Genomic DNA, 56980 nt, shown 5'->3' with positions numbered 1-56980 from the left:
TGACGGTCACCGACACCCGCGTCGCCGACGAGGTGCCCGACGGCGCCAACTGGGCGGTGCTCGGCAGCGCGACCGACTTCGCCGGCACCGCCGGCCAGGCGCCGATCACCGCCGACCACTTCGGCTGGAAGCCGCGCCTGCTCGACGGTGGCGACACCGGCCTGGTCACCGAGGGCGAGGAGGTGGTGACCAGCCTGGACGAGCCGACCCAGCCGGGCAACAATGTCGGCCTCGTCGACCAGGAACTGCTGGTCTCGGCCTTCGACTCCGAGGCCGTCGTCGGCGACTCGTACTCGGTCAACGCCGACCTGTACCTGCGGACCCCCGCGGAGGTCGCCGCCGGCGAGTACAGCTCCACGCTCACGCTCTCACTGTTCGAGTAGTGGCCTGGGCGGGGGCCCGCTTCGGGCCCCCGCCCAGCCCTGTGCGGAAGGGCCGCCTCATGACCGTCACCCCGCTGCGCCGGGCGCTCGTCGTCCTCGCCGTCGCGTCGCTCGCGGTTGCTGCCGCGCCGACCGCGGCGGCGGCGGAACCGGACCCGAAGGCCCTGACCTGGACGGTCCAGCCGGCCGCCGCGAGTGGACCGGACCAACGCCGGTGGATCAACGCCAGCCTCGACCCGGGGCAGGCGGTGACCGAGCACCTGGCGGTACGGAACTTCAGCCGCACCGCTGTCGCCTTCTCGCTGAAGGCCGCCGACGGCTACCTCACCGACAAGGGCCGCTTCAACATGCTGTCGTCCGACCGGCCCTCGGTCGACGGCGGCACCTGGATCGACGTGCAGGATAAGGTCACCGTCGGCCCCAACGAGACGCGGGTCGTGCCGTTCACCATCACGGTGCCCAAGGACGCCACCCCGGGCGACCACCCGGCCGGCATCGCCGCGACCGTCACCAGCACCGGAGGCACGGTCAACGTCGAGAGCCGCGTCGGGTTCCGGGTCATGCTGCGGGTCAACGGCTCCGCGCGGGCGGCCCTGGCCGTCCGGGGCCTCGGCACGACGTACTCCCCGTCGTGGAACCCCTTCGCCGGTGGCACGGTGCGGGTCCGCTACACCGTCGAGAACGACGGCAACGTCTGGGTCAGCGGAACGAGTCGGGTCGCGATGTCCGACCTCCTGGGCCGGAGCAGCCACGACGCCAGCAGCGCCGTCGAGGAGTTGCTTCCCGGCGGCAGTCGGCAGGTGCAGACCCGGGCCGATGGCGTCTGGGCCCTGGGGCGCCTCCGCACGACCGTCACCACGTCGCCGACGCTGCTCGGCGACGGCCAGGCCGGGGCCGACCTCCGACCGGCCTCCGCCACCGTCACCACCTGGGTCGTACCGTGGGCGCAGCTCGCACTGCTGGGTCTGCTCGCCAGCCTGCTCCTGGGGCTGCGGGCGGCGGCCCGGCACCGGCGGCGTCGGCTGGCCGGGATGTTGGCCCGCGCGAGGCAGGAGGGCCGGCAGGAGGGTCAGGAGTCCGTGCTCGTCGGCGGCGCGCCCGCTGCTGCCGAACCCGACGCGGGCGACGCCCGCCGGTAACCCGTCGGCGCGAGGGAATCGCGCCGCCGGATAGCGGCGAGGCGTCGCCCCGTCCGCGGCCTCAGGGCTTGGACTGGTCGAGCAGCCAACGCAGGATGCTGGCGTCCTCGTAGGTCGGCCCGAACGCCGCGTGGTAGTCCGGCACCGAGAACGCGGCGTCGGCGTACTCGGTGTAGCGCACCAGGTCGGCGGTCTGCTCCGGCGTCTTACCCCGGGCGGCGTACGCCTGCCGCAGCACGGCCGTGGAGTTGCGCGCGCCCGTGACGTTGAGCAGGTGGTCGTGCTCGCCGTGGGTGATCCACACCGGCACCTCGGCCGCCGCGATGGCGGTCGCCTGGGTGGCGTTGACCGGGAAACCACCGGTCACCAACCCGCCGGCGAACAGGTCCGGACGCTTGGCGAACGCCTCCCAGAGCAACTGGGAGCCGTACGACACGGTGGTCGCGTACACCCGACGGGCGTCCACCGCGAACTGGCCGACGAACTGGTCGAGCAGCTTGACCAGCAGGTCCGCCTCGGCGACCCCACCGACCCGCTGGTGCTGGGGCGCCAGGACGATGACGTCCTCGGCGGTGCCGGTCCACTGCGGTTGGAGCCACGCGGTCGCCGGGATGTCGGCAGCGAGTTGGACGCCGAGGTTGTCGCCGTCCCAGCCCATCCCGTGACCGGGCAGGACGACCATCAGTGGATATTTGCGGCCCGGCTGGTAGTTCTTCGGCAGGTGGTAGTGGTACGGCAGCACCATTCCGCCATTCAGGAACGAGCCGTAGGTGAACTCGTCGACCAGTTGGTTGACCGGCTTCTCGGTGACCGGTCGGGACTCGCGCGGGGTGGCCCGGGCGAGCACCGGTCCCTTGCCGGCCCCGCGGCCGGGCTGGCCATGCACGTCCTTGCGCTGCACGACTCGGGTCGGCAGCTCCGGATTGACCTTCACGGTGCAGAGGAAGGTCGGGCACTTGGAGACGATGACCGTCGAGCCGCCGGTGTCGGCGGGGTCGAGCTCGACGATGACGTACCTGCCCGGCGCCGATCGGTGGTCGACACGGGTGCCCGGTGCCCCGTTGGTGTAGGTGTGGGTGACGGTCCGGTCGGCGAGCTTTGGCAGGTCCTCGATGGGGTTGAAGCGGAAGTTGTAGATGGTGTCGGTCACCGAGAACGTGGCGGTGTCGAGGGTGCGGGGGTTGACCGTGGCCCCGTATTCGATCGCCACCGCCGAGACCTTCTGGCCGTACGTGTAGACGGTGGTGATCGGGGTGATGCTGCGGATTCCGTCCGTGGCACCCCTGCTGCCGCTCGCGCTGCCGTACGCCGTGCCGGATGCGCCGGCCAGGACGAGGGTGGCGGCGAGCGGGATCAGTCCTTTTCGCAGTCTCATGCGGGTCCTTTCTCGGGGGTGGTGCGCGCAGTCAGCGATCCCGCCGGGACCGGGAGCGGGACGGGTCGGAGCGAGGCGCCGCTAAACTGATTTAGCAGAGCATCGATGGCAGGCCCGGCGGTGTCAATACCGAGCGCGCAACAAGCCGGAACCTGCGCCGCCGACGACCCGGGCCGCCCTGACCCGCGCGGCCGACCTCTTTCGTGAGCACTGCAACAAACCTGCAAACGCCAGCTATTGCCTTCAGGGAAACCGCTTTCCTACGATTGCGTTGCATCGATGTTTCATTTAAAGGTTGGGCGAGCGGCGTCACCGGGCACACCCCGCTCGCACGACACATCCCTGCTTCTACCAGGGCACGAGACATCTCGATGAAATCGCCGCGATTGACTGTCGCCAATTCCTGAACGACGTCCGTCGGCAGGTGCGGTTGCGGTGTGCGTCGAGTCGAAGCCTGGAACGAGACGAATGCGAAGGTGAGGCGACATGAGACGACCAGTCGTGCTGCGAAGTCAGGCAGTGCTGGCTTCAGCGGCCGTGGTGATCGCGGTCGGGGTGGCCCTGCCGACCCCGCAGGCCGCGGCGGCGGTCGGCAGCGCCACCGGCTACGCCACCCAGAACGGCGGGACCACCGGCGGCGCCGGCGGGCAGACGGTGCGGGCCAGCACGGGCACGGCGATCCACGCGGCGCTCTGCGGTCGGCCCAGCAGCAGCACCCCGATCACCATCGAGGTCAGCGGGACCATCAACCACGGCAACACCAGCAAGGTGTCCGGGTCGAGCTGCAACACCGCGGCGGGCGTGATCGAGCTCAAGCAGATCAGCAACGTCACCATCATCGGGGTCGGCACCGCTGTCTTCGACCAGCTCGGCATCCACATCCGGGACTCCAGCAACATCGTCATCCAGAACGTGACGGTGCGGAACGTCAAGAAGTCGGGCTCGCCCACCTCCAACGGTGGGGACGCCATCGGCATGGAGAGCACGGTCCGCAACGTCTGGGTCGATCACGTCACCCTGGAGGCCTCGGGCGGCGAGTCGGAGGGGTACGACGGCCTCTTCGACATGAAGAACAACACCCAGTACGTGACGCTGTCCTACAGCATCCTGCGCAACTCCGGTCGCGGCGGCCTCGTCGGGTCCAGTGAGAGCGACGTGTCCAACGGTTTCATCACGTACCACCACAACCTCTACGAGAACATCGATTCCCGCACGCCGCTGCTGCGCGGCGGGGTCGCCCACATCTACAACAACCACTACGTGAGCCTGCACGAGTCCGGGATCAACTCCCGGGCCGGAGCCAGGGCCAAGGTGGAGAACAACTACTTCCGGGACTCCAAGGACGTCCTGGGCACCTTCTACACCAACGAGCGCGGCTACTGGCAGGTCGCCGGCAACGTCTTCGACAACGTGACCTGGTCCAGCGCCGGCAGCGAGAACTACCCGGCCGGCCCCAACCCGACCTCCAACACCACGGTCAGCATCCCGTACTCGTACAGCCTCGACGGGGCGAGCTGCGTGCCGGACATCGTCCGCCAGACGGTCGGCGCCAACACGGGCCTGAAGGTGTCGAACGGCAGTTGCTCGCCGCAGACTCCGCCGCCCACCACCCCACCGCCGACCACGCCTCCGCCCACCACACCTCCGCCCACCACCCCGCCGCCCTCTGGCGGGACCAACCTCAGCCTCGGCGCTGGCGCCGACGGTTCCAGCAAGGCCAGCGGGACCAGCTACGGCAACGTGCGCGACGGCAACCTGAGCACCTACTGGTCGCCGGCCGGGTCGACCGGCACTATCTCGATCAAGTGGGGCTCCGCGACCCAGGTGTCCCGCGTGGTGATTCGGGAACCGTCCGGCACCCAGGGCTCCATCGGCTCCTGGCAGCTGGTCAACAACGACAACGGGGCCGTCCTGGCCGCCGGCAGCGGGGCCGGTTCGATCACCTTCTCGCCGACCGCGACGAGCAAGCTCAACTTCAAGATCAACAGCTCCGGCGGTACGCCCCGGGTCGGTGAGTTCGAGACGTACGCCGGCTAGACGAGTAAGCCCTCCCGGACCGTCGTCGGGGCGGATTCGGGTTCAAGCGGTATACCTCAGGGGCATATTTATGCCTCTGAGGTATGCCGCTCATCGGTGGATCGTCTGGGCGGTCTAGCCGAGCGCGTCCGTCACGAATCGGTCGACGGCAGGGTGTCCATGAAGGAGCTGACCGAGAAGACCGCCCGGCCGGGCCCGGCGGGGCCGTACCCGGGCGGGCTGGACAGGCCGTGGGCGTCCATGGTCGCCCGGTAGGCCTCCAGCAGGCGGACGTGGTATTCGAGCGGCGCACCCTGCGGGTTCGTCCGGCCCAGTGGCGTGGTGGGCTCCGGGCACCAGGTGGTGAACCGGGGCGTGATCCCCCGGGACATGAAGTAGTCGAGCCCTTCGGTGGTGGAGTCGATCGCCTCGCCGACGCTGGTGAAGCCGTGCGGGGCGGCCATTTCGACGCCCGCCACGAAGTTCGGGATCACGTTGCGCGGGCCGAACACCTCGGCGGAGTCGAGGATGCGCCGGTGCCACTCCTCCCGACCGACGTACCGCTCCTTGCCCGGGCAGTACAACTCGAACAACCGCTTGTCCCACACCTCGTAGTTGGGGTGGTAGATGCGGATCCCGTAGTCGTGGAACCGCTGCACATCGGCTCGTGGCAGCGCCTGGGCCACGACCTTGCCGATCCACCGTCCCGGAAACCGCTCCTCGATCGCCTGCGCGTACTGGCCGTAGAAGTCTGCCTCGGCCAGCCCGTTGACCTGCGAGGTGATGCTGCCACCGGTCAGCGTGTACGCCTGCGACGCGCGGTCGGTGTCGTGCCGGTTGATGATCTCCAGGGCCTCGAGGACCTCGTCGACCGGCTTGACCCCGGTGTAGGGCCGGCCGGCCTGCTTGTGCTGCCGCCAGTTGTGGTTGATGTCGCAGTACTGGCACTCCTCCTTGGCGCCGAAGTACTGGCAGACCCGGAACGCGGTGAGGTAGATGAGATAGCCCCACTGGATCGTCGGGGCGACCTCCATCACCGACTTGCCGTTGGCCAGCGTGTGGCGGTAATACGCCGGCATGGGGGGCAGCCCGACATCCGCGATCGGCCGCCCGTCCAGGAACAGCCGGAGTCGACCGTCGCTGTCGGTGCCGACGCGGTACGGCGAGCTGGGGTTGGTGCGCACCGACACGACGGTCCGGCGTAGCTCGTACGGACCTCCGGTGAGCACGATCTCCTCCGGTGGCCGGCGCAGCGCCGCCGTCCCCAACTCGGGCAGCGTCCGGTGATCGAAGGAGAAGATGAAGTACGACTTCGGCTTGACGTCGCCGTGCTCGTTGTCGGTCAGTGCCGCGTCGTCGAAGGCGAGCCCGCCCCGCAGCAGGTCCTCCTTGAGGACCGCCTCCCGCGGCACGTGTGGGAAACGGCTCATCAACTCTTCGACGAGGTCGGTGCGCGACGTCATGCGGTTCCTCCCGAACGCGGTACGCCGAACCGGGTGGCCGGTGCCACCCGGTGCCGGCTGGTCAGCTCTGCTTGGTCTCCCAGAAGATCTTCGAGATCTCCTCGATCTTTCCGAGGAGCTGCTCGGCGACCGCCGGGTCCGCGGCGCCCTTCGCGCCGCCGGCACCCGCCAGCTTGGTCGCCTCGTTGAACAGGCCGTGCAGCTGGGGGTACTTCTCGAAGTGCGGCTGCTTGAAGTAGTCGGTCCACAGGACCCAGAGGTGGTGCTTGACCAGCTCGGCCCGCTGTTCCTTGATGAGCAGCGCGCGGGTGCGAAACTCCGGGTCGTCGCTGGCCTGGTACTTCTCGGAGATCGCCTTGACCGACTCGGCCTCGATGCGGGCCTGCGCCGGGTCGTAGACGCCGCAGGGGAGGTCGCAGTGCGCGCTCGCGACGGTACGCGGGCGGAGAAGGCGTGACAGGTGCATCGGAATCCCTTCGACGGTGGTGCTCGGGCGACGGACGTCCGGGCGCGACGGCCCGAACGTGATCATCTAGGGACGTTAGAACCTCAACCGCGCTTCATGTCAAGACCGAGTCCATCACGAGCGCTGTTTCCGAATGAGCGCCAGCAGGGCGGCGTGCGTCCGCTCGTCGGCGGCCGCGACGAGACCATCCCCACCGGTGTGCAGCGGCTGACCGTCCAGCCCGGTGACCACGCAGCCGGCCGCCTGGCAGAGCGCGATCCCGGCCGCGAAGTGGACGCTGTTCCGCAGGTCGTGGCGGTCCGTCACGTAGGCGGTGCGGCGACCGGCGGCGACCCAGGCCACGGCGAGGCTGGTGGAGACCACCCGGGGCCGGAACTGTTCGAGGAAGTCCTCGTCGGTGAGCATGCGGGCGGCCAGGAAGACGTCCCGGTTGGGAAACGGCGGGTCGAGGTTCAGGTCGACAAGCGTCGACTCGGCCGACGGAACGAGTCGCTCGTCCGTCCCCGCACCCCGGACGTATGCGGCGGTGCCGTCGGTCCAGAACACCTCGGCGGCGAACGGGTCCACCGAGGCCGCCACGGTGACGTCCGAGCCGACCCGCAGAGCGACGTTGACCGAGGCCAGCATGGTCTGCGCGGCGAAGTTCAACGTGCCGCACAGCGGATCGACCAGCCAGGTGCGTCCGTTGTCGCCGGTCCCCGTGCGTCCGCTCTCCTCGGCCAGCACGGCGTCGTCGGGACGTACCGCACCCAGGACGTCGAGGATGGCCCGCTCGGCCTCGACGTCCGCGGCGGTGGCGAAGTCACCGGCGGTCTTCATGACGCGGGTCAGTGCTGAGCCGTACCGGGAGCGGACGACCGCGGCTCCGGCTTCCGCCGCCTCGATGGCCAGCGCATGGTCTGTGATCGACATGCCCGAACCATACGAGCCGTGGGCAACGTCGGTGGGAGTCCGATGTGCCGCCGCCCGCCCGGCTGACCGGGCGGGCGGCGGTCACGACCGCATCAGCAGTCGCAGTCCGGCGGAACGATGTAGAAGAAGACACTCGTGTTGCTCGCCTGGTACGTGGCGTTGCCGCTCCAGGAGAACTCGTACTGGAACTGCGGGTAGGTGCTGGCGTCCATGGTCGGCGGCGAGTCGCGGTAGGAGAACGTCCCGTCCTCGGCGGTGGTCACCCTCGGCAGGTCGACCGACGAGCCGTCCGGGCCGATCCGCCGCACGGTCAGCCGTAGCTTCGCGCCGATCGACGCCGCGTTGCCGTCGGTGACCTTGCCCTCGATGACCGCCTGCTGGCCGTTGAGGAGGGTGCGGTCGGGCGACGTGGCCTCGATGCCGGACGGCTGCTTCTGCACGGTGCCGGTTATCGTGCCGGTGGTCCTGCGGTGGGTGGAGTCGCCATCCCACGTCACGGTGTAGGCCACCTGACCGGTCCTGCCGACGGTGTCGTCGAAGCCGAAGCCGCAGGAGGCGTCGGTGGTGACGTTCGGCAGTTGCTGCGCTGCACCGCCGTTGATCCGCCGGCTGACGCGGACCACGGTCGGGCCCGCGCAGACGCCGACGTCGTAGGTCACGGCGCCGGTGACCCAAAACGCCAACCCGAGGTACGCCGGCTCCGCCACCTGCCCGGCGATGTGCGAATCAGGTGAGGACACAGCGATCTCGTGGCTGGCCGACGACGCCGCGTACACCGGGTCGCCGTCCCAGCTGACGGTGTAGACGTGCCGGCCGCCCTGGGTGGGCGTGTCCAGGATGGTGAAGGCGCCCCGGCCGTCGGTGGTGATGTTGGGCAGCTGCTGGACGGCACCGTCGAGTCGGTTGTTCCAGATGGTCCGGGTCACCGCCAGCGTCTGTGGCTGCCCTGGGGCCTTGCCGTCGAGACCCAGCGTGCCGGTGAGCGACAGCTGTCTGCCGTCCCTGCCGATCCTCGACCCGTCGAGGGTGAGCGTCGCGGCGCGACCGGCGACCGCGACGGTCACCGAGGCGGTGCTGCCCTGGTAGTTCTCGGTCGAAAACCAGTAGGCGTCATAGCGGAGATGGCCGCTCAGCGGAGGGATGTCGGTGAGGGTGAAGGTGCCGTCGACCGCGGTGTTGGTGAAGAGCGTGGTCCAGGTCTCGTCCGGCACGACACGGTTGACCGCCACCTGCTGCACCCCCGGATCGGTGCCGTCCTCCAGGGTGAGCCGGCCGGTGATGGTGATCGGGTCGAGGGCGGTCGCGGAGGCGGGTGCCTCCAGGGCGATGGCCGACGTGGGCAGCGTCGGGTCATCGAGCGCCGCGGCCACCCCGACCGCGGCTGCTGGCCGGGCCCCGTTGACTGCGGCGGCGGCGGCTGGCCCGGCTGCCCCGACGGCGACCAGTGTCACTGCGGCGGTGGCACCGGCGATGCGGCGCAGCAGCGCGGCGCGGACCCGTGTGGGAGCTGATCGGTACGGCATGATCCCCCTGTCTGGAGCGACACCTCATCGCTCCGAGCGGGATCATGGTTGGGCCCTCCGACAGGAATCCACCCGACTGCGCCAGCTGGCCCGACATTCTCACATGTCGATAAATGCGACACCGTGACGGGCGCGCTCCGGACCCCTGCGGCGACCGATCGGACGCAGTGGGGAAAAAGGTCAGGAAACTGCCGCCCGCACCAGTTCGGTGATCTTCTTTTCCACGGCCGGGCTCCACTGCTGCAACGCGTACGCCACCGGCCAGATGTCCCCGTCGTCGAGGTTGGCCGGGTCCTGGAAGCCCAGGGTCGAGTACCGGTAGTTGAACTTGCCCGAGTCCTGGAAGAAGACGACGATCTTGCCGTCCTCGTTCGCGTAGGCGGGCATCCCGTACCAGGTCTTCGGCGCCAGGCCCGGGGCGGCGGCGGTCACCGTCACGTGCACGCGCTCGGCGAGCGCGCGGTCCTCCGGCTCCATCTGCGCGATCCGGTCGAGGACCGCTTGCAGCCCGTCCGCCTTCTTGGCGCCCTTCTTGCCCTCGGCGCGCAGCTCGTCGGCGCGCTCCTTCATCGCGGCCCGCTCCTCGGGGCTGAAACCGTCGGACTTGGTCGTGGTCTTCGCGGACATTCTCGGGATCCCTCTCGTCGTCCAGGTCGGCGTGCTGCCGTTCACCTGGGGAAAGGCTAGGTCGCCCGGCGCTGTCGGGCTTCTCGATTCCTGATCGGTTCGAAAGCCGGACGGCAGGTGGCCGCCCTCGCGCCCGTGATTTGCTGGTCAGCGTGATCAGTGGCTAGGTTGTCGGCCGGGCAGAACGACCGTTCTAGGGGGCCGTCATGAGTATCACCGCCGATCGGATGGCGACGGCGTACTTCGACGCCTTCGAGACGCTGTGCAGAGTGACCCCGAAGGGTGGGTACGCCGAGCGCGGCACCGCCCGCGCGGGGGTGACCCAGGCCGGCGTCGCGACGCTCAACGCGGCCTACGACAGGTCCACCGAGCCCGACCCCGGGTCGCTCGACGAGATGGCGACCGAGGTCGGCAGGCAGGCCGCCCACTGGTCGATCATCGTTCGGGGTGAGGCGGGCGACGCGGTCACTGACCTCGCGGCCCGGCACGGCCTCCTCGGGCGCACCGAACTTCCCCTGCTGGCCTGCGCGGCGCACGACCTCGCGTTCCGAGCCACCTCCGGTGCCGGCTCGGCGCAACGCACGTCGGTGCGTCAGGTCGGTGCCGCCGAGAACGACCTCTACACCGACGCCCTCACCCGGAGCTTCGAGGTTCCCGACGGTCTCTTCGGGTCGCTGATGGGTGGTGCCGTGCTTGACGCCGATGCCATCACCGGCTACCTGGCCGAGGAGTCCGGCCAGCCCGTGGGCACCGGCCTCGGGATGCGGACCTCCGGGGTGGTCGGCGTGTTCAACATCGCCGTCGTTCCGTCCGCCCGGGGTCGTGGCCTGGGCCGGGTGCTCACCGAGACGGTTCTGCGGGACGGCATCGCGGCCGGCGCGGACGCCGCCTACCTGCACACCAGCGCGATGGGTCGGCCGCTCTACGAGTCGATGGGCTTCACGCTCGTGGAGACCTGGACCATGTTCCACGCGCGCTGACCGACGAGTTCGACCGGGGCTGTCGTGCGGTGCCGGTGAGGGGGGAGAGGGCGATGACCTTCAGTGAGAACGTGCGTTCGGCCTTCCGCCGAGGCGAGACCGAGGCCGTGGTGCGGATGAGCGAGGCCGAGATTGAGCGGGCCCGGGCGGCCGGCGACCCGGCGGGCGAGGTGGAGGCCCGGTACAGCCTCGCCCGGGTCGCCATTCGCGGCGGGGACCTGCCGGGTGGAGAGGCCCGGGCCCGGGAGGCTCTCGCGGTGGCGCTGCGCTCCGGTGACCGGGCCCTGGAGGAACGACCGAGGCACGTGCTCGCCGGCGTGGCGCGAATGTCCGGCGACCTGGCCCGCGCCCGGGACCTGTATAGGGAGAGCATCGCGCTGAACGAGGCGCTCGGCCAACCCATGACGGTCAACTCCGAATATCACAACCTCGCGTTCTGCGAGCTGGGGCTGGGCAACCTTGACGTGGCGCGGACGCTGTTCGCCGAGAACCGCGAGCGGGTCTTCCGCAACGGCTGGGCCGACTTCGTGCCGTACGTCTGCGTCGCGGGCGCCGCGCTCGCGTCCGCCGAGCGTGACCATTCGCGTGCGGCGCGGATGATCGGTGTCGCGGATGCCGCGTTCGCGGCGCTCGGCCAGGTTCCGGACCCGGACGACGCGGCGGACCTCGCCCGGATGCGCGCCGCCGCGGTCGAGGCGCTCGGCCCGACCGACTTCGACGACGAGTACGCAGTGGGCCAGCTCCTCGAACCGCGGGCCGCGTTCGGCACCGACTGACCCGCCAACCCTGGTGGACCCCCGAGGTCTGGGGCATCCATGGGGGCATCGAGTGGTTCGAAGGCCAGGCTGCGGACCGAGCCATGGGCGACTCCACACCCGAGCCCGCAACGCCGCGCGGGTGTCGAAGACTTCGCCCGCCTGAACCAGTCTGATCCGAGAGCGGTCGAGGTGGGAACGCCCAGGCGGACCCGGGGCGACCCCTACGACGCCGATCGGGCAGCGGTGATGGTCCGCCCTCGCTCCGACTCCGGGAAGCGGTCGAGCATGGCGCGTACCTCGTCGGCGCTGACGTTGGCGCCGAACAACTCGCTGCCCGGTTCGAGCCGTACCCCCTCGGCCAGCCGGCCGGCGACGACCGGATCGAAGCCGAGTGCGTTTACCAGGGCCGCGACCTCGGTGAGGTCGGCGTTGTCGTCGCCGGCGATCGCGATGGCCTTGCGGCCGGTAGCCCCCGCCGGCCGGGCCTCGTCCTCCAGGTCGTGATAGCCCATGTGGTTGAACGCCTTCACGACGCGTGAGCCGGACAGGAACGCCTGGACGGTCTCGCTCGACGAGGTACGCGGGTTGGTGAGGTCGTCGCGGATGCCGTCGATCTCCCACCAGTAGTTCATGGCATCGACCACGAGCTTGCCGCGCAACGCCTCGGCGGGAACGCTGCGGTACTTGCCGAGGGGCAGGGCGAGGATGACGACGTCGGCGTCGGCCACCGCGTCGACCGCCGTGGTGGCCTCGGCCCCCGGTGCGAGGACCTCGACGGTGAGGGCGATCTTCGCCGGGTCGCCGGAGCCGGCCACCCGTACCCGGTAGCCGGCGGCGACGGCGAGCCGGGCGAGCACCGTGCCCACCTTGCCGGCCCCGAGGATGCCGAGGGTCGCGGGCCGGCTCCGGTCGTTGTCGTTCATGTCGTCCTCTCGCTTGGGAAGTGCTGATCAGGCCAGCAGTTCGCGGACCATGGGGATCACCTTCGAGCCGTAGAGCTCCACGGCGCGCATCCGGGCGCTGGCCGGTTGCGCTCCGGCCGAGTAGATGAGGTCGAACCGTCCGACGCCGAGGCTGCGGATCGCACGGGCCATCCGCCGGGCCACCGTCTCCGGTGAACCGATGTAGAGGGAGCCGTTCTCCACCTCGGAGTCGAACTCCTGACGGCGGATCGGGGGCCAACCCCGCAGTTTGCCGATCCGGTCCCGCATGACGCGGTAGTGCGGCCAGTAGATCTCCTTGGCCTGCTCGTCGGTGTCGGCGATGAAGCCCGGCGAGTGCATGCCGACCGGGTGCGCGGTGGTACCGAGCTGGTCGGCCGCCCGGCGGTACAGGTCGATGTACGGCGCGAAGCGTTCCGGGGCGCCGCCGATGATGGCGAGCATGAGTGGCAGCCCGTACTGGGCGGTGCGGACCACCGACTGCGGCGAGCCACCCACACCGACCCAGGTGTCCAGGTGACCCGATTCGGTCTTCGGGAACACGTCGGCGTTCTCCAGCGGGGCCCGCAGGGTGCCGCTCCAGGTGACCGGCTTCTCGTCCAGCAACTTGACGAACAGTTCGATCTTCTCTTCGAACAGCGTGTCGTAGTCGCGCAGGTCGTAACCAAAGAGCGGGAACGACTCGGTGAACGAGCCGCGACCGAGGATGACCTCGGCTCGGCCGTTCGACAGCGCGTCCACGGTGGCGAAGCGCTGGAACACCCGCACCGGGTCGTCCGAACTCAGCACGGTCACGCCGGAGGCCAACCGGATCCGCGACGTGCGGGTGGCGATTCCGGCCAGCACCGTCTCCGGTGTGGAGACCGAGTACTCCGGCCGGTGGTGCTCGCCCAGGGCGATGACGTCGACCCCGAGTTGGTCGGCGAGCACGGCCTCGTCGACGACCTGCCGGATCGCCGCCGCGTGGGAGACGAGCTTGCCGGCGTCGTCCTGCGGTACGTCGCCGAACGTGTCCAGGCCGAACAGCAGATCAGACATTGTTGGGCTCCTTCGCCAGCAGCTCCCGGACCCGCGGCGCGACCTCACTGCCCAGCAGTTGGATGGTGCGCGCGCGTGCCTCGCGGGGCAGGTGCATGATGTCGTACTTCAGGTCGAAGCGGCTCAGTCGCAGGTCGCGAGCGACCTTGGCGATCTTCTGCGCCACCGTCTCGGGTGAACCGACGAACAGCGCCCCGTGGTCGATTTCGGCCTCGTAGCGCGCGCGGTCCGGTTTGTAGAAGCCGCGTTCGGCGGCCAGGGCCGCCACGACCGGCTGCCAGTATCGCCACCACGTCTCCACCGCCTCCTCGTCGGTGTCTGCGACAAGGCCGAGTGAGTGCTGCCCGATTGGCTGCAGGGTATGCCCGAATTGTTCGAGCGCCCTGGTGTAGAGGTCGACGTGGCCGGCGAAGCGCTGGGGACGCCCGCCGATGATCGCGAGCATGAGCGGTAGTCCGTACCGGGCGGCGCGGATCACCGAGTTCGGGCTTCCCCCGACACCGATCCAGGTCGGAATGCCGGCGGGCTGCATCCGTGGGTGCAGGCGCTGCGCGGTCAGCGGGCTTCGTACCGTTCCGGACCAGGTGACCGGTTCGTCCTGCTGGAGCCGCAGGAAGAGGTCCAGCTTCTCCTCGAACAACCGCTCGTAGTCGGCCAGGTCGTAACCGAACAGCGGAAACGACTCGGTCGCCGACGCGCGGCCGAGGACAATCTGGGCGCGGCCGTCGGAGACGGCGTCGAGGGTGGAGAACTCGTGGTAGAGCCGTACCGGGTCGTTGGTGCTGAGCACGGTGACCGAGGTGCCGAGGCGAATTCGCTCGGTCGCCGTCGCGACCGCCGCCAGCAACACGGGCGTCGCCGAGTCGTTGTGACCCTCGCGGTAGTGCTCACCGACGCTGAACACGTCGATTCCGGCCGACTCGGCGAGCCGTGCCTCGTCCACCAGTAGCCGTACGGTCTCGGCGTCGCTCAGGACCCGGTCGCCGTCGGTGGCCACCTCCCCGAACGAGTTGAGCCCCAGCTCGAAGTCTGCAGCTGCCATCGTCTCCTCCTCGTGCAATCCGCCGGTGGCTCGCGGGAGCGGACCTACCGGTTGACGTGTCAATGATGCTAACTTGGCGATTGACACGTCAATTCCCGGGAGAGTGAGATGACGGAGGCCACACCCGGTCGGCGGGGCGGACGCCAACTCCCCACCGCCGACGAGCTGCGGATCTGGCGGGACTTCATCGAGACGACGGCAGCGCTGGGCTCCCGGCTCGAGTCCCGCCTACAGAGCGACTCCTCGCTCTCGACCGGGGACTACGCCGTGCTCCTCGCCCTCAGTGAGGCGGAGGGTCAGGCGATGCGGTCGTCCGAGCTTGCCGCGCACATCGGGTGGGAGCGGAGCCGGCTCTCCCACCACCTCGGGCGGATGGAGCGGCGCGGCCTCATCCGCCGCCAGGAGTGCCCGACGGTTCCCCGTGGGGCGGAGGTGCTGCTCACGACGGCCGGCGCCGAGGCGTTCGCGGGGGCCACCTTTCCGCACCTGCGCGCGATTCGCGAGCTGTTCGTCGACGCCCTCACGCCGGAGCAGATCGTCGCGGCGGGCGAGATCGCCACGGCGCTGAGAACGCGCCTCGACGTCCTGCGCGCGGAGTGACACGTCAGGACAGCCTCCCGGCGCTACCGCATCCATAACCGCGAGTGTTCGGGAGATTGCCGAGAGCTACGTCCGGGTGGTCCAATCCTCCAGAAAGCCGCCGCCCCGCCTGACCGGCGGGGATGGCGACGGCTGCGCCGCCCGGGAGGTATGCCCATGAGCGAGACCGTCACCGCAGAGGCCCACCGCGTCACGCCCGGCACGTCTCACCCTGGGCGCACGGAGTCGGTGCTGCCGGAACTGCGGGAGATGTGGTGGGAGACGGGCGTGCGGGCGCGCGCGGAGGCCGGCGTCTTCGCCGTCTTCGCGGAGCTGCCCAGGCTCGTCTGGACAGCCCTGGGCATCAGTTGGCGCGCGGACCGGCTCCGTACCGGTGTGGTGGGCGCGGCGACGGTCGGCGCGGGGGTGATGGCGGCCTTCGGCCTGTTGGCCACCCAACGGGTGTTGGTGGAGTTGTTCGCCGGCGGCCCCACCGCGGACAAGGTGCGGGCGGCGCTGCCCGCGCTGGCCGTGCTGGCGGCGACGGTCGCGCTCCGTGCGGGGATGGGCATCGCCACCGGGTACGCGCAGAACGGGTTGACGCCCCGGGTGAGCCGTGAGGTGGAGCGGGGCCTGTTCGAGGTGTCGACCGCGGTCCGGCTGGAGGCGTTCGACGCCGACGCGTTCGCCGATGACATGGAACGCGCCTCGCGAGGCACCGAGTCGACGATCGGGCTGGTGCAGGCGTCGATGAATCTGCTCGCCGGGCTCGCCGGGCTGCTCGCCGTGGCGGCTGCCGTGATCGTCATCCATCCGCTGCTGCTGCTGGCGCTGCTGGTCGCCACGGTGCCCAACGCGTGGGCGTCGTTGCGGGCCGGGCATCTGCGCTACCAGACGTACACCACCGGGTCGGTGCGCCGACGTCGACTGTGGCTGCTGCACAAGTTGATGGCCGAACGTGCCTCGGCCCCGGAGTTGCGCTCCTATGGACTGCGCCGGTTCCTGCTCGACCAGTACGACCGGGTGATGCAGGTGGAGACCGACATCCAGCTCGCCCTCGCTCGACGCGTCACCACGACCACCACGGTCGGGGCGATCGTCGGTGGCCTCGCCACCGGCACCGTCTACGCCCTGCTCGGGTTGCTGCTCCTGGACGGGCAGATCCCGCTCGCCGCGGCGGCGACCTGCGTCATCGCGGTGCAGTCCGCGCAACGATCCCTGGCCATCGCCACCTTCCAGGTCGACCACGTCTACACCGAGGGGCAGCACTTCGGCGACTACACCGGCTTCATGACCCGCGCCGACGCCTACCTACCGGACAACACCGGGCCGGTAGCCGCGGCCGACCCGGACCGGCTGCGGGAGTTGACCGTCAACGAGGTGAGCCTGCGCTACCCCGATCGGGACACCCCCGCCGTCGACGGCGTCACGCTGACGATCACCGCCGGGCAGACGGTGGCGTTCGTGGGGGAGAACGGCTCGGGCAAGACGACCCTCGCCGCGATGATCGCCAGCCTCCGCGCACCCACCGAGGGCAGTATCGAGTGGAACGGCCGCCCGTTGTCGGACTGGGACGTCGACGGGCTGCGGGCCCGGATCGCGGTGGTGACGCAGGAATACCACAAGTGGCCGTTCACCGCGGCCACGAACATCGCCATCGGCGACGTCGACAGCGAGGCCCGGCAGGATCGCATCGAGGCCGCCGCCGGCCGCGCCGTCGCCCACGACATGATCAATGAACTTCCGCACGGGTACGAGACGTTGCTCGACCGGACCTTCGCGCGCGGCCAGGACCTCTCCGGTGGGCAGTGGCAGCGCATCACCGCGGCCCGCGGGTTCCTCCGCGACGCCGAACTGCTGATCATGGATGAGCCGTCCTCCGCGCTCGACCCCCGCGCCGAGGACGCCCTGTTCCAGACCATTCGGGACCGCAGAGGTCGCCTCACCACCATCCTCATCACGCACCGGCTCGCCAACGTCCGGCACGCCGACCGGATCTTCGTCCTGCACCACGGCCGACTGGTCGAGGCCGGCACGCACGCCGACCTCGTCGCCGCCGGCGGCCGGTACGCCGAACTGTTCGCCCTCCAGGCAGCCGGCTACGACGCGAACCTGGCCGAGGGCCACCAGCGCACCCGGACCGCCCAGTGAGGACCGACGCCGCCAGCCTCGGCCGTCAGACCTTCTCCCGCTCACCCACGGGAGGCTAGGCTTCGGCGCATGTCAGGGTGGCGGGGCCGGACGGCGGACGTGGCCCTGGTGCCCGCCGTGGGTCTGGTCGCCGTCGTGGGCCTGGTGGTGCAGTCGCGCGGCATCGACACCGCCGCCGAATGGGCGGCGCTGCTGGCGGTGCTGCTCTCCACCGGCGCGCTGTACGTCCGCCGGCTCCACCCGGTGCCAGTGGGCGTCGTGGCGCTGGCCGCCATCGGCGCGTACGGGGCGTTGCTGCACCGGCCCGGTCCGATCATGTTGGTGTTCGTCGTGGCGCTCTACACAGTCGTCGACGAGGGACATCTCGCGGTCGCCATCGGGCTCGGTCTCGCCTCGGTGATCGCCTTCGCCGTGGCGGACAGCTACGACCGGTCCCCGAACACCATGAACGGGGCGACGCTGCTGCACGCCGGTTGGCTCGTCGCGGTCATCGTCGGCGTGACCCGCAACCGCCGCGCCTACCTCGCCGAGGCGCGGGCCCGAGCGGTCGTCGCCGAGCAGCGGATGGAGGAGGAGGCCCGGCGACGGGCCACCGAGGAGCGGCTGCGCATCGCCCGGGAGTTGCACGACGTGCTCGGCCACCACCTGTCGTTGATCAATGTGCAGGCCAGCGCCGCGTTGCACCGACCGGATCCGGTCCGGTCCGAGCAGGCCCTCACCGCGATCAAACAGACCAGCAAGGAGACGTTGAGTGAGTTGCGCGCGACGCTGGGCGCACTGCGGCAGGACCCGGCGATCGGGCCCGCACCCGGTCTGAACCGCCTGGGCGAGCTGGTCAGGACGGCCGCCCGGCCGGAGTTGGAGATCCGCACCGAGGTGGCCGAGACCCGGTCGCTGCCACCGGAGGTCGACCTGGCGGTGTACCGGATCGTCCAGGAGGCGCTCACCAACGTGGCACGGCACGCGAGCGCCACCGCCGCGGTGGTCCGGGTCCGGCCCGATCACGACGACGTGCTCGTCGAGGTCGAGGACGACGGCACTGGCCAGCCGGGTGCGCCGGGCAGCGGGATCCTCGGCATGCGCGAGCGGGCCCGGGCGCTCGGCGGCTCGCTGACCACGGGCTCGCAGCCGGACGGCGGCTTCCGGGTCCGCGCCCGTCTGCCGATGCGGCCCGGCCCCGCACCAGTGAGGGAGCAAATGTGATCCGGCTGCTGATCGTCGACGACCAGACCCTGGTCCGCGCCGGCTTCCGGTCCATCCTCGACGGTGAGGACGGCCTCGAGGTGGTCGGCGAGGCTGCCGACGGGGCCGAGGCGGTGCGGCTGGCCCGGCAACTGCGACCGGATGTCGTCCTGATGGACATCCGGATGCCCGGTCTCGACGGCCTCGCCGCCACCGGTGAGATCGTCGCGCACTCCGATGCGCGCGTCATCATCCTGACCACGTTCGACCTGGACGACTACGTCTACGGGGCGCTGCGGGCCGGTGCCAGCGGCTTCCTGGTCAAGGACACCGAGCCAGCGGAGCTGATCCACGGCGTGCGGGTGGTGGCCCGGGGTGACGCGCTGATCGCGCCGTCGATCACCCGACGGTTGATCGCCGAGTTCGCGGCCCGGGCCAAGCATCCCGACCCTGGGCCGCGACTGAGCGTGCTCACCGAGCGGGAGCGTGAGGTGCTGACGCTTGTCGCCGCCGGCCTCTCCAACGACGAGATCGCCGCGCGGTTGGTGCTGAGCCCGGCGACCGCCAAGACACACGTCAGCCGGATCATGACCAAGGCGCATGCCCGGGACCGAGCCCAGTTGGTGATCCTCGCCTACGAGTCCGGCCTGACGGTGCCTGGTTGGCTCGCTCGCTCCTGACCACCACCATCGGCTGATCGGCCGAAACGATCACCGGCGGTGCAGCCTCCGGCTGGAACGAGATCACCCAGGCCGACCCCATGCCGGGCCTGGTCAGGGTCAGCCCGCCAGGCGGCCGGTGCGCCGCGCGCGAACCAGGGCCAGCCCACCGAGTACCACGGCGGCCAGTCCAACCGCCAGCGCCACATAGGCCCCGCCTCGCCCGTTACCCGTGCCGATGCCACTGTCGGAGGTGGCCACCACCAGCCCGCCGAGCGCCATGCCGATCAGCCCCGTCGCCAGGGCCAAGACGGCCCCGAGGCTTCCCGAGCCGGTACCGAGGCGACTGGCGGGGCGGGCCAGGGCCAGCCCGCCGATGACGGCGCCGACCAGTCCCAGCAGGACGGCCGTACTGGCACCGAAACGCCCGGAGCTCATGGAGAGAGCAGTGGCGGCGGTCGGTTGGGCCGAGACGTGCGCGGCCGCCGGTGCGGCCAGCTCGATTCCTGCGAGCGGGGCGGCTACGGCGGTGGCAAGCAGGTGACGGACGGACATCATGGATCTCCTCGGTCGCAGGACGGGTACAGGCGGCAGCGTATGTAGCGGACTGCTCGTGAGTCGTCATGCCGGAGTTGCCAGTGGGCCTACCACCCGGGATGTACGCGCTCGGCACGTCGTACCGCCGCGGTTGTCTCCCCGGGGCTTGTTCGGGCCACCGTCCGGAACCCTGACTTCCGCACGCCCTGGCCGGCAATGCCCTCTGACCTGCGGTTTTGTCGGATCCGAACAGTAGCGTTCAAGGCCTGCGAGTGGTACGACTGACGTATCGGACCGGGTGGTGCAGGGGCAGGAGGAGGTGGCGTCCATGCGTCTCACGAGCACCGCGCCCCAGCCCTGGCCCTCGCAACTGGAGGCCACTGCGGTCCCGTCCGAGCACCGGATCGGGGCCGCGTCCCCGCGGCCGACGAGGTCGCAATGACAAGCCCGGAGAACACCGAGGAGAAGGCGGCCGCCTACGCCCGCGGTCTCGACGCGGGCCGGATCGAGCAGCGTCTACAGGGGCACGATGAGCACCTGCGAAAGATCAACGGATCGATCGACTCGATGACGCAGGCGCTCGGGTCTCTCACCGAGGAGCTTCGCGCCAACGCCACCCGGTTCAGCGCCAACGTGACCGCAGACCGCCGAGACGCCACCGAGCGGGACAAGATCGCGGCGGCGCGGGTGGAGGAGGCGGGCCTCGTCGCGTCCGAGCGGACGGTCCGGTGGACGGCCTGGCAGCGCTGGTTCGCCGTCGTCGGCGCGATCATCCTGGTCGTGAACTTCGGCCTGGGTCTCTATCTCGCGTTCGGCCGTTGACCTGGCGTTGGTTAGTCGCCATCCGATCTGGGCTCCAGCACCACCACTGCGGTCTCGGAGAGCCGCCGCGCCGCGTGGGCCTCGAAGTTCTTGTCGGCCTCGCGCCAGCGTGGCCACAGTCGCGACCGCTCGTCGTCGGTGGCGACGCGGCCGCGCACCAGCCGCCGCCCGTCGGCCAGCTCGACCGACGCATCCGGTTGTGCCTGGAGGTTGAGCCACCAGGCGGGGGCGCCCTCCCCCCACCCGTTCATCGCCACCCCGACCAGGTTCGGGCCATCCTCGAAGTACGCGATGATGACGCTGCGCTGCTGACCGGTGCGACGACCGGTCGTGGTCAGCCGCAACGTGCCCCAGCGGGTCTCGCGCGGTTGCCACAGCCCGACCCGGCTGCCGGTGACCCGGTACAGACCCCGGTGCACCGACCAGGCCAGACGGATGAACCACCGCGGTGGGAGCCACGGTGCCTTCGTTTCCTGACCATCCAACATGACGATCTCCTCCACCAACCAACGCTGATGGCCCGGGTGGCTGCGGCACGCGGTCGGGGCCGCCACTGTGGACCGAGATCCTCAAGTCTTCCGGCGGGAGCGCGACTCGCGTTCGGGTGTCCATGATCCGACCGAGGATCGAACCGATCGGTGGAAGGCCCGCGTCGGTGGCGGTCGGGCGAGCTACCGCTGCCAGGCGTCGATGACGCGTACGCCGTCCCGCACGACCCGGTCCAGGATGGCGGGGTTGCCGCTGGCACCCTCCCAGCCCTGGTCGTCGAAGACCGTCACCGTGCTGTCGACCCGGGCCACGGCGGTCTGGCTGGACGCGGTGCCGCCGGTGCGTTCGCCGTTCAGGCTGGTCTCCGGCCAGGTCCGGGTCAGCAGCAGCGCCTCGTCGCCCACGCCGGGCAGCGCCTGACTCTTGACGGTGACGCGGTATCCGGACTGGTCGTAGGAGGGGCACGCCCGCACGGCGGTGCGAAGACGGCCCAGGTAACCCGAGGCGCCGTCGCCGTCGAAGGTGAAGATGGTCTGGTGGATCATCCCCTGCGGCACGTTGCTGGAGGGCTCGCCGGCCTTCTGGTAGGTGACGGTCATCGCGGCGCTCGCGGTGACCTGCCGGCCGCCGGTGCCGAACTCGTTGGCACACAGCTTCGGCAGGGCCTCCTCGACGGGCGTCGTCCGTCGGGGAGACTTCCGCAGCTCGGCGGGCAACTCGACGAAGGCCGAGGTCGGGATGGTCACCGGGGTGCTCGCGCTCGGGGATGGTGGGTCGGTCGGGGGAGTCGACGCTGACGCCGACGCGGTGGCCGGTGCGGTGGTCGCCGGGGCCGAGCCGGGCGGATCCTCGCTGGTGGTGCAGGCAGCGGTCAGGGCGATGGTGCCGAGCAGCGGGAGCAGCGCGAGCGCGCGTCGCGTACGGGTCACCGGCAGTGGTGTGTGTCGGCTCATCATCACCCCTCGTCTGTCCTGGGACAGTTCCCTGCCTGGTGTCCAACGAAACGACCACGCCTCGGGCATCGGCCGGACCACCGGAATCGGGGTGTCGTCGCGTCGGCCGGTCGCTACGCTGTCCCGCATGACCAGCGTGATCGCTCAGTGCACCGGACTGTCGTGTGACGTCCAGGTCGGTGCGGGGCGACGCCGGCGATCCATCGCCCGCCCGCGCTGACCTGTTTCCTGCGACCGGCGGATCGAGCCGCCGGTCGTTCGCTGGTCGTCCTCGGTCCGCCCGTATCTCCCCGTCAACGGCTCGCGTGACAGCGCGGGTCCGAGCGAGATCGGCGTACTCATGGATCTTGAAAAGTTGTTGTCCGACCGGCTGGCGCCGGCGTTCGCGGCGGTGGCCGGCGGACCGGTTGACCCGCTCGTGCGGCGGTCCCCGCGTGCGGACTTCCAGTCCGACGCGGCGCTGGCGCTGGCCCGGCGGCTCGGCCGCCCGCCGCGCGACATCGCCGCCGCGGTGCTGGCGCACGCGGTGCTCGACGACCTCGGCGTGTCGGCGGAGGTCTCCGGGCCGGGTTTCCTCAACCTGACCGTTGCCGACCGGACCCTGGCCGATCTGGTCGCCGCACTGGCGGGGGACGCCCGGCTCGGCGTGCCGCCGACGGCGACGCCGCAGACCGTGGTGGTCGACTATTCGGCACCCAACGTGGCGAAGGAGACGCACGTCGGGCATCTCCGCTCCACAGTCATCGGCGACGCGGCGGTGCGGCTGCTGGACTGGCTCGGGCACCGCGTGGTGCGGGTCAACCACCTGGGTGACTGGGGGACGCCGTTCGGCATGCTGATCGAGCACCTGGTCGACCTCGGTGACGCCGAAGCCGGGCAGAACCTGTCGATGGGGGACCTGGACACGTTCTACCGGGCGGCCCGGGTCAAGTTCGACGCCGACGAGGCGTTCCGGGAACGCTCCCGGTTGCGGGTGGTCGCGTTGCAGGGCGGCGACGAGCGGACCCGGCGGTTGTGGCGGCTGTTGGTGACGCAGTCGGAGCGGTACTTCCTGACCGTGTACGACCTGCTCGACGTGACGTTGTCCGGGGACGACTTCCGGGGCGAGAGCGCCTACAACGACCTGCTCGCGGGCGTCGTCGACGACCTGGACCGGCTGGGGCTGCTGCTGCCCAGCGGTGGGGCCGACTGCGTCTTTCCGCCCGGGTTCACCGGCCGGGACGGCGAGCCGTTGCCGCTGATCGTGCGCAAGAGCGACGGTGGGTACGGCTACCCGGCCACCGACCTGGCCGCGCTGCGGCAGCGCGTCGGCGAGCTGGGCGCCACCCGGCTGTTGTACGTCGTGGGCCTACCGCAGCGGCAGCACTTCGCGATGGTGTTCGCCGTCGCCCGGGCGGCCGGTTGGCTTCGCCCGCCGGCCCAGGCGGAGCATCTGGGCTTCGGGTCCATCCTCGGTGCCGACGGGCGGATGTTGCGCAGCCGGACCGGCGAGTCGGTGAAGCTGGTCGGGCTCCTGGAGGAGGCGGTCGCCCGCGCCACCGACCTGGCCCGGAGCAGGAACCCGGACCTGGACGCCGGGACCGCCGACGAGATCGGCCGCGCGGTGGGCATCGGCGCGATCAAGTACGCCGACCTGTCCGTCGACCGGACCAAGGACTACGTCCTGGACTGGGAGCGGATGTTGGCGCTGGACGGCAACACCGCGCCCTACCTCCAGTACGCGTACGCCCGGATCCGGTCCGTGCTGAAGCGGGCCGGGAACGCCGCGCGGCCGGACGCGCCCATCGTGGTGGCGCAGCCGGCGGAGCGGGCGCTCGCGGTCGAGCTGCTCGGCTTCGCCGCGGTGGTCGGCGAGGTGGAGCGGAGTCTCGAGTTTCATCAGCTCGCCGGTTACCTGCACCGGCTCGCGACCGCGTTCAACGCGTTCTACGAGCGCTGCCCGGTGTTGCGTGCCCCGGACGAGCTGCGGGAGAGCCGGCTGCTGCTGGCCGAGCTGACGGCCCGGACCCTGCGGCAAGGGCTGCACCTGCTCGGCATCCGCACGCTGGAGCGGATGTGACGAGCCGGCCTCCCGGCCCGGTCAGCGGGCCCTCTTCGTCGCCCGCTTCCGGGGCGGCGTCAACAGGTCGGCGATCTGCGCGATCGCGGCGGGCACCAGGCGGTAGTACGCCCAGACCCCGCGCTTGTCGCGTTCGAGTAGGCCGGCCTCGGTGAGGATCCGAAGGTGATGACTCACGGTCGGCTGGGAGAGATTGAGCGCCGAGGTGAGGTCACTCACGGACGCCTCACCTTCCGGCGCGGACTGGATCAGGCTGAGCAACCGGAGGCGCGCCGGATCGGCGAAGGCCTTCAGCACCCCCGCTAGCCGCTCGGCATCGGCCCGCTTGATGGGATCGCCGGTGAGCGGCGAGATCGCAGGCATGGCAGTTTTCGCAGTTCCCACGCCTGCCATAGTGACACCAACACCATCAATAAACCGGCAGATCCGGCACCAGCCCTCCGATGGCGTCCGGTTGGCGCGATGGAACCACCGAACGTGAGTCGAACGCCGACGTCTGTGGTGGCACACGGGCCGTGTGGAGCTTCCCGAAGCTCCACACGGCCCTGAGCGTCAGCGGCGCGGTCTGGGTGCGATGCGGGGCAGGACGTACGGCGGCCCAGCGAAGATCAGGTCGGACTTCAACTCCTGGTACGCCCGCTTGGGCTGGTAGTTCTCGTCGTAGATGGTGGCCAGGCCCTCCGGCGGGTCGTCGAACCAGCCCGGCACCCACGAGTGGTTGTCACTGAAACCCCAGACGGTGTACGACAGGCAGCTCCGCACGGCGAGGCACGCCTTCATCAGCACACTGAAGTTGGCGGCCGACGCCTGTAGCCGGGGGTTGATCTCCTCCGCGTTGCCCGCCTGGACGCCCTCCGTCAGCTGGCTGCGGACGTCGACCTCGGTGAACGCGGTCGCGACGCCGAGCCCGGCGAACTTCTTCAGCGCGGCGGTCACCTGGAGGGTGTCGAAGTTGCCGTACTGGGTGCCCAGGTGGCCCTGGGAGCCGACGCCGTCGATCGGGACACCCTGGGCGCGCAGGCTCTTGGTCATGTCGTACACGAACTGGGTCTTGTCGTCCGCGGGGTTACCCGAGCCGAACGCCTCGATGTTGTAGTCGTTGTAGAACAGCAAGGCCTTGGGGTCGGCGGCCCGCGTCCAACGGAACGCGTCGGCGATGTAGCCGGGCCCGAGGTTCTGCGCCCAGAAGCCCTTGTAGTGCAGGGTCGACGGGGTGTCCCACGGGTCGCTGACCGCCTCGTTGACCACGTCCCACTGCCAGATCTTGCCCTTGTAGCGGTTGACGACGGTGGTGATGTGCTTGCGCAGCAGCTCGCGCAGCTCCTGCTTGCTGATGGAGCCGTCGGCGACGCCGTTGGTCAGCCAGGCGGGCAGCTGGTTGTGCCAGACCAGCACGTGGCCGCGCACGCTCTGCCGGTTGCGCTTGGCGAACTCGACGAACTGGTCGGCCGGGGCCCAGTTGTAGGTGCCGCGGGTCGGCTCCAGGCTCTCCCACTTCATCACGTTCTCGGCGGTGACCGAGGCGAACTCGGAGGAGGCCAACCTGCGGTACTCCGGATCGCTGGCGTCGTTGAGGGCATCCATGTTCACGGCGGTGCCGACGTGCAGGCCGTGGCGCAGGCCGAGGGTGGCGAGGCTCTGCGTCGTCGGGTCGTACGGCCGACTCGCGGTGGCCGGCACCGTGTTCAGCGTCGCGACGGTCGCGACGGCGACCAGGCCGACGGTCGACCACTGTCTTTACTTCATGTGCCTTCCCTTCCAGACGATCAATAGATAGAGGTCGATCTAGGAGGTGAGGGTCCGGTGTTGGCGGACGGAGACGCGGTTGGGGCGGATGGCACCGGAAGTTCCGGTTGGAAACCGGAAACCCGCTCGAAACGTTAAGCCGATCTATGTCTGGGCGTCAACGCCGAAAACTTCCGGAAATTCATCACATGACCTGCGTGGCACCGAGGGGCTGGCAGTCGAAAGTTTCGGCGGCAGGTAGTCGGCGACTGGCGACCGGTAGCCGGCGGTCGCGGCGCTGGCGCAGGGTGCGGCGGCACCGGCGTTTCGCGCGGTGCTGTCCTCGCGGCGGACGGGCAACCGGCCGGGTACGGCTGCCCGGTCCAGACCCGCGCACGACGCAGGCATCGTCGACGCGGTGGCCGACGATGCCTGGTGCCGCTGGGAGACCGATCAGCGCAGACCGGCGAAGAGGTCGTCCTCGGGGGTCGGCGCGCCGGTCCGGTCCCGGACCCGCAGGAAGGTCTCCACGCCCATCAGCTCGGTGAACCGCTCCTGACCCAGTTGCAGGAAGAAGATGTTCTCGGTCTGACTGGCGTGGGTGGCCAACGCCTCGAACTTCTGCGCGCCGTACTTGCTCGTGTCGACCCAGGTGGTGATCTCGTCGTCGGGGAGGCCGAGCTGCGGCCCCGGCTCCGTCGCCGCGTCCGGCTCGGCCCACTCGACGCCGAGCTCCTTCATGATTCGACCGAACTCGGCGAACGCCGTACGCGGCACCGTGGTCCAGTAGACCTTCGCCGGGACGTCCGTCTGCTCGACGGCGGCCATGGTGATCCGATGGGCCTGGATGTGGTCCGGGTGGCCGTAGAAACCGTTCTCGTCGTACGTGACGATCACGTCCGGCTGGTACTGCCGGATCAGCTCCGCGAGCCGGGCCGCCGCCTCCGCCACCGGCGTCGTCCAGAACGCGCCAGGCAGGTCGTTGGTCGGCCAGCCCATCATTCCGGAGTCGGCGTAGCCGAGGGTCTCCAGGTGGGTGACGTTCAGAGTCGCGCAGCTGGCCTCCAACTCGGCCTGGCGCATCGCCACCACGGCGGCGGGGTCGTGCCCCTCCTCGCCCGGCTTGACCCCACCCGGGCCGTCCCCACATCGCCCGTCGGTGCAGGTCACGAGCACGGTGGTGACCCCCTCGGCGGCGTAGCGGGCAAGGACACCGCCGGTGCTCGTCGCCTCGTCGTCGGGGTGGGCGTGCACCGCCATCAGGGTCAGAGGTCGCTCAGCCATGCCATCACCCTACGGTCATCCGACCACGGCCCCGCGACCTCTACCGGGAACATCTGCGGAAGCGGGGGGCCTACCCAGTTCGGCAGCCGCCGAACGGTCCTTGTCCGAATGGTGATCAGGTCGCCGACGGGTGGCTGGATGCGGGCGAAACGGCGAACCAGCGGCCATGGGGCTCGACCTCATCGCCCTGATGGACGCCCTGGCACAACCTGCCGCAGGAGGCGCCGCAGACCCTCGCGGACGCGGTGCTGGAGGTCTGAGTCGCTAGGGCGTCGGACGTTCCACCCGCACCGGATCGCCGCGGACCAACCCGTCGTGGATGCGCCACCGGGCGGTGCCGACGGCACGCCGCGCCGCCTCGTCGCCCTGCTCGATGCGGCGGCGCAGCAGGTCCAGGGCGATGCGGCGGTTGAGACTGAACTGCCGCTCCTCGTCCACCACGACCACCATGCCCGACGGGCGGTGCGTTGCGCGTACCGCCGTGCTGGCCTTGTTCCGGTGCTGACCACCCGGCCCGCCGGTACGGCAGGCGACAATGTCGACGTCCGCCTCGCGAAACGTCGTCGGCCGAGCGTCGCGTTCGGGCGGCTGGGCGGTGACGTACCAGTTCTTCCGGCCGGTGCCCGACCGGTACGGGCTGGGGGCCTGCCAGCACAGCGTCCCGGTCCACGAGGCCGCGAACGCCTCGGCGTCGGCGCCGGAGATCCGGATCAGCACGGACCGGTAGGTGCCGGTGCGGTCACCGGGCACCACCTGAACCTGCTGGATCGTCAGACCTCGGCGGGAACCCTCGCCCCGCAGACGGTGCAGCAGCTGACGCACTGCCCAGGCGCACTCCTGCGGCCCCCGCCCGGCCGACAGCAGCAGGAACACGTTCACGACCGGCCTCGTCCGCCGCGGTGGCCCCGCCGGTCCCCTCCTGCGGCGGACCGGAGATCGGGCGTCTTGTAGGTGACCAGGGGCGTCGTGCTGACCACCGGCGTGGCCAACTGGTGCGCGACCAGATCGGCGATCACCTGCTCGATGCGCTTGTACGCCGTGGGCGCCTCCTCGAAGAGCAACTGCCGGTCACCGCACACCACCAGCGACCCCACCGGGGTACGACGTAGCTCCTCGACCGTGTGCTTGGCCCGGCCCCGCCGCAGGGCGTCGGCGCGCGACATCTTGCGGCCGGCACCGTGGGCCACCGAGTGGTTGGCGTCCGGCCCGGCGTGCGCGGCCACCAGATAGGAGGCCGTTCCCCGGGTACCGGCGATCAGGACATCGCGCCCGTCACCCGGCGCCGCACCCTTGCGGTGCAGGTAGACCCCGTCCCGGACCTCAACCAGGTTGTGGCACTGGTCGACGATCGGCGCGGTGGGCTCGGCCCCCAGCGCGTACGCCACCCGGGCGGCCAGCACCCGGCGGTTGAGCGAGCCCCAGCGCACGGCGTCGTCGTGCATGCCCAGGTAGGCGGCGGGGTCGGGAGCCGCCCCGGCGCCGTGGACCTCGGTGTGCGCCCGCAGGATCCGCTCCCCCAGGCCACGGGAACCGGTGTGCACGATGAGCACGAGATCGCCCGCGTCGAGCCCGAGCCGGCTTGCGTGCCGCACGTCGAGGATGGTGTCGACGCGGGCCAGCTCCACGAAGTGGTTGCCCCGGCCGACCGTCCCCAGACCGTCGAGGTGACCGGCCGGAACGTCACCGTCGACAGCGGTCCAGGCCGGGTCGTCGGCGTCCCGTACCGGGTCGAGCGCCTGGTCGAGGTCGGGGAACCGGGCGGCGAGTCGTTCCGGTACGGCACGCTTGAGCTTGATCGGAAACACTGCGATGCCGCAGCCGATGTCGGAGCCCACCAGGAACGGGTACAGCACGGTCGACGCCATGGCCGCGCCGATGGGCGCGCCCTTGCCGGGGTGCAGGTCCGGCATCGCGGCGACGTGCAGCATGCCGTCCAGGGTGGTGACCTGTTGGCACTGCGCGAGCGCATCGGACTCGATCCAGCTCGCGGGAGAGGCGAACACCGTGACGGTGGCCGGAGCGGACGGGGACAGGGGCTCCCGAGGGAGGTGGTGCTGGGACAAGGAGGCTCACTCTTCGTCGCGAACGTGGGAACGGACGGCGTCACGGCCCCCGGGAGGCATCACCGGTGGCGCGGAGCAGGGGGTGGTGTCCGTCAGTACGTCATGGACGTCACTCTGACCGAGGCGCGCCAGGCACGACAACCGATTTTCCTTCACGACGTACGCTGCCGCGATGAGCGCACCGCGTCGCATCCTGGTCTACGGGGTGTACGGCTCAGGCAAGTCCACGCTCGCCGCGCGGTTGGCAGACCACCTCGGACTGCCCTGGTACCCGGTGGACGACCTGCTCTGGCAGCCGGGCTGGGTCGAGGTGCCGGTCACCCAGCAGCGCAGCCGGATCGAGGAGATCTGCCGACGGGACCGCTGGATCATCGACGGGGCGTACCACGGCTGGCGGGACGTCCCGATGGCCCGCGCCGACCTGGTCGTCGGCCTGGACTATCCACGGTGGCGCTCGTTCGGACGGTTGCTCCGCCGCACCGTCCGCCGGGTGGTCACGGGCGAGGTGATCTGCAACGGCAACCGCGAGTCGTTGAGCAGCGTGCTGTCCCCGGACTCGATCCTGGTGTGGCACGTCACCGCGTTCGGGCGGGCCCGACGGCGGATGCGGGCCTGGCAGGCCGACCCGTCCACGCCCCCCGTGGTGTTGCTGCGCTCCCCGGCGGAGCTGGACGTCTGGCTGACCGGGCTGCCGCCCCGGTGAGGCCGCGCGGACCCTGGGCCGGCAGCGCGCAGTTCGCAGATACCCGTCGTCGGCCCACCCCCGGTGGGGAGTGGACCGACGACGGGCAGGAGGCCGTGCTCCCGGAGCGGCCCGACCGGCAGGTCACCGGCCGGGCCACGATCAGGACTCCAGGCGCCGACGCCGGGCCAGGAAGAACGCGACCGCGCCCAGCACGACCATCACACTTCCGACGCCGGTCATGGTCGGGACCACACCACCGCCGGTCACCGGCAGGATGGGCTGCTTGCCGCCACCACCGGGTCGACCGGGTGCGCCAGGGCTGCCGGGTGCGCCAGGGCTGCCAGGCGCACCGGGGCTGCCGGGCGCTCCAGGCGCTCCGGGGGGTCCGGACGGACCAGGTGCGCCGGGGCTACCGGGTGCGCCGGGGGCTCCCGGACTACCGGGTGCGCCAGGTGCTCCCGGGCTACCAGGTGCTCCTGGACTGCCGGGTGCTCCTGGACTGCCGGGCGCGCCGGGGCTACCGGGCGCTCCCGGGCTGCCAGGTGCTCCCGGGCTACCGGGTGCTCCCGGGCTGCCCGGTGCGCCGGGACTGCCGGGTGCTCCCGGGCTGCCGGGCGGGCCGGACGGTCCGGGCGGGCCGGTGGGTCCGGGTGGGCCGGTCGGACCGGGTGGGCCCGTCGGCCCGGCGCAGTTCGGTGCGGTGATGACGTTGGTGTCGAGGGTGACGGCGGCGGTGCGCGCCAGCGCGCGGCCCTGGAGGGTCGCGCCCGTGGCCATCGTGATCGCGGCCTGAGCCATGATGGTGCCCACGAAGGTGGTGCCGGTGCCGATCGTCGCCGAGCTGCCGATCTTCCAGAACACGTTGCAGGCCGAAGCCCCGTTGATCAGGGCGACGCTGCTGTTCGACGCCGTCGTCAGGGAGGAGTCGACCTGGAAGATGAACACGGCCGACGGGTCGCCCTGGCCGTTGAGCGTCAACGTCCCGGTCAGTTGGGCCGCCCCGATCCGGTAGACCCCTTCGTTGAGCGTGTTACCGCCCAGCTCCGCCGGAAGGATGGTGAACGGGGTCCGGCCGGCGGCGTCGTTGAAGGCGGTGGTCAGGTCGCTCTGAGCCTGTAGGGCAACCGCGTCGCCGAGGTGTACCTCGCCGCCGATGGTTGCCGTCTCGAAGCCGGCCGCGGTGCTGCCGGGAAAACGCCCGAGGCTCTGGGCCAGGAAGCTGGGGCCGGTGTTGGTCGGCTCCGCCCCGGCGAGGACGGAGAAGTTGGCGGCCGTCCCGAGGTTGACCGGTGCTTCCTGCGCGTTGGCGGCGGTCGAGCTGAAGAGCAGCAGGCTGGCTGCCACTGTGGCGGCTGCGCCAGCCGCGAGCGCGGGCAGGACCACTCGCCGCCGTAGCCAGTGTTTGGGTTTAGCTGTCACAGAACACCCTCCGTGGGTACTACTCGCAGGAGACGTCCAGCGAGTGGCGTCCTGCGTGATACGGCCTGTATGGCGCCGATAAGCGCGGTGACCACCACATCACGCCCGGGTGTTCGAATGTGGGCAAATTGGGACAATAGCCAAGGCGTCTATCTGAATGGGACTGACGCTCGCGTTCTTGTTCGCCGGGTCCGCGAAAGTGGGCAGTGCGCGTTCAGGGCAGCGGAGTGGATTTCGGCCTATCGCCCGACGGTCGGGAGCGGCCTGATCGCGCGGCCGAGGACGCAGGGGGAGGAGGGGCTGTTGCTGGTGGCCGGAAAACGGAACCGGCGCAGCTCCTCCACCTGGAAACCGGCCGCTGCGATGGCGGCGACGGTGTCGCGGCTGGTGTGGCAGCCGGCGAACAGCTTCGGCCACAGTGTGGCGTCGACGAGTCGTTGGGCGCGATGCAGGCGCGGGGCCTCCTCGGCGGCCACGTGCTCGAAGAACCGCACCTGGCCACCGGGGCACAGCACCCGGCTGATCTCGGCCAACGCGCTCGCCTGATCGGGCACGGTGCACAACACCAACGCGACCACGGCCGCGTCGAACTCGCCCTTCCCGGCGGGCAGCGCCTGGGCCAGACCGTCGACGACGGTGACCGGAACCGGCGCGTCCGACGCGGCGCGCTCGGCGGCGGCACGCAGGCGCCGTTCCGGTTCGACCGCGAGAACCTGGGTCACGCCCGGCGGGTAGTGGGCGAACATCCGCCCGTTGCCCGCCCCGACCTCGATCACCCGCCCGGACAGGCCGGCGACCAGGTCCCGTCGGAACGCCGCCGTGCCGGCGCGGTCCATGGCGACGCTGAGTCGCTCGTACACGCGGGCGAACACCGGGTGGGACACCGTCGCCACGTCGACCTCCAGGGATGGCGTGATCTCCGTAGAACGCTTTCTCCGGCGATTGTCCTGCATCCGCGCACGCTTTCCGTCTTACTGATTGACAGCACGATTCAATCCGGTGCAGACAGGACTGGTTCGACCATGAAGATCGTCGTGATCGGCGGCAGTGGCCTCATCGGCTCCACGCTCGTGGACCGACTCCGCGCCCAGGGCCACGAGGCGGTGCCGGCATCGCCGAAGACCGGCGTGAACACCCTGACCGGCGAGGGAGTGGCCGAGGCGCTCACCGGTGCCGAGGTCGTCGTCGACGTGTCGAACTCTCCGTCGTTCGAGGACGCCGCCGTGCTGGAGTTCTTCGAGACGTCCACCCGGACGCTCCTCGCCGCGGCGTCGGACGCCGGGGTGGGTCACTACGTGGCGCTCTCCATCGTGGGGAGCGACCGCATCCCGGACAGCGGCTACATGCGCGCGAAGGTCGCCCAGGAGAAGCTCATCGCCGCGTCCGGAATGCCGTACTCGGTGGTGCACGCCACCCAGTTCTTCGAGTTCCTCCAGGGCATCATCGACGCCGCCACGGACGGTGGCACCGTGCACCTCGCGCCGGTGCTCATTCAGCCGATGGCCGCGGACGACGTCGCGGCCGCGGTGGCCGAGGTCGTGCTCAGCGCGCCGACCAACTCCGTGGTCGAGGTCGCTGGCCCGGAGCAGTTCCGTCTCGACGAACTGGGTCGATCCCTCCTCGCCGACCAGCAGGACCCCCGTTCCGTGGTGGCCGACCCCGACGCCCGGTACTTCGGCGCCAAGCTGGGCGAACGCTCGCTCGTCCCCGCCGACGGCGCCCGCATCTCCGGCACCGGGCTGGACGACTGGCGTACCCGGGCAAGCCGGGGACAGTGAGCCGGCCCGCTACCTCGACGTTCCGGGTGGGTCGGCGCGCCCACCGAGACGCTGCGCCAACTCCCGCACCACCTCGGTGAACGGCTCGTCGGACTCAGCCGGCCAGTGCCCGTGGATGGGTGGGGCGACGCTGTCCCCGGGAGGTGTCACCACGTCGCGGGGATCACGCTGTCGGCGATCCACCGCGGTGGCCGGGTCGCCCGGCGCGGGGGACGGCTCGGGGGAGAAGATCCACCCGCCGATGGGGTCGGTGTCGCGCCACAGGTTCACCCAGCGCCAACCCACCCGACGGCCGATCTCGTGCAGTGCCGCGTCGTCGACGTAGGCGGGAAAGAGCCGCGCGTAGAGGCGGCGCAGCGGTGATCCGTGGGTGAGCAGGGCGACCCGGTCACCGACCTGCGGCGGCAGCTGGAGCACCGTGGCGGCGAGCAGGACCGAGCCGTGACTGTGCCCGGTGAGCAGCACCGCGTCGCCGCGCTCGACGAGGTAGGTGATCCGGCGGGCCAGTTCCGGCACGGCCCGTTCCGAGTAGCAGGGCGGCGCGAACGGGTGGGCGGCCCGGGGCCAGAAGGTGCCGAGGTCCCAGAGGACACCGATGTGCCTGCGGTACGGCTCGGTCCGGTACGCGAAGATTCCGCCGATGATCAGACTGAGGATGACTGCCGCGATCACCCAGCTACCGAACGCGATGCCGAACGTGACCGCGTCCGCCGGCAGCCCCACGGCCCGCTCGATGACATCACCCGGGACCTGCCCCAGCAGGCCGATGGTGGTGGTGGCCGTGGCGAGTCCGGCGAGACAGCCGTACAGCACGGCCAGCGGCACCAGTTTCTCGGTGAAGCGAGCCCGGGCTATCGCGTCTCGGATCTGCCGCAGTCGGGGCCCTGCCTCGGCCGGCGCGTTCGGGAAGTCGCGGGCGACTATCGCCGCCGCGGCCCGGCGTCGACTCCGGCGGGAGATCAGCACGACGAGGCCAGCGACGACCACGGTGCCCAGCAGTGCCCGGAAGAAGCCGAAGATGGCCCAGGTGTAGGCCCTGGGCGGACCGGAGGCGATGCCCTCCCCGGTCGGCACGTCCCGGTCCAGGAAGTCGGCCACCCGGTAGACCAGCTCGGCGGAGTACGCCACCGCCATGCTGATTCCGGTGGCGGCGACAACGAGCGCGCCCAGCCCGAACAGCGGGGTCGCCCCCCTCTCCCGGCGCCCCTGCCAGAGCAGCACCACGCCCAGCGCGGCCAACAGCATCGTCTGCGCCACGAACAGGCCGGCGAGGGTGGTTTCGTAGCCGGGGAGCCCGTGCTCCTTCGGCCACCTCGGCGAGCCGGTCGGCACGTGTGCCACGACGGCCGCGGTCAGGATGATGGCAGCGGTCCGGAGGGTGCGGGTGACCCGGTCGAGCCGCCGGTCGCCAGGGGCCCGATCCATCAGCGGCGGTGTGCAGAGCAGCCCCACGCAGCCCGCGAGGATCACCCCCGTGATCGTCGTCAGTGCGGTCGTGGCCGCCGAGGCGTCACCCGCGCCTCGGGCCAGGAGCAGGACGAGGTCCAGCGTCGCGAAAGCCGCCGCGACGTGGATGGCCCGCAAGCGGCCCACCAGTGGCTCGGCGTCCCATCGACCGACGGTGCCGAGCCGAGACGCGGAGCTGCCCTGATCGGGTGCGCGAAACGCCTCGAACGTCCGCCCCGGACGGGAGCTGACCCGCCAGATCAGGCCGATCGCGGCGACCGGGACCAGCGCGAGCACCGCCAGCCGCTGTCCCACCGGCCGTCCACCCAACCAGGACAACCAACTGCGTCCCGCCACGCAGTCCGGCGAGGCCAGACACTTCCAACCGACGAGATCCAGGGCGACGCCGGCGATGGCGAGCACGTACAGCACGGTGAGCGTGAGCGCCAGCACCCGGCACAGGGACTTGACCGTCGCCTCGGACCCGGGGTTCGCCGGGCGCATCCAGATCGCGACGTTGACCAGCATGAAAGGGAGCAGGAACACCACCGCCAGGGTCCGGGCCACGGTCCCGGAGGGCAGGTCACCCCAGCGGTACGCCTCCAGCGTCACCCCGCGTACGTCGGCGGTGTCCGAGCACCGGGGGCGCGGCCGGTAGAAACCACCGCTGCGGTCACCGGCGACCTGTCCGGTCTGTTGCAGGTCGAGCACCTGTGCGGCGCTCGCGCCGGAGACTCCGTGCACCCGCAGCTCCACGACGTCACCGGAGTCGTCCGGCCCGCTCAACCGCGCTGATCCATCCGACGTCCCCCCGAGGCGTCTCGCAGCCCTTGTCCCGCTACCCGGCCCCGAGGCCATGCGCCGGGGCCGCCGACCGCGGTGACGGCAGAGCCGGGACTACCCGAACGGGACGCCCCCAATCGCGGCGGGCCGGGGCGCTACCGCCCGGGCCGGGCCCGACCGGCCCGTGCCGGCGAGGATTGATCCGGTCGTGGCGGGGTAGGTGCCGCCATGGTCGCTGCCGGTCGGCGCGGAGCGGACGCGGGCCCGTCGACCGTTGCCCGGTGGTCGGACCGAGTGCTGGCCGCGTTGCGCGACCGGGTCCGTCGGGTACGGACCATCGGGGGCCTCGCCCTGCAGGCCGGCCTGGCCGCGGCGCTGTCCTGGCTGGTGGCGCACTCACTGCTGCAGGTGTCGCAGCCGGTCTTCGCGCCGATCTCCGCCGTCTCGACGCTCGCCGCGTCCGTCGGCCAGCGGTTGCGTCGCACCGTCGAGCTGATCATCGGTGTCACCGTCGGGGTGCTGGTCGGCGACCTGCTGCTCCTGGTGATCGGCACCGGGTGGTGGCAGCTCGCCCTGATCGTCGTGCTGGCGATCGTCGTCGCGCTCTTTCTGGCGGGCAGCGCGGCGGTGGTGATCCAGGCCGGCGCGACCGCGGTGCTCATCGCCACGCTCAGCCCGGCCGTCCGGGATCTGGAGATCCCCCGGTTCGTGGACGCGCTCGTCGGGGGAGGGGTGGCGCTGCTGGTCACCGCCGTTTTGCTGCCGCTGAACCCGCTGCGGGTGCTCAACCGGGCCGCGCGGCCGGCGTTGGACCTTCTCGTGACCCAGCTCGACGCCACCGCCGCCGCGCTGACCGAGCGGGACGCCGCTCGGGCCCGTACCGCCCGGGGTGAGCTGCGGCAGAGCGCGGGCCGGTTGAAGGCGTTCGTCGAGGCGACCCAGGGCGCCCGGGAGGCGAGCACCCTCTCGCCGGTGTACTGGCACCAACGGCACGGGCCGGTGGGCCGCTACGCGCAGGCGGCGGAGCCGATCGACCGGGCGATGCGTAACAGCGGCACCCTGATCCGACGGTCGGTGACGCTCATCGAGGACGGCGAGCCGGTGCCGGAGTCGTTGCCGACGGCGGTGGCCGAGCTCGCCGAGGCCGTCCGCCTGCTCAAGCGACAGTTCGCTGCCGGTGCCGAGCCGAATCGGGCGAGGGAGCAGGCGCTGCGGGCGGTCCGGACGGCCGGGCACGCCTATCGGGACGGCGTCGGCTTCTCCGGAGCGGTGGTGGTGGCCCAGGTCCGGACGACCGTCAGTGACCTCCTGGTCGCCTCCGGATTGAGCCAGGAGGACGCGAATCGCCTGGTCCGAAGGGTTTTCGGCGACCTCTGAGAGCCCGGCGATCCGCAGCGGAGCCAGATGGCGGCACCTTGCTGAGCCATGACTGTTGCACTATGAGCCAAAGTGGTGCCATGATGGTGCCATGGAACTGAGGTCATACGTCGAGAACCTGCGTAACGAGTTCGCCGTGGCCGCGGAGGGCGTGGACCCGGAGGCCCGGGCGTTGGCCGAACGACTCTTCGCGCAGTTGGAGGCGGCCACCCGTCTCACGCTGCTCGAGGCGCTGTCCGACGCGGCCGACGAGATCACCCGTGACCTCGCACCGGGGTCGGTGCACGTTCGATTGCGCGGGCGCGAGCCCGACTTCGTGGTGACGCCGGCCAGCCCGCCGGTCGAGGTGGTGAGCGAGTCCAGCGGCCCGCCGCCGCTGTCGGTGCCGGTGTCCGCGCCCGACGGCGACGAGGGCGGCACCTCACGGATCAACCTGCGACTGCCCGACCACCTGAAGGCCAGTGTCGAGGACGCCGCCGGCCGCGCCGGGCTCTCGGTCAACGCCTGGCTGGTGCGCGCCGTCGCTGGCGCCATCGGGGCGGGCGATACGGAGCGTCGTCCACCCCGGCGGCCGGAGCCGCGCTCCGGCCAGCACTTCACCGGCTGGGCCCGCTAACTCCCCGTACCCCTTCCACCACGCCGCTGACCAGCGGCGACCTCCGCCGACCACCTTTCGGGAGACCACCATGCCTGTTTTCGAGACGCCAGAACCGATCTCCGTCCAGATCGAGCTGCCGATCGGCGATGCCTGGATCGCCGCGAGCGACCGCACCGACACGGTGGTGACGGTGCGGCCCCGCGACCCGTCGAGCAAGGCCGACGTGAGCGCCGCCGAACAGACCACCGTCGAGTTCGCCGCCGGGCGACTGGTGATCCGGGTGCCGAAGACTTGGCGCCGCTACGGGTTCGGCCCCGGCCCCTCGGTCGACGTCCTGATCGAGGTGCCGACCGGCTCGCGGGTGTACGCCGAGGCGTCGTGGGCCGCGTTCCGCTGCGAGGGCCGGCTCGGTGAGTGTCGGATCAAGACCGGCAGCGGCATCCGGCTCGACGAGACCGGGCCGTTGGAGATCGACAGCAGCCACGGCGAGGTCGCGGTCGAGCGTGTCCTGGGCTCCGCCCGGGTGAAGGCCTCGTCCGGCAAGGTGCGCATCGGCGCGGTCGACGGCACCGCCGAGATCAAGAATTCGTCCGGCGACTGCTGGATCGGCCGCAGCGGTGGCGACGTCCGAATCAACACGGCCTACGGCGACATCACCGTGGACGCGTCACTGGCCTCGGTGACGGCGCGCACCGCCTACGGCAACCTCCGGCTCGGTGAGGTCGCCCGCGGCGCGATCGACGTGCAGACCTCCTACGGCGCGATCGAGGTCGGCATCCGTCGCGGGACCGCCGCCTGGCTCGAAGTCAGTTCCAAGCACGGCCGCGTGCACAACGCGCTGGAGTCGACCGACAGCCCGGCGCAGACCGACGAGACGGTCGAGGTCCGGGCGAACACCTCCTACGGCGACATCATGATCCGCCGCGCCTGACGCATCGCCCCGCCAGACCGATCACCGCGTCGACCACAAATGAGGAGACCATGACCAGCTCCATGAACCCCGCGATCGTCGCCACCGACCTGCGCAAGTCCTACGGCGACAAGGTCGTGCTGGACGGCATCGACCTGATGATCACCGAGGGCACGATCTTCGCGTTGCTCGGTCCGAACGGCGCCGGCAAGACCACCACCGTGCAGATCCTCTCCACCCTGATCAACGCCGACGGCGGTAACGCCCGAGTCTTCGGCCACGACCTGACCCGGGAGCCCGACGCGGTACGCGCGCTGATTGGCGTCACCGGCCAGTTCTCCGCCGTCGACAACCTGCTCACCGGTCGGGAGAACCTGACCCTGATGGCCGACCTGTGTCACCTGGACCGGGCCGCCGGTCGGCGGCGGATCGCCGACCTGCTCGACCAGTTCGACCTGACCGAGGCGGCGGGCAAGCCAGTGTCGACGTACTCCGGCGGCATGCGCCGGCGGCTCGACCTCGCGATGACCCTGGTCGGCGAGCCCCGCGTCATCTTCCTCGACGAGCCGACCACCGGCCTCGACCCGCGCAGCCGCCGGGCCATGTGGCACATCATCCGCGCACTCGCCGCCGAGGGCGTGACCATCCTGCTCACCACGCAGTACCTGGAGGAGGCCGACCAGCTCGCCGACCGGGTGGCGTTCCTCGACCACGGTCGACTGATCGCCGAGGGCACCCCGCGCGAGCTCAAGCGGCTCATCCCGGGCGGCCACGTCGTGTTGCAGTTCGCCGACCAGGAGGGGCTCGACTCGGCGGCCCGTACCTTCGCGGCCGCCACCCGCGACGACGCGGCGCTCACCCTCCAGGTGCCGAGTGACGGCGGGGTCGGGTCGCTGCGATCCCTGCTCGACCAGCTCGACCGCGCCTCGATCAGCGTGGCGGGGCTCTCCGTGCACACCCCCGACCTCGACGACGTCTTCCTCACCCTCACCGGTCAGCCCGACACCCGGGCCGGCCGACCCGACCACGAAAGGGCTCCCGCGCGATGAGCACGCTCTCCCTCGCCGTCCGCGACTCGAGCACCATGCTGCGGCGCAACCTGCTGCACATGCGGCGGTACCCGTCGATGACGTTCCTGCTCATCGGCATCCCGATCATCATCCTGCTGCTCTTCGTCTACGTCTTCGGCGGCACGCTCGGCGCCGGCCTCGGCCCGTCCGGCGACCGCTCCCAGTACGCCAACTACGTCACCCCCGGCATCCTCCTCATCACGGTGGTCAGCGCGGCGCAGGGCACCGCCATCTCGGTCGCGATGGACATGACCGAGGGGATCATCGCCCGGTTCCGAACGATGTCGATCTTCCGACCGTCGGTCCTGACGGGTCACGTCCTGGGCAGCCTGGTGCAGACCATGCTCAGCCTCGCGGCCGTCACCGTCGTAGCGCTGCTGGTCGGGTTTCGGCCCACGGCCAACGCGGTGGAGTGGCTGGCCGCGGTCGGTGTCCTTGCCATGATCACCTTTGCGCTCACCTGGCTGTCCGTCGCTCTCGGCCTGGTCAGTGACAGCGTGGAGACGGCCAGCAACCTGCCCATGCCGCTGATCCTCCTGCCGTTCCTCGGCAGCGGGTTCGTCCCCACCGACTCCATGCCGGCCGCCGTGCGGTGGTTCGCGGACTACCAGCCCTTCACGCCCGTCATGGAGACCCTCCGCGGCCTGCTCCTGGGCACCGGGATCGGCGCCAACGGGATCATCGCGGTCGTCTGGTGCGCCGTCATCAGCGTGGCCTGCTTCTTCTGGGCCAAGGCCCTGTACAACCGCAACCGGACGGCCTGATCCCACCGGCGCTCGGTTTCGCCGTCGCAACAGAGAGCCGGCGGCTTGGCCCAGAGGGGTCGGGCCGTCGGCTCGTGGCGTCGCCCGACCGGCGGGCCGGCGGCGCGAGCGCGTGGTCAGGCTGCGGGCCGGCGGCGCGGGCGCATGATCCACTCGGATTTCGTGAAGTCGGTCGGTCACGCCGCCGCGGACCCCGCGACTTCAGGAAACACGAGTGGACCTTGCTGCCCGGCACCGTCCGCCGCGCCGTTCGACGCGCGGGCCGACCCGGGCGGCGAGGCCCACCAAGACGTTGAATGTTATCGATAACACGGCCGTGGCGGCCGGCTGCGCGCTGCGCGGATCGCCCCTCCGGAGCGCTCACTCGTGAGCCCGCATGGTCATCGATGGCCGTGCCGCGGATCTGGGCGCGAGAGCGCGACGCCCCGGCGATGTTATCGCTGCCATCATTGTCGACCGAGACGTGGTCGCTATCGGACGGTAGTCCCGCTGTGTCCGGCGCGTTGGACCTCTCGCCCCACCTCTCGAGGCCTCCGTCGTCGGCGACCGACCCGCGCGGACGCCCCTGTCGCCACCTGATCGACGTCGTTGACGCCGGAATCGCGCGCTTTGCACCGGTCCGCTATCTACCCTCCCGAGTCGGTCCGCCTTCCGCGTTCCGTTACGGAGCTGTTGCGGGTAGATGTCTTGACGAGCCTGGATGTGAGCGTTAACACTATCCCCGTTAACGGTGGAGGTGAACATGAACCGTGTGGACGGAGCTGACGACCGCTACGTCGTCGGTGTCGACTACGGCACCCTGTCCGGGCGAGCTCTGGTGGTCCGTGTCGGCGATGGTGCCGAGTTGGGGACCGCGGTGCACGAGTACGGCGATGGCGTGATCAGCACGGCGCTTCCGGGAGGTCGAGCGCTTCCCCCGGACTGGGCCCTGCAGAACCCGCAGGACTACCGCGACGTGCTCCGGTACGCCGTTCCGGCGGCGGTGTCCGCCGCGGGGGTGGACCCGGCGGCGGTGGTCGGCATCGGCATCGACTTCACCGCCTGCACCGTGCTGCCGACGCTCGCCGACGGCACCCCGCTGTGTGAGACGCCCGAGCTGCGCGACCGACCGCACGCCTGGGTCAAGCTGTGGAAGCACCACGCCGCGCAGCCGCACGCCGACCGGATCAACGCGCTGGCCCACGAGCGGGCCGAGCCGTGGATCGGCCGGTACGGCGGCAAGATCTCCGCCGAGTGGCAGTACGCCAAGGGCCTGCAGATCCTGGAGGAGGACCCGGAGGTCTACGACCGGGCCGAGCGCTTCATCGAGGCCGCCGACTGGATCGTCTGGCAGCTCTGCGGCACCGAGACCCGCAACGTCTGCACCGCGGGATACAAGGGCATCCTCCAGGACGGCCACTATCCCTCCGAGGGCTTCCTGACCGCGCTCAACCCCAACTTCGGCGACTTCGTGGCCAAGCTGGACGGCCCGTTGCTGCCCCTCGGCGCCCGGGCCGGCGCGCTCACCGCCCAGGCCGCCGCCTGGACCGGCCTGCCGGAGGGGATCGCGGTGGCCGTCGGCAACGTCGACGCGCACGTCACCGCGGCGTCCGCGCAGGCGGTGGAGCCGGGTCGGCTGGTCGCCATCATGGGCACCTCGACCTGCCACGTCGTCAACGGCGCGGAGGTCGCCGAGGTGGCCGGCATGTGCGGTGTCGTGGACGGCGGCATCAGCCCCGGGGCCTGGGGTTACGAGGCCGGGCAGAGCGGCGTCGGCGACATCTTCGGCTGGTTCGTCGAGCACGCCGCCCCGGCCGGCACCGACTCGCACGAACGCCTCACCGAGCTGGCCGCGAGCCAGCCCGTCGGCGGGCACGGTCTGATCGCCCTGGACTGGTGGAACGGCAACCGTTCCCTGCTGGTCAACCACGACCTCAGCGGGCTGATCGTCGGCATGACCCTGGCCACCCGGCCAGCGGACATCTACCGGGCCCTGCTCGAGTCCACCGCGTACGGCACCCGGATGATCATCGAGGCTTTCGTCGACGCCGGAGTCCCGGTGAACGACCTGGTGATCGCCGGTGGCCTGACCAACAACGCGCTGCTGATGCAGATCTACGCCGACGTGACCAAGCGACCGCTGAACATCATCGCCTCGGCGCAGGGGCCGGCGCTGGGCTCGGCGATCCACGCCGCCGTCGCCGCCGGTGAGTTCCCCTCGATCCACGAGGCGTCGCAGGCGATGGGTCGGGTGCACGAGGCCGTCTACCGTCCGGACCCCGAGCGGGCGCGCGCCTACGACGCCCTCTACGCCGAGTACCGGGCGTTGCACGACCACTTCGGTCGTGGCGGCAACGACGTCATGCTCCGCCTGCGGGCGATCCGGAACGCGGCGGTCGAGACCGCCGCGGCCACGCACGAGGCCCCGCTGGAGGTGGTGGCGTGAACGCCGAGGTGACCCGACAGATCGGCGAGCTGCGCGAGACCGTCGCCCGCCTGCACGCCGAGTTGACCCGGTACAACCTGGTCGCCTGGACGTCCGGCAACGTCTCCGCGCGGGTCCCCGGCCAGGATCTGATGGTGATCAAGCCGAGTGGGGTGAGCTACGACGACCTCACCGCGGCCACGATGGTGGTCTGCGACCTGGACGGCGTACTCGTCGAGGGCGACTTCGCCCCGTCCAGCGACACCGCCGCCCACGCCTACGTCTACCGCGCCATGCCCGAGGTCGGCGGGGTCGTGCACACGCACAGCTCCTACGCGACCGCCTGGGCCGCGTGTGGGGAGTCGATCCCCTGCCACCTCACCGCGCAGGCGGACGAGTTCGGTGGGGAGATCCCGATCGGGCCGTTCGCGCTGATCGGCGGTGACGACATCGGCAAGGGCATAGTCGCCACGCTCGCCGGGCACCGCTCGCCCGCGGTGCTGATGCGCAACCACGGTGTGTTCACCATCGGCCGCGACGCCCGCGCGGCGGTCAAGGCGGCGGTCATGTGCGAGGACGTGGCCCGTACCGCGCACCTGGCCCACACCCTTGGGCAGCCGGTCCCGATGGCCCAGGCAGACATCGATGCTCTTTATGACCGTTACCAGAACGTCTACGGTCAACAACCAGTCGCACCGGCGGGTTCCTGACCCCTGCACCGATCATCCGAGACCCGTCGGTCTGCACCACGACGCACCAGCACGCACCACCCGCGTACGCCGCTCTTGCGCACCTCGGCGGTTGTCGCGGTTACCCACCACATCCAGCCAAGGAGATTCGATGGGAAAGATGCGAACGCAGTCCGCTCCGTGGCGCGCTGCCGCGGTCCTCGCCAGCGTGCTGCTGGTCGGCGGCGTGGCGGCCTGCGGCAATAGCGACACCGGCGGCGGCGGGTCCAAGGACGACGGCAAGATCACGATGGGCTTCTCCCAGGTCGGTGCGGAGAGCGGGTGGCGTACCGCGAACACCACCTCGATCAAGGAGTCGGCGGCCGCCGCAGGCATCGAGCTGAAGTTCGACGACGCTCAGCAGAAGCAGGAAAACCAGATCAAGGCGATCCGCAACTACATCCAGCAGAAGGTCGACGTGATCGCCTTCTCGCCGGTGGTGGAGTCCGGCTGGGACACCGTGCTCAAGGAGGCCAAGGACGCCGACATCCCGGTCATCCTGACCGACCGCTCGGTCGACTCGGCCGACAAGTCGCTGTACAAGACCTTCCTCGGCTCGGACTTCGTCAAGGAGGGCCGGCTCGCCGGTGAGTGGCTGGTCGAGCAGAAGAAGGGCGCCTCGGGCACGGTGAACATCGTCGAGCTGCAGGGCAACACCGGTGCGGCGCCGGCGAACGACCGCAAGAAGGGCTTTGGTGAGGCGATCGCCGCCAACCCGAACCTGAAGATCATCGCTTCCCAGCCGGGCGACTTCACCCGGGCCGGCGGCAAGCAGGTCATGGAGCAGTTCCTCAAGGCCAACAAGCAGATCGACGTGTTGTTCGCGCACAACGACGACATGGGCCTCGGCGCGCTCGAGGCGATCACCGCTGCCGGCAAGGTGCCCGGCAAGGACATCACCATCATCACGGTCGACGCCGTCAAGGACGGCATGCAGGCTCTCGCCGACGGGAAGTTCAACTTCATCGCGGAGTGCAGCCCGCTGCTCGGCCCACAGCTGATGGACCTGGCCAAGAAGGTTCACGCGGGCGAGGAGGTGCCTGCTCGGATCGAGACGCAGGAGACCACCTTCACGACCGAGCAGGCCAAGGAAGCTCTGCCCAACCGTAAGTACTGATCGACGACGGGGTCGCCGCGTTTGCGTGGCGGCCCCGCCGCGTCGCTTCCCTACCCGAAACGGACCGGGCTTGGCCCGCGACGACCCCGTACCACGCCCGCCCGAGCGACCCCCAAGGGGCGACCGGGCGGGCGTGGCGGGAGCGTGGCGGCCCTTCCGTGTCGACAACCCAGAAGAGGTCTGATGGGATGACGGATAGCCGTCCGGTCCTGACGATGACCGGGATCAGCAAGTCCTTCCCCGGGGTGCGCGCACTCCACGACGTCAACTTCCGGCTCTTCCCCGGCGAGGTGCACGCCCTGATGGGTGAGAACGGCGCCGGCAAGTCGACCCTCATCAAGGTGCTCACCGGCGTCTACGACACCGACGAGGGCGCCATCACCCTCGACGGCGAGCCCGTGTCGTTCACCGGGCCGATGCAGGCGACCGCCGCCGGTGTGAGCACCGTTTTCCAGGAAGTCAACCTCTGCACCAACCTCTCGGTGGCGGAGAACATCTTCATCGGCCGTGAGCCCCGGGTCTTCGGCGCCGTCCGCTGGGGTGAGGTCCGCCGCCGCGCCCGCGCCCTGCTGGCCCGCCTCGACCTCGACCTCGACGTCAGCGCGCCGCTCGGCTCGTACTCCCTGGCGATCCAGCAGATGGTCGCCATCGCCCGCGCGATCGACATCAAGGCCCGGGTGCTGATCCTGGACGAGCCGACGTCCAGCCTCGACGCCGGCGAGGTGGCGCAGCTGTTCCGCATCATGCGGCAACTGCGCGACGAGGGCATCGCGATCCTGTTCGTGACCCACTTCCTCGACCAGGTCTACGAGATCGCCGACCGGATCACCGTGTTGCGTAACGGCGGGCTCGTCGGCGAGTACCTCACCACCGAGCTGCCCCAGCTCTCCCTGGTGGAGAAGATGATCGGCAAGGAGCTCGACGTCCTGGAGGGCATCGAGGAGCACTCCCGGCGGGACCTGGCCGCGCTGGAGGAGGGCACCCCCCTGGTGGCGGTGTCGAACTTCGGTCGGGCGGGCGCCGTCGAGCCGTTCAGCCTCACCATCCACGCCGGCGAGGTGGTGGGCCTGGCCGGCCTGCTGGGCTCGGGGCGTACCGAGGTCGCGCGGTTGTTGTTCGGGGCCGACCGGACCGACGGCGGCCAGGTCATGGTCGACGGCGCGGCGAGCAGCCTGCGCACCCCCGCCCAGGCCATCGACCACGGCGTGGGCTTCTGTTCGGAGAACCGCCGCGCGGAGGGCATCGTCGCCGACCTGTCGGTCCGCGAGAACATGATCCTCGCCATGCAGGCTGCCCGCGGCTGGCTGCGGCCCATTCCGCGTCGTCGCCAGGACGAGCTGGTCGACAAGTACGTCAAGGCCCTCAACATCCGGCCCGCCGACCCGGAGGTGCCGGTACGCAACCTCTCCGGCGGCAACCAGCAGAAGGTGCTCCTGGCCCGGTGGCTGATCACCGAGCCACGGCTGCTGATCCTGGACGAGCCGACCCGGGGCATCGACATCGGCGCGAAGACCGAGATCCAGAAGCTGGTGACGCAGCTGTCCGACGGGGGCATGGCGGTGCTGTTCATCTCCGCCGAGCTGGAGGAGGTGCTGCGTCTCAGCCACAAGGTGGCCGTGATGCGGGACCGGCAGATGGTCGCGCAGCTCGCCAACGACGAGAGCCTCGACGCCGACCGCATCATGCAGACCATCGCCAGCGGATCCCACCGGGAGGAGGCAGACCGATGAACGACACCATGAGCCGCTATCGGACGATGATCGGTCACCGGCTGTTCTGGCCCGCCGCCGTGCTGTTCGTCATGCTCGCCGCGAACACGATCTACCGGCCCGGGTTCCTGTCCATCGAGCTCAAGGACGGGCACCTGTACGGCACGCCGATCGACATCCTGCGACTGAGCGCACCGCTGATCCTCGTCGCGCTGGGCATGACCCTGGTCATCTCGACCGGCGGCATCGACCTGTCGGTCGGCTCGCTCTGCGCGATCAGCGGCGCGATCGCCTGCATGTACATCAGCAAGCAGCCCGACCAGAACAGCGTTGGCGTGGTGGTGACCGCCCTCGCGATGGCGATGGGGGTCTCGCTCGTGCTCGGCGCCTGGAACGGGGTGCTGGTGGCCGTGATCGGTATCCAACCGATCATCGCCACCCTGATCCTGATGGTCGCCGGCCGGGGCCTCGCCCAGCTGATCACCGAGGGCCAGATCATCACCATCAACTCCGAGCCGTACCGGGCGATCGGCCTGGGCCACGCGTTGACCCTGCCGCTGGCCATCTTCATCGCGCTCGCCGCGGCCCTGCTCGTCGCCGCGTTCACCCGTCGTACCGCGCTCGGCATGATCATCGAGTCGGTGGGTGGCAACGCCACGGCCAGCCGGCTCGCCGGCATCCGGTCCGGCCGGGTCATCTTCCTCGCGTACGTGATCAGCGCCGCGTGCGCCGCGGTCGCCGGTTTCATGATGACGGCCAACGTCTCCAGCGCCGACGGCAACGCCGCCGGCCTCTGGGTCGAGCTGGACGCGATCCTCGCGGTCGTCATCGGCGGTACGTCCCTCGCGGGCGGCCGGTTCTTCCTCAGTGGCACGATCATCGGCGCGCTGATCATCCAGACCCTGACCACCACGGTGTACGCCATGGACATCTCACCGCAGACCTCGCTGCTGTTCAAAGCGGTCGTCGTCATCGCCGTCTGCCTCATCCAGGCACCGGCCTTCCGGGCCCGGTTCAGCCGACGTAGGCGCAACGCCCCGCCGTCCGCCACCATCGCCGACAAGCCGAAGGAGCAGGTGCCGGCATGACCACTGGAACGCTTACCGCCGGTCGTACCCGGTTCCGGCTGCCGAGGAAGCAGATACCGGTCCTGGCGACGCTCGCCCTGCTGCTGGTGATGTACGGCATCGGCGTTTCGCAGTACACGGCGTTCTCCAACGTGCAGGTCATCTTCAACGTCTTCATCGACAACGGCTTCCTGCTCGTCGTCGCGGTGGGTATGACCTTCGTGATCCTGACCGGTGGCATCGACCTGTCGGTCGGGTCGGTCGTCGCCATGACGGCGATGGTGTCGGCCGCGCTGCTGCAGGACGGCATGCCGGCGGCGTTGGTGCTGGTCATCGCCCTGCTCATCGGCCCGACGCTCGGCCTGTTGATGGGCTGCGTCATCCACTTCTTCGAGATCCAGCCGTTCATCGTCACGCTCGCCGGGATGTTCTTCGCCCGGGGCATGTGCACGTTCATCTCCGGTGCGTCGATCCCGATCACCGACGGGTTCTGGACCTCGATGTCGCAGGAGCGGATCGGGGACCCTCGGGGCAACTTCGTGTCGATCAGCGTGCTGATCGCCTTCGTGGTGGTCGTCATCGCCGCGTACACGCTGGCCTACACCCGACTGGGTCGCAACGTGTACGCCATCGGCGGCAACCCGCAGTCGGCGCTGCTGATGGGCCTGCCGGTGGGGCGTACCCGGATCGCCGTCTACACGATCAGTGGTCTGTGCTCGGCCATCGGCGGGATCCTGCTGTCCTTCTACACTCTCTCCGGCGCGCCGCTGATCGCCGTGGGGATGGAGCTGGACGTCATCGCCGCCGTCGTCATCGGTGGCACGGTGCTCACCGGCGGCGCGGGTTACGTCTTCGGCACGGTGCTCGGCGTGCTGGTCCTGGGCGTGATCCAGACCCTCATCACCTTCGACGGGAGCCTCAACTCCTGGTGGACCAAGATCGTGATTGGCGGTCTGCTCTTCGCGTTCATCCTCCTTCAGCGCCTCATCGGAATCCGTTACAAGTGACCGCCCCTCTCGCGGAAGGCAACTCCATGGCACCACACACCGAACCCGAGATCTGGTTCCTCACCGGCAGCCAAGGCATGTACGGCGAGGAGACGCTCCGCCAGGTGGCCGAGCAGTCTCGCCAGATCGCGGCCGCGCTCGACGACTCGCCGCAGATTCCCGCCCGCGTGGTCTGGAAGCCCGTCCTGACCAACAGCGGTGAGATCCTGCAGGTCTGTCGGGACGCCGCCGCTCAGGGTGCCGTCGGGGTCATCGCCTGGATGCACACGTTCTCGCCGGCCAAGATGTGGATCTCCGGTCTGGACGCGTTGCAGACGCCGCTGCTGCACCTGCACACCCAGGCCAACGTTCTGCTGCCGTGGAACGACATCGACATGGACTTCATGAACCTGAACCAGGCCGCCCACGGCGACCGTGAGTTCGGGTACATCCAGACGCGTCTCGGTGTGGCCCGTAAGACGGTGGCCGGGCACGTCAGCGACCCGCGGGTGACGACTCGGATCGGGGCATGGGCCCGCGCCGCGCTGGGCTGGTCGGCGATGCGGTCGCTGCGCCTGGCCCGCTTCGGTGACAACATGCGCGACGTCGCGGTGACCGAGGGCGACAAGGTCGAGGCCGAGTTGCGGTTCGGGGTCTCGGTCAACACCTACGGCGTCAACGACCTGGTCGAGGTGGTCGGCGAGGTCACCGACGCGCAGGTGGACGACCTGGTCAAGGAGTACGAGGACACCTACCGCATCGTCGGCGCGCTGCTGCCCGGCGGCGAGCAGCACGACTCGCTGCGGTACGCCGCACGCGTGGAGTTGGGCATGCGCGCCTTCCTGGACGCGGGCGGGTTCCGGGCCTTCACGACGAACTTCGAGGACCTCGGAGGGCTGCGTCAGCTGCCGGGCATCGCCGTGCAGCGGCTGATGGCGGACGGCTACGGCTTCGGCGGCGAGGGCGACTGGAAGACCTCGGTGCTGGTCCGCACCCTCAAGGCGATGTCGGTGGGCGTGAGCGGCGGCACGTCGTTCATGGAGGACTACACCTACGACCTCACCCCGGGCAACGAGTTGGTGCTCGGCGCCCACATGCTGGAGGTCTGCCCGACGATCGCCTCCGACGTGCCCAACGTGGAGATCCACCCGCTGAGCATCGGTGGTCGGGAGGACCCGGTCCGGCTGGTGTTCGACGCCGCACCCGGTCCGGCCGTGGTGCTCGGGCTGGCCGACATGGGGGAGCGCTTCCGGCTGGTGGCCAACGAGATCGACGTGGTGGCCCCGCCGCAGCCGCTGCGCCGGTTGCCGGTCGCCCGGGCCGTCTGGCGTCCGCGCCCCGACCTGCCGGTCTCGGCCGAGGCGTGGATCACCGCGGGCGCCCCGCACCACACCGTGTTGTCGCAGGCGGTGGGCGTGGAGGAGCTGCACGACCTGGCGGAGATGAGCCGCACCGAACTCGTCGTCATCGACGCCGCCACGGAACCCCGTCGCTTCGCCGACGAGCTGCGCTGGAACCAGGCCTACTACCGGCTGGCCCGCGGCTTCTGATTCGCGCGGCCCGACCGCGCTCCGGACGGGTGGTCCGTCCCTGCCTGACATCCCTCGGGCAGGGACGGGCCACCCGTTTGCGTGTCCGCTAGCACGGTCACGAGCCGATTGGGTTACGTCTTGACTAAGGCCGTGTTATCGCTCACAGTCTATAACCAAGACGGTCGATGTCTGTGGCTGGCCCGGCCGCGATCATGTCCCTCCCCGTGTTCGGCAGATCAGCGCCTCGAACCACGGTGAGTGATGTTAGCGATCACATCCTGCGATCAGGCCAGCTCGGCACACCGCCCAGTGCCGCGGATGACGACCCCGGGCCGCTCGGAACGCATCGTCAGAGGAGGATCATGGTTGCCATCGGTCGGGTTCCCTGGACAACACCAGCGCGGGGGCGTGGTCGGCTGTCGCGGCTCGTCGCCGCCGCGGTCGCGGTGGTGGTCGGCGGCGCTCTGGCGGCTGTCGCGCCGACCGCCGCGTCAGCGGCGACTGTCGACACCAACGCCTGGTACGTGCTGGTGAACCGGAACAGCGGTAAGGCGTTGGACCTGTACGCCTCGGCCACCACCGACGGGGCGCGGATCAGCCAGTGGACGCGTAACAACGGCGTCAACCAGCAGTGGCAGTTCGTGGACTCGGGGGGTGGCTACTACCGGGTGAAGTCGCGGCACTCGGGCAAGGTGCTCGACGTCAGTGGCTTCTCTACCGCTGATGGCGGTGCGGTCGTGCAGTGGGCTGATCTCAATGGGACGAACCAGCAGTTCCGGTTGGCCGACTCGGACGGTGGTTATGTTCGGTTGATCAACCGCAACAGCAACAAGGCGGTCGAGGTGCAGGGCGCGTCCACCGCCGATGGTGCGAACGTGGTGCAGTACGCCGACTGGGGCGGCACCAACCAGCAGTGGCAACTCGTCCAGGTGGGCGGCAGCGACCCCGGCACCCCCGGCACGTCGTACTCGAACCCGGTGGTCTGGCAGGACTTCGCCGACGTCGACATCATCCGGGTGGACAACGCCTACTACATGTCGGCGTCCACCATGCACTACTCGCCTGGCGCGCCGGTCCTGCGCTCGTACGACCTGGTGAACTGGGAGTTCGCCGGTCACTCGGTGCCCCGACTCGACTTCGGCTCGAAGTACGACATGAGCGGCGGTAACGCCTACGTCGACGGGATCTGGGCGTCGACGCTGAACTACCGACCGAGCAACCGGACGTACTACTGGGCCGGGTGCATCGACTTCGCGCAGACCCACATCTACACCGCGTCCGCCGTCGACGGCACCTGGAGCAAGCACACCACCATCCCCAACTGCTACTACGACGCGGGGATGCTGATCGACGACAACGACACCATGTACGTGGCGTACGGCAACGGCACCATCAGCGTGGCGCAGCTGTCCGCGGACGGGAAGTCCCAGGTTCGTGCCCAGCAGGTCTACACCACGCCGTCGAGCATCGGAACGCTGGAGGGCGCCCGCTTCTACAAGCGCAACGGCGCCTACTACATCTGGCTCACCCGCCCGGCCAACGGCCAGTACGTGCTGAAGTCGACCAACGGCCCGTTCGGCCCGTACGAGCAGCGTCAGGTGCTGCTCAACCTGCCCGGCCCGATCTCCGGCGGCGGTGTGCCACACCAGGGTGGGCTGGTGCAGACCCAGAACGGCGACTGGTACTACATGTCCTTCGTCGACGCGTACCCCGGTGGTCGGATGCCGGCCATGGCCCCGATCACCTGGACCGGCGACGGCTGGCCCGTGCTGCAGACGGTCAACGGCACGTGGGGCAGCTCGTACCCCAAGCCGAACCTGCCGGCGCCGCCCCGGGCGGTCAAGCCGCTCACCGGCACCGACACGTTCGCCGGCACCACGCTCGGCCCGCAGTGGGAGTGGAACCACAACCCGGACAACAGCAAGTGGTCGGTCAACAACGGGCTGAACCTGCAGACCGCCACCGTCACCGGCGATCTGTACAAGGCGCGCAACACGCTGACCCACCGCATCCAGGGCCCCACCTCGACCGCGACGATCGAGTTGGACTACTCCACCATGCGCGACGGTGACCGCAGCGGCCTGGCGGTGCTGCGCAACTCGTCGGCCTGGATCGGACTCCGACGGGACAACGGGTCCACCCGACTCGTCATGCAGAACGGGCTGACGATGGACGGCAGTTGGAACACCACCAGCACCGGCAGCGAGGTGGCGAGCACCGCCGTCTCCGGTGGCCGGATCTGGTTGCGCGCCAACGCCGACATCAGACCCGGCTCCGGCCGACAGGCCCGTTTCTCGTACAGCACCGACGGGGTCAACTTCACCTCGTTCGGCAACGCCCTGACGCTGGCGAACAACTGGCAGTTCTTCATGGGCTACCGATTTGCCATCTTCAACCACGCGACGCAGGCGTTCGGTGGCGCGGTCACCGTGCGGCGGTTCGACCTGACGACCCCGTGACACCAGTCACACGACGATCGGTCTGACCGGGTGGCGCTGGCAACGCATGCCTGTCGGCATGTCGAGTCCGCGCCACCGCGTCGGGGCCTCGCCGGCCTGCTCCACGCTCTGTCCAGGAGCGCGGGCAGGCCGGCGTCCCACGTCGGGGCCGCGCCTCGCGCCGGTTGGCTGCGTACTCCGGGTGGGCGCCGCGTTGTGCGGCTTCGGCGCATCGCGCAGTCCCCGCACAGCCATGCCATGTCCGGGGCTGTTGCTGGCGTAGACTGTCGGCGATCCAGCGCTGGTCACCTGGGATTCAGCACCGGCGTGGTGACTGAGCGAGGGGGATCGGGCCGGACCGCCCCAGTCGACGTCGACGGGCCGCGGGCCGGAGATGTAGCGGGGGGAGTTAAATGGCCGTCCACGGTCCCGCGATGACGGACGTTGCTCGTCTCGCCGGTGTCTCCCATCAGACGGTGTCGCGGGTGCTCAACGGGCACCCCAACGTCCGTGAGCAGACCCGGCTTCGGGTGCGGGCGGCGATCGCCGAACTCGGCTACCGCCCCAACGGCGCGGCACGCGCCCTGGTGACCGGTCGATCACAGGTCATCGGCGTGGTCGCACAGAACACGACGCTCTACGGTCCGGCGTCGCTGCTGGCCGCTCTGGAGCAGACGGCCGCCGAAGAGGGTTTCGCGGTCAGCGTCGGCAGCGTGCGTAACCTGGACCACCGTTCCATCTCGGCGGCCGTCGAGCGGCACCTGTCGCACCGTGTCGCCGGCATCGTGGTCATCGCCCCGGTCGAGTCGGCCGGTGAGGCGTTGGAGCGCCTGCCCAAGGATGTCCCACTGGTCACGGTCGACGGTGACCCGAACCGGCCGGTGCCGCTGGTGACGGTCGACCAGGTGGCGGGCGCCCGGGCGGCGACGCAACACCTGCTCGACGCCGGTCACCGCACCGTCTGGCACGTCTCCGGGCCGACCGACTGGTTCGACAGCGTCGGCCGGATCGACGGCTGGCGGCAGGCGCTGCTGGCCGCCGGGCTGGATCCGCCGCCGCCCATGCCGGGGGACTGGTCCGCGGCGTCGGGTTACCGGTGCGGGCAGATGTTGGCACGGATGCCGGAGGTCACCGCCGTCTTCACCGCCAACGACCACCTCGCGCTGGGCGTGCTGCGGGCGCTGCACGAGTTCGGCCGCCGGGTGCCGGACGACATCAGCGTGGTCGGGTTCGACGACGTGCCGGAGGCGGCGTACTTCATTCCGCCGCTGACCACCGTCCGACCGGACTTCGACGCCGTGGCGCGGGCGAGCCTGCAGATGCTGCTGTCCCAGATCGAGTCGGGCACCGGTGGGGCGCTGCGGCAGACCGTCGCCCCGGCTCTGGTCGCGCGCCAGAGTGTCGCCCCACCGCGTCGCTGACAGCCGGACCAACCAGAGGCCGCCGCGGGCGCGGGGCTCAGTCCCGCCGCCGCTCGCCGCCGCCCGCCGCCGCCCCCCGCCGTTCCCCCGACGAGCGCTGCGCGACGGGTACGGGCCCGACGGGTGCGGGCCCGCGCCAGCGTGCGCCAATTTCCGGCTCTGCCACCGATAAGACGTGGCTCGATGGGTAGCGCAGTGTAGTTAATCGATGTCGGGCGATGCGGCATCGCGCAGCTATTGAACCTCGTGAAATGTCGCCGTAACATGATGGGCGTCTCTGTTAACGCTAACAAAAATTGGCGTCCAACTATCGGCGCACCGGCCAGGGATCGTGTTACGGGCGGGCGCCACCGACAAGGAGGCTCGATGAACCGCATTACCCGAGGTCGGCGCTGGGGGAGTGTGCTGGCGGCCGGAATACTGCTCGCCGGTGCCCTGGTCGGCCTTCGCGCCCCGACCGCGCAGGCACTGGACAACGGCGTGGCGCGCACTCCACCCATGGGTTGGAATTCGTGGAACTCGTTCGGCTGCAACATCAACGAGGCGCTGATCCGGCAGACGGCGGATGCGCTCGTCAGCAGCGGCATGCGGGACCTGGGCTACAACTACGTCGTGGTCGACGACTGCTGGTTCAACCCCAACCGGGACGGCTCCGGCAACATCCAGGGCGACCCCACCCGGTTCCCCAGCGGGATGAAGGCGCTCGGCGACTACCTGCACGCTCGGAACCTGAAGTTCGGCCTCTACCAGGTGCCGGTCGACAAGACGTGCGCACAGTACTTCGGCTCCTACCCCGGCGCCACCGGCAGCCGTGGTCACGAGGTGCAGGACGCCCGTCAGTTCGCCGCCTGGGGTGTCGACTACCTCAAGTACGACTGGTGCTCGCCGGAGGGCAGCATCAACGACCAGGTGGCCACCTTCGCCAAGATGCGTGACGCGCTGGCCGCGACCGGTCGACCGATCGTCTACAGCATCAACCCGAACAGCATCCACGCCAAGACCGGGCCGCAGCGCAACTGGGGCGACGTGGCCAACATGTGGCGAACCACCGAGGACATCACCAACGCGTGGGACACCGGTCAGAGCAACGGCTACCCGATGGGCATCCAGAACATCATCAACGTGACCGTTCCGCTGGCCTCCTACGCCAGGCCGGGTGGGTTCAACGACCCGGACATGATGGAGGTCGGCCGTGGCGGCATGAACGACACGGAGATGCGCAGCCACTTCGCCATGTGGGCGATCATGGCGTCTCCGCTGATCGCCGGCAACGACGTGCGGAACATGAACGCCGCGACGCAGACCATCCTCAAGAACGCCAACCTGATCGCGATCAACCAGGACTCGCTCGGGTTGCAGGGGACGCAGGTGTCGTTCGACGGCACGCGCCGGGTGCTGGCCAAGCGGCTCGCCAACGGTGACGTCGCCGTCGCCCTGTTCAACCAGGGCGGCTCCACGACGACGATCTCGACCACGGCCGCGGCCATCGGAAAGTCCGGCTCGTCGTTCACCCTGGTGGACGCGTGGACCGGTGGCACCAGTTCCAGCAGCGGGACCATCAGCGCCAGCGTCCCCGCGCACGGCACGGTGGTGTACCGGGTCAGCGGTGGCGGGACGACTCCGCCGACGACGCCGCCGCCGACCACGTCGAGCGCGTATGCCAGCGCCGCCTCCGGCCGCTGCCTCGACGTGCCGAACAGCAACACGACCAACGGCACGCAGCCGGTCATCTGGGACTGCAACGGCGCCGCCAACCAGCGCTGGACCAGCAGCGGTCAGACCCTGCAGGCCCTCGGTAAGTGCCTGGATGCGCCGCCCAACGCCGCGGCCGGCGCCAAGGTGCAGATCTGGGACTGCAACGGCGGGGCCAACCAGCAATGGACGGTAAACGCCAACGGCACGATCAGCGGCACGCAGTCGGGGCTCTGCCTGGACGTCAACAACAACGGCACGGCCAACGGCACCACGGTGATCCTCTGGACCTGCACCGGAGCGGCGAACCAGCGGTGGTCGCAGCGGTAGCCGCTCGGGCCCGTTGACCGCCCGGGTGGCGGCAACCCGCCCGATCCGGTAGTACTGGTGCCCGCGGACGGCAGACGTCGTCCGCGGGCACCAGTCTGTGCGGCGCGCGTCCTGCCCTTTCGGGGGACCGGCCGCATGACTACGCTCGCCTGGATGCTCCGTTACGAGACCGTGACACCGGTATTTCGGATCTGGTGTTGACGCAGTCTATGTGAGCGCTAACACTACCCGAAAGATGACAGTTGGCCCCGGCAGTCGGCGGGGGAGTCCAGAGAGGAGAAGCCCGTGGGCAGGAAATTCCTGGTTGCTCTCGGCGGCGCGGCACTGGCGCTGAGTTTGGCGGCGTGCAGTGGCGGGGGTGCGGGCAGCGGTGGCACCACCGGCGACGAGAAGCCCAGCGAGTTGACCATCGGTGTGTCGATGCCGACCCAGACCTCGGAGCGGTGGATCGCCGACGGCAACGCGGTGAAGTCGAAGCTTGAGGCCAAGGGCTACAAGGTCGACCTCCAGTACGCCGGCGACGACATCCCCACCCAGTCGCAGCAGGTCGACCAAATGATCACCCAGGGTGCGGATGTCCTGATCCTCGCGGCGATCGACGGCACCGCGCTCAGCAGCCAGCTGCAGGCAGCCGCGGCCGCGAAGATCCCGGTCATCTCCTACGACCGTCTGATCCGTGGCAGCAAGGACGTCGACTTCTACGTCAGCTTCGACAACTACAAGGTCGGCGTCGCCCAGGGCACCGCGCTGCTCGTCGGTCTCGGCCTGCTGAACAAGGACGGCTCGAAGGGCACGGCCAAGGGGCCGCTGAACGTCGAGCTCTTCGCCGGGTCGCTGGACGACAACAACACCCAGTACTTCTTCGGCGGCGCGATGGACACGCTGAAGCCGTTCATCGATAACGGGACGCTTGTCGTCAAGTCCAAGCAGACCACCCCCGAGCAGGTAGCCATCCTGCGGTGGCAGCAGGAGACCGCGCAGAAGCGGATGGAGAACCTGCTCACCTCCAGCTACAACGACGGCTCGAAGGTCGACGGGGTGCTCTCGCCGTACGACGGCATCTCCCGCGGCATCATCACCGCCCTGCAGAACGCCGGCTACGGCAAGGGCGCGAAGAAGCTCCCGGTGGTGACCGGCCAGGACGCGGAGATCGCCTCGATCAAGCTGATCAACGATGGCGTGCAGAGCTCCACGGTCTTCAAGGACACCCGACTGCTGGCCGAGCAGGCCGTGAACGCCGCCGAGGCGTTCCTGCAGAAGAAGCAGCCGCAGGCCAACGACACCCAGACGTACAACAACGGCGTCAAGGTCGTCCCGGCGTACCTGCTGCCGATCGCGACCGTCTACAAGGACGACATCAAGGCGACGCTGATCGACTCCGGCTACTGGACGGCGGAAGAGGTCGCCGCCGGTCAGGCCAAGAAGTAAGCCACTCGTCGGGGGCCGGGGGGGCCCCCCCCCCCCCCCCCCCGGGGGGGGCCCCCCCCCCCCCCACACCCCGCCCCCCGCCCCACGCCCCCCCCCCACCCCACCAGCGGGGCCACACCAACAACAAAACCC

General features: G+C 70.2%; 49 protein-coding genes (1 of these 49 cut by a window edge). 29 read left to right on the top strand and 20 right to left on the bottom strand.

Going from position 1 to position 56980, the window contains the following annotated elements; translation table 11 throughout:
• Together ACIBD9_RS29280 and ACIBD9_RS29275 are read left to right on the top strand one after the other, a co-directional pair.
• Positions 1–383: the 3' portion of a hypothetical protein gene (locus tag ACIBD9_RS29280; RefSeq protein ID WP_396722483.1), read on the top strand. The gene continues 250 nt to the left of window position 1, outside the view; the window shows 383 of its 633 coding nt (coding positions 251–633); its start codon lies off the left edge, out of view; it ends in the stop codon at positions 381–383.
• A 59-nt stretch (positions 384–442) separates the two neighbouring features.
• On the top strand, positions 443–1522 hold the full coding sequence (locus ACIBD9_RS29275; protein ID WP_396722481.1) for a hypothetical protein: 1080 nt from the start codon (positions 443–445) through the stop codon (positions 1520–1522).
• A gap of 61 nt (positions 1523–1583) precedes the next feature.
• Here the strand turns inward: ACIBD9_RS29275 and ACIBD9_RS29270 are convergent, their stop codons facing one another.
• On the bottom strand, positions 1584–2897 hold the full coding sequence (locus ACIBD9_RS29270; RefSeq protein ID WP_396722479.1) for a hypothetical protein: 1314 nt from the start codon (positions 2895–2897) through the stop codon (positions 1584–1586).
• Positions 2898–3383: 486 nt separating this feature from the next.
• Here ACIBD9_RS29270 and ACIBD9_RS29265 point away from each other — a divergent pair, with 486 nt between their 5' ends.
• Entirely contained in the window at positions 3384–4934 is a 1551-nt protein-coding gene (locus ACIBD9_RS29265) for a polysaccharide lyase family 1 protein (RefSeq protein WP_396722477.1), read from the top strand.
• Between the two features lie 131 nt (positions 4935–5065).
• On the opposite strand, the gene ACIBD9_RS29260 is transcribed toward ACIBD9_RS29265, so the two are convergent.
• The 5 genes from ACIBD9_RS29260 to ACIBD9_RS29240 all read right to left on the bottom strand — a co-directional run bounded on the left by ACIBD9_RS29260 (position 5066) and on the right by ACIBD9_RS29240 (position 9904).
• Positions 5066–6376 (bottom strand): radical SAM protein, encoded by a 1311-nt coding sequence (locus ACIBD9_RS29260; RefSeq protein WP_396722476.1) that lies wholly within the window; start codon positions 6374–6376, stop codon positions 5066–5068.
• Between the two features lie 61 nt (positions 6377–6437).
• Positions 6438–6842: a superoxide dismutase, Ni gene (sodN, locus tag ACIBD9_RS29255; RefSeq protein ID WP_387176934.1), complete on the bottom strand. Its 405-nt coding sequence runs from the start codon at positions 6840–6842 to the stop codon at positions 6438–6440.
• Between the two features lie 114 nt (positions 6843–6956).
• On the bottom strand, positions 6957–7754 hold the full coding sequence (locus ACIBD9_RS29250; RefSeq protein ID WP_396722474.1) for an inositol monophosphatase family protein: 798 nt from the start codon (positions 7752–7754) through the stop codon (positions 6957–6959).
• Between the two features lie 92 nt (positions 7755–7846).
• On the bottom strand, positions 7847–9277 hold the full coding sequence (locus ACIBD9_RS29245; RefSeq protein ID WP_396722472.1) for a hypothetical protein: 1431 nt from the start codon (positions 9275–9277) through the stop codon (positions 7847–7849).
• Positions 9278–9457: 180 nt separating this feature from the next.
• Positions 9458–9904 (bottom strand): iron chaperone, encoded by a 447-nt coding sequence (locus ACIBD9_RS29240; protein ID WP_396722470.1) that lies wholly within the window; start codon positions 9902–9904, stop codon positions 9458–9460.
• A 206-nt stretch (positions 9905–10110) separates the two neighbouring features.
• Here ACIBD9_RS29240 and ACIBD9_RS29235 point away from each other — a divergent pair, with 206 nt between their 5' ends.
• Together ACIBD9_RS29235 and ACIBD9_RS29230 are read left to right on the top strand one after the other, a co-directional pair.
• On the top strand, positions 10111–10884 hold the full coding sequence (locus ACIBD9_RS29235) for a GNAT family N-acetyltransferase (protein ID WP_396722468.1): 774 nt from the start codon (positions 10111–10113) through the stop codon (positions 10882–10884).
• Positions 10885–10937: 53 nt separating this feature from the next.
• The gene (locus tag ACIBD9_RS29230) at positions 10938–11660 is read left to right on the top strand and encodes a tetratricopeptide repeat protein (protein ID WP_396722467.1); all 723 of its coding nucleotides are present in this window, start codon (positions 10938–10940) and stop codon (positions 11658–11660) included.
• A gap of 203 nt (positions 11661–11863) precedes the next feature.
• Here ACIBD9_RS29230 and ACIBD9_RS29225 read toward each other — a convergent pair whose 3' ends face one another.
• From ACIBD9_RS29225 to ACIBD9_RS29215, 3 genes are read right to left on the bottom strand one after another with little or no spacing between them, the layout of a single operon-like run.
• Positions 11864–12565 (bottom strand): NADPH-dependent F420 reductase, encoded by a 702-nt coding sequence (locus ACIBD9_RS29225; protein ID WP_396722465.1) that lies wholly within the window; start codon positions 12563–12565, stop codon positions 11864–11866.
• Positions 12566–12592: 27 nt separating this feature from the next.
• Positions 12593–13621, bottom strand: a complete 1029-nt coding sequence (locus ACIBD9_RS29220; protein WP_387176883.1) for an LLM class flavin-dependent oxidoreductase — start codon at positions 13619–13621, stop codon at positions 12593–12595.
• Positions 13614–14663, bottom strand: a complete 1050-nt coding sequence (locus ACIBD9_RS29215; protein WP_396722463.1) for an LLM class flavin-dependent oxidoreductase — start codon at positions 14661–14663, stop codon at positions 13614–13616. Before ACIBD9_RS29215 ends, ACIBD9_RS29220 begins: the two co-directional genes overlap by 8 nt.
• 108 nt (positions 14664–14771) lie before the next feature.
• Here ACIBD9_RS29215 and ACIBD9_RS29210 point away from each other — a divergent pair, with 108 nt between their 5' ends.
• From ACIBD9_RS29210 to ACIBD9_RS29195, 4 genes are all read left to right on the top strand, one after another.
• Entirely contained in the window at positions 14772–15263 is a 492-nt protein-coding gene (locus tag ACIBD9_RS29210) for a MarR family winged helix-turn-helix transcriptional regulator (RefSeq protein ID WP_396722461.1), read from the top strand.
• 249 nt (positions 15264–15512) lie between these two features.
• A complete protein-coding gene (locus tag ACIBD9_RS29205; RefSeq protein WP_396722521.1) occupies positions 15513–17393 on the top strand; it encodes an ABC transporter ATP-binding protein in 1881 nt (626 codons plus the stop codon).
• 69 nt (positions 17394–17462) lie between these two features.
• Positions 17463–18596: a sensor histidine kinase gene (locus tag ACIBD9_RS29200; RefSeq protein ID WP_396722458.1), complete on the top strand. Its 1134-nt coding sequence runs from the start codon at positions 17463–17465 to the stop codon at positions 18594–18596.
• The gene (locus tag ACIBD9_RS29195; RefSeq protein WP_396722456.1) at positions 18593–19255 is read left to right on the top strand and encodes a response regulator; all 663 of its coding nucleotides are present in this window, start codon (positions 18593–18595) and stop codon (positions 19253–19255) included. The genes ACIBD9_RS29200 and ACIBD9_RS29195 overlap by 4 nt, the downstream gene beginning before the upstream one ends.
• A gap of 99 nt (positions 19256–19354) precedes the next feature.
• Here the strand turns inward: ACIBD9_RS29195 and ACIBD9_RS29190 are convergent, their stop codons facing one another.
• Positions 19355–19789 (bottom strand): DUF6223 family protein, encoded by a 435-nt coding sequence (locus ACIBD9_RS29190; protein ID WP_396722454.1) that lies wholly within the window; start codon positions 19787–19789, stop codon positions 19355–19357.
• Positions 19790–20209: 420 nt separating this feature from the next.
• Between ACIBD9_RS29190 and ACIBD9_RS29185 the strand changes: the two genes are divergently transcribed.
• Positions 20210–20593, top strand: coding sequence for a hypothetical protein (locus ACIBD9_RS29185; RefSeq protein ID WP_396722453.1), 384 nt, complete (start codon positions 20210–20212; stop codon positions 20591–20593).
• 11 nt (positions 20594–20604) lie between these two features.
• Here ACIBD9_RS29185 and ACIBD9_RS29180 read toward each other — a convergent pair whose 3' ends face one another.
• A complete protein-coding gene (locus ACIBD9_RS29180) occupies positions 20605–21096 on the bottom strand; it encodes a nitroreductase/quinone reductase family protein (RefSeq protein WP_396722451.1) in 492 nt (163 codons plus the stop codon).
• A 168-nt stretch (positions 21097–21264) separates the two neighbouring features.
• Positions 21265–22035, bottom strand: a complete 771-nt coding sequence (locus tag ACIBD9_RS29175; protein ID WP_396722450.1) for a hypothetical protein — start codon at positions 22033–22035, stop codon at positions 21265–21267.
• A gap of 340 nt (positions 22036–22375) precedes the next feature.
• On the opposite strand from ACIBD9_RS29175, the gene argS reads away from it, so the two are divergent.
• Entirely contained in the window at positions 22376–24094 is a 1719-nt protein-coding gene (gene argS / locus ACIBD9_RS29170) for an arginine--tRNA ligase (RefSeq protein WP_396722448.1), read from the top strand.
• A gap of 21 nt (positions 24095–24115) precedes the next feature.
• Here the strand turns inward: argS and ACIBD9_RS29165 are convergent, their stop codons facing one another.
• The 5 genes from ACIBD9_RS29165 to ACIBD9_RS29145 form a co-directional block, all read right to left on the bottom strand.
• Positions 24116–24457 carry a helix-turn-helix transcriptional regulator gene (locus tag ACIBD9_RS29165; protein WP_030333934.1) on the bottom strand — a complete coding sequence of 114 codons (342 nt, stop codon included), beginning with the start codon at positions 24455–24457 and terminating at the stop codon, positions 24116–24118.
• A gap of 189 nt (positions 24458–24646) precedes the next feature.
• Positions 24647–25774: an endo-1,4-beta-xylanase gene (locus ACIBD9_RS29160; protein ID WP_396722446.1), complete on the bottom strand. Its 1128-nt coding sequence runs from the start codon at positions 25772–25774 to the stop codon at positions 24647–24649.
• Between the two features lie 498 nt (positions 25775–26272).
• Positions 26273–27103 carry a PIG-L family deacetylase gene (locus ACIBD9_RS29155; protein ID WP_238658190.1) on the bottom strand — a complete coding sequence of 277 codons (831 nt, stop codon included), beginning with the start codon at positions 27101–27103 and terminating at the stop codon, positions 26273–26275.
• Positions 27104–27367: 264 nt separating this feature from the next.
• A complete protein-coding gene (prfH, locus tag ACIBD9_RS29150; protein ID WP_396722445.1) occupies positions 27368–27982 on the bottom strand; it encodes a peptide chain release factor H in 615 nt (204 codons plus the stop codon).
• The gene (locus ACIBD9_RS29145; RefSeq protein WP_396722444.1) at positions 27979–29166 is read right to left on the bottom strand and encodes an RNA ligase RtcB family protein; all 1188 of its coding nucleotides are present in this window, start codon (positions 29164–29166) and stop codon (positions 27979–27981) included. The genes prfH and ACIBD9_RS29145 overlap by 4 nt, the downstream gene beginning before the upstream one ends.
• A 172-nt stretch (positions 29167–29338) precedes the next feature.
• Here ACIBD9_RS29145 and ACIBD9_RS29140 point away from each other — a divergent pair, with 172 nt between their 5' ends.
• Complete coding sequence (locus ACIBD9_RS29140; protein ID WP_396722443.1) at positions 29339–29869, top strand: adenylate kinase; 531 nt, start codon at positions 29339–29341, stop codon at positions 29867–29869.
• A gap of 141 nt (positions 29870–30010) precedes the next feature.
• Here ACIBD9_RS29140 and ACIBD9_RS29135 read toward each other — a convergent pair whose 3' ends face one another.
• Complete coding sequence (locus tag ACIBD9_RS29135; RefSeq protein ID WP_396722442.1) at positions 30011–31270, bottom strand: ice-binding family protein; 1260 nt, start codon at positions 31268–31270, stop codon at positions 30011–30013.
• A gap of 239 nt (positions 31271–31509) precedes the next feature.
• Positions 31510–32223 carry a class I SAM-dependent methyltransferase gene (locus ACIBD9_RS29130; RefSeq protein WP_396722440.1) on the bottom strand — a complete coding sequence of 238 codons (714 nt, stop codon included), beginning with the start codon at positions 32221–32223 and terminating at the stop codon, positions 31510–31512.
• Positions 32224–32292: 69 nt separating this feature from the next.
• On the opposite strand from ACIBD9_RS29130, the gene ACIBD9_RS29125 reads away from it, so the two are divergent.
• Complete coding sequence (locus tag ACIBD9_RS29125; RefSeq protein WP_396722439.1) at positions 32293–33048, top strand: SDR family oxidoreductase; 756 nt, start codon at positions 32293–32295, stop codon at positions 33046–33048.
• A 9-nt stretch (positions 33049–33057) separates the two neighbouring features.
• Here ACIBD9_RS29125 and ACIBD9_RS29120 read toward each other — a convergent pair whose 3' ends face one another.
• Positions 33058–35280, bottom strand: coding sequence for a hypothetical protein (locus ACIBD9_RS29120; protein WP_396722438.1), 2223 nt, complete (start codon positions 35278–35280; stop codon positions 33058–33060).
• A 225-nt stretch (positions 35281–35505) separates the two neighbouring features.
• Between ACIBD9_RS29120 and ACIBD9_RS29115 the strand changes: the two genes are divergently transcribed.
• From ACIBD9_RS29115 to chvE, 16 genes are all read left to right on the top strand, one after another.
• Complete coding sequence (locus ACIBD9_RS29115; RefSeq protein WP_396722436.1) at positions 35506–36654, top strand: FUSC family protein; 1149 nt, start codon at positions 35506–35508, stop codon at positions 36652–36654.
• Between the two features lie 91 nt (positions 36655–36745).
• On the top strand, positions 36746–37270 hold the full coding sequence (locus ACIBD9_RS29110) for a hypothetical protein (RefSeq protein WP_396722434.1): 525 nt from the start codon (positions 36746–36748) through the stop codon (positions 37268–37270).
• A 70-nt stretch (positions 37271–37340) separates the two neighbouring features.
• Positions 37341–38183, top strand: a complete 843-nt coding sequence (locus ACIBD9_RS29105) for a DUF4097 family beta strand repeat-containing protein (RefSeq protein ID WP_396722432.1) — start codon at positions 37341–37343, stop codon at positions 38181–38183.
• Between the two features lie 50 nt (positions 38184–38233).
• Positions 38234–39211 carry an ATP-binding cassette domain-containing protein gene (locus ACIBD9_RS29100; RefSeq protein ID WP_396722430.1) on the top strand — a complete coding sequence of 326 codons (978 nt, stop codon included), beginning with the start codon at positions 38234–38236 and terminating at the stop codon, positions 39209–39211.
• A complete protein-coding gene (locus ACIBD9_RS29095; protein WP_396722428.1) occupies positions 39208–39996 on the top strand; it encodes an ABC transporter permease in 789 nt (262 codons plus the stop codon). The genes ACIBD9_RS29100 and ACIBD9_RS29095 overlap by 4 nt, the downstream gene beginning before the upstream one ends.
• A 742-nt stretch (positions 39997–40738) precedes the next feature.
• Entirely contained in the window at positions 40739–42421 is a 1683-nt protein-coding gene (gene araB, locus ACIBD9_RS29090; RefSeq protein ID WP_396722426.1) for a ribulokinase, read from the top strand.
• Complete coding sequence (locus ACIBD9_RS29085) at positions 42418–43110, top strand: L-ribulose-5-phosphate 4-epimerase (protein ID WP_238682221.1); 693 nt, start codon at positions 42418–42420, stop codon at positions 43108–43110. Before araB ends, ACIBD9_RS29085 begins: the two co-directional genes overlap by 4 nt.
• 130 nt (positions 43111–43240) lie before the next feature.
• Positions 43241–44245, top strand: coding sequence for an ABC transporter substrate-binding protein (locus ACIBD9_RS29080; RefSeq protein WP_396722424.1), 1005 nt, complete (start codon positions 43241–43243; stop codon positions 44243–44245).
• Between the two features lie 188 nt (positions 44246–44433).
• Complete coding sequence (locus ACIBD9_RS29075; protein ID WP_396722423.1) at positions 44434–45975, top strand: sugar ABC transporter ATP-binding protein; 1542 nt, start codon at positions 44434–44436, stop codon at positions 45973–45975.
• On the top strand, positions 45972–47042 hold the full coding sequence (locus ACIBD9_RS29070; protein WP_396722421.1) for an ABC transporter permease: 1071 nt from the start codon (positions 45972–45974) through the stop codon (positions 47040–47042). The genes ACIBD9_RS29075 and ACIBD9_RS29070 overlap by 4 nt, the downstream gene beginning before the upstream one ends.
• Positions 47039–48028 carry a galactofuranose ABC transporter, permease protein YjfF gene (yjfF, locus tag ACIBD9_RS29065; RefSeq protein WP_210781560.1) on the top strand — a complete coding sequence of 330 codons (990 nt, stop codon included), beginning with the start codon at positions 47039–47041 and terminating at the stop codon, positions 48026–48028. The genes ACIBD9_RS29070 and yjfF overlap by 4 nt, the downstream gene beginning before the upstream one ends.
• 26 nt (positions 48029–48054) lie before the next feature.
• Complete coding sequence (gene araA / locus ACIBD9_RS29060) at positions 48055–49557, top strand: L-arabinose isomerase (RefSeq protein ID WP_387177086.1); 1503 nt, start codon at positions 48055–48057, stop codon at positions 49555–49557.
• Positions 49558–49901: 344 nt separating this feature from the next.
• Entirely contained in the window at positions 49902–51998 is a 2097-nt protein-coding gene (locus tag ACIBD9_RS29055; RefSeq protein ID WP_396722419.1) for a family 43 glycosylhydrolase, read from the top strand.
• A 413-nt stretch (positions 51999–52411) separates the two neighbouring features.
• Positions 52412–53398, top strand: coding sequence for a LacI family DNA-binding transcriptional regulator (locus tag ACIBD9_RS29050; protein ID WP_387177084.1), 987 nt, complete (start codon positions 52412–52414; stop codon positions 53396–53398).
• Between the two features lie 366 nt (positions 53399–53764).
• Complete coding sequence (locus ACIBD9_RS29045) at positions 53765–55420, top strand: glycoside hydrolase family 27 protein (RefSeq protein ID WP_396722417.1); 1656 nt, start codon at positions 53765–53767, stop codon at positions 55418–55420.
• A gap of 285 nt (positions 55421–55705) precedes the next feature.
• On the top strand, positions 55706–56848 hold the full coding sequence (chvE, locus tag ACIBD9_RS29040) for a multiple monosaccharide ABC transporter substrate-binding protein (protein ID WP_387177082.1): 1143 nt from the start codon (positions 55706–55708) through the stop codon (positions 56846–56848).
• Positions 56849–56980: the final 132 nt, after the last annotated feature.

The organism is Micromonospora sp. NPDC050784 (assembly GCF_044456765.1).
Lineage (GTDB): Bacteria > Actinomycetota > Actinomycetes > Mycobacteriales > Micromonosporaceae > Micromonospora > Micromonospora foliorum.
This window is presented reverse-complemented; position numbering and strand designations above follow the sequence as displayed.

Excerpts from the sequence above, each read along its gene's own strand:
- ACIBD9_RS29240 (WP_396722470.1), bottom strand. The coding sequence starts at position 9,904 with ATGTCCGCGAAGACCACGACCAAGTCCGACGGTTTCAGCCCCGAGGAG.
- ACIBD9_RS29125 (WP_396722439.1), top strand. The coding sequence starts at position 32,293 with ATGAAGATCGTCGTGATCGGCGGCAGTGGCCTCATCGGCTCCACGCTC.
- ACIBD9_RS29200 (WP_396722458.1), top strand. The coding sequence starts at position 17,463 with ATGTCAGGGTGGCGGGGCCGGACGGCGGACGTGGCCCTGGTGCCCGCC.
- ACIBD9_RS29115 (WP_396722436.1), top strand. The coding sequence starts at position 35,506 with ATGGTCGCTGCCGGTCGGCGCGGAGCGGACGCGGGCCCGTCGACCGTT.
- ACIBD9_RS29155 (WP_238658190.1), bottom strand. The coding sequence starts at position 27,103 with ATGGCTGAGCGACCTCTGACCCTGATGGCGGTGCACGCCCACCCCGAC.
- ACIBD9_RS29275 (WP_396722481.1), top strand. The coding sequence starts at position 443 with ATGACCGTCACCCCGCTGCGCCGGGCGCTCGTCGTCCTCGCCGTCGCG.
- ACIBD9_RS29265 (WP_396722477.1), top strand. The coding sequence starts at position 3,384 with ATGAGACGACCAGTCGTGCTGCGAAGTCAGGCAGTGCTGGCTTCAGCG.
- ACIBD9_RS29080 (WP_396722424.1), top strand. The coding sequence starts at position 43,241 with ATGGGAAAGATGCGAACGCAGTCCGCTCCGTGGCGCGCTGCCGCGGTC.
- ACIBD9_RS29130 (WP_396722440.1), bottom strand. The coding sequence starts at position 32,223 with ATGCAGGACAATCGCCGGAGAAAGCGTTCTACGGAGATCACGCCATCC.
- ACIBD9_RS29140 (WP_396722443.1), top strand. The coding sequence starts at position 29,339 with ATGAGCGCACCGCGTCGCATCCTGGTCTACGGGGTGTACGGCTCAGGC.
- ACIBD9_RS29205 (WP_396722521.1), top strand. The coding sequence starts at position 15,513 with ATGTGGTGGGAGACGGGCGTGCGGGCGCGCGCGGAGGCCGGCGTCTTC.
- ACIBD9_RS29235 (WP_396722468.1), top strand. The coding sequence starts at position 10,111 with ATGAGTATCACCGCCGATCGGATGGCGACGGCGTACTTCGACGCCTTC.
- ACIBD9_RS29190 (WP_396722454.1), bottom strand. The coding sequence starts at position 19,789 with ATGTCCGTCCGTCACCTGCTTGCCACCGCCGTAGCCGCCCCGCTCGCA.
- ACIBD9_RS29185 (WP_396722453.1), top strand. The coding sequence starts at position 20,210 with ATGACAAGCCCGGAGAACACCGAGGAGAAGGCGGCCGCCTACGCCCGC.
- ACIBD9_RS29245 (WP_396722472.1), bottom strand. The coding sequence starts at position 9,277 with ATGCCGTACCGATCAGCTCCCACACGGGTCCGCGCCGCGCTGCTGCGC.
- araA (WP_387177086.1), top strand. The coding sequence starts at position 48,055 with ATGGCACCACACACCGAACCCGAGATCTGGTTCCTCACCGGCAGCCAA.
- ACIBD9_RS29105 (WP_396722432.1), top strand. The coding sequence starts at position 37,341 with ATGCCTGTTTTCGAGACGCCAGAACCGATCTCCGTCCAGATCGAGCTG.
- ACIBD9_RS29230 (WP_396722467.1), top strand. The coding sequence starts at position 10,938 with ATGACCTTCAGTGAGAACGTGCGTTCGGCCTTCCGCCGAGGCGAGACC.
- ACIBD9_RS29110 (WP_396722434.1), top strand. The coding sequence starts at position 36,746 with ATGGAACTGAGGTCATACGTCGAGAACCTGCGTAACGAGTTCGCCGTG.
- ACIBD9_RS29070 (WP_396722421.1), top strand. The coding sequence starts at position 45,972 with ATGAACGACACCATGAGCCGCTATCGGACGATGATCGGTCACCGGCTG.
- ACIBD9_RS29270 (WP_396722479.1), bottom strand. The coding sequence starts at position 2,897 with ATGAGACTGCGAAAAGGACTGATCCCGCTCGCCGCCACCCTCGTCCTG.
- ACIBD9_RS29055 (WP_396722419.1), top strand. The coding sequence starts at position 49,902 with ATGGTTGCCATCGGTCGGGTTCCCTGGACAACACCAGCGCGGGGGCGT.
- yjfF (WP_210781560.1), top strand. The coding sequence starts at position 47,039 with ATGACCACTGGAACGCTTACCGCCGGTCGTACCCGGTTCCGGCTGCCG.
- ACIBD9_RS29100 (WP_396722430.1), top strand. The coding sequence starts at position 38,234 with ATGACCAGCTCCATGAACCCCGCGATCGTCGCCACCGACCTGCGCAAG.
- ACIBD9_RS29210 (WP_396722461.1), top strand. The coding sequence starts at position 14,772 with ATGACGGAGGCCACACCCGGTCGGCGGGGCGGACGCCAACTCCCCACC.
- ACIBD9_RS29260 (WP_396722476.1), bottom strand. The coding sequence starts at position 6,376 with ATGACGTCGCGCACCGACCTCGTCGAAGAGTTGATGAGCCGTTTCCCA.
- ACIBD9_RS29225 (WP_396722465.1), bottom strand. The coding sequence starts at position 12,565 with ATGAACGACAACGACCGGAGCCGGCCCGCGACCCTCGGCATCCTCGGG.
- ACIBD9_RS29050 (WP_387177084.1), top strand. The coding sequence starts at position 52,412 with ATGACGGACGTTGCTCGTCTCGCCGGTGTCTCCCATCAGACGGTGTCG.
- ACIBD9_RS29220 (WP_387176883.1), bottom strand. The coding sequence starts at position 13,621 with ATGTCTGATCTGCTGTTCGGCCTGGACACGTTCGGCGACGTACCGCAG.
- ACIBD9_RS29075 (WP_396722423.1), top strand. The coding sequence starts at position 44,434 with ATGACGGATAGCCGTCCGGTCCTGACGATGACCGGGATCAGCAAGTCC.
- ACIBD9_RS29175 (WP_396722450.1), bottom strand. The coding sequence starts at position 22,035 with ATGAGCCGACACACACCACTGCCGGTGACCCGTACGCGACGCGCGCTC.
- araB (WP_396722426.1), top strand. The coding sequence starts at position 40,739 with ATGAACCGTGTGGACGGAGCTGACGACCGCTACGTCGTCGGTGTCGAC.
- sodN (WP_387176934.1), bottom strand. The coding sequence starts at position 6,842 with ATGCACCTGTCACGCCTTCTCCGCCCGCGTACCGTCGCGAGCGCGCAC.
- ACIBD9_RS29095 (WP_396722428.1), top strand. The coding sequence starts at position 39,208 with ATGAGCACGCTCTCCCTCGCCGTCCGCGACTCGAGCACCATGCTGCGG.
- ACIBD9_RS29250 (WP_396722474.1), bottom strand. The coding sequence starts at position 7,754 with ATGTCGATCACAGACCATGCGCTGGCCATCGAGGCGGCGGAAGCCGGA.
- ACIBD9_RS29045 (WP_396722417.1), top strand. The coding sequence starts at position 53,765 with ATGAACCGCATTACCCGAGGTCGGCGCTGGGGGAGTGTGCTGGCGGCC.
- ACIBD9_RS29165 (WP_030333934.1), bottom strand. The coding sequence starts at position 24,457 with ATGCCTGCGATCTCGCCGCTCACCGGCGATCCCATCAAGCGGGCCGAT.
- ACIBD9_RS29215 (WP_396722463.1), bottom strand. The coding sequence starts at position 14,663 with ATGGCAGCTGCAGACTTCGAGCTGGGGCTCAACTCGTTCGGGGAGGTG.
- argS (WP_396722448.1), top strand. The coding sequence starts at position 22,376 with ATGGATCTTGAAAAGTTGTTGTCCGACCGGCTGGCGCCGGCGTTCGCG.